The following is a 57,671-nucleotide window of genomic DNA, read 5'->3' as shown; positions in this document are numbered from 1 at the left end:
CGGCGATACGCTCAATTTCAGCGAACGCCCCATGTTCCACCGCAACTTCATTTTCCCGTTCAAGTTCAAGCCCCACAGCAAATCGACGGTTTACATTCGCATAGCCACGCAGGGAGCGCTGGAGCTGCCCGCTGATCTTTGGACTCCCTCCGCCTTCGTGCAGGCCGACCAATGGAAACTCGCCGCGCAGTTCCTGTTCAGCGGCATCATGCTGGCGATGGCCGCCTATAACCTTGCGCTGGGGTTCGTCATCCGCGATCTGACGTTCATGCACTATGTCGGATACGTGGTGTCGATCGCCATTGTGCAGCTTGCCCTGCATGGCGCGCCGTTTCAATTTATCTGGCCGCACTCGCCGCAATGGAACCAGATCAGTCTGGTGTTTTTCATAGGATGCAGCGTCACCTTCGCCTCGTTATTCGGCTACCGCTTTCTCAACCTCAATGTGCGCGGCGGCATCCTGCCTTACGTCGGCATCAGCTGCGCGTTTTTCGGTCTGGCCTGCAGCTCTCTCGCATTCGCCGCCAGCTACGCCACCGGCATCAAAATCGCCGTGCTCGCCACCGGCGTCGTCTCAATAGTCTGGATGGTTATCGGCCTGCTGCAGTGGTCGCGTCGTGAGCCCACCGCTGCTTATTTCACACTGGCCTGGGCCGTATTCCTGTTCGGCAACATCGCCATTTCACTGGAAAAAATAGGCCTGATTCCAAACCTGACCATCATCGGATTTATGCCCCAGATCGGCGCTTGTCTGGAAGTGATGATTTTTTCCCTGGCGCTGGCGCAACGCATCAACATCGAGCGCCGCCGCCACATTTCCATGCGCGAGCTGGCGCTGCATCGTGAACGCAGCGCCAGAGAGGCGGAGCAGTCGATGCTGATGGCGCAGCAGCAAGCGAACGACGAACTGGAGCGCCGCGTCGCCATCCGCACGGAAGAGTTGAACGAAGCGATGAAAAAGCTGTCTGTCGCCCATGAACAACTCAATGAAATCGCCACTTTTGATCAGCTTACCCAGCTGAAGAACAAGCCCAGCTTCGAACGAATGCTGCTGCAGGAGTGGAGCCGCTGTTCCCGCTCAATATCTGCGCTGTCGCTGGTATTCATAGATATCGATCGCTTCCAGAAGGTCAACCAGCAGTATGGACAGTTCGCCGCCGACACCTGCCTGCAGGTGCTGGCCAAGCTGATCAGCTCAATGGCGCGCCGCGCTGGCGACAGTATTTTCAGATATGAGGGGGATTGCTATGTGCTGGTGCTGGCGCACTGCTCTGCGGAAGGCGCTCTGCAATTGGCGGAGCAGATTCGCTCCCGAATAGAGGCCACCTTGATTCAGGTGGATGAGGCCCGCTTCAGCGTCACCGTCAGCATTGGCCTGTCCAGCGACATTCCCAGCCAAGGCTGGGAATCCAAGGATCTGATGGAACGCGCCCGGGAGGCCCTGGCGGAAGCTAAAATGAACGGAGGCAACGGCGTCAGCTTCCGCATGTAACGACCAGGCGGCTCAGTGCTCCTGCAGCGCCTGCAACAGCAACCCGCCAACATCAATGCCGTTGGTGGAGTGAATCACGGTATTGCAACTGACTGTCCGCGAGATCGGGGAAGCCTGAATCGCATGATAGGCGTCGTCCGCGAACACTGCGTGCACACCAATGCAGACAGGGCTGTGCAGACCCGCCGCCGCCAGCTCCGCAGCGGCTTCAATCATGGTGCGACCGGTGGAAATGATATCGTCCACCATCACCGGAGAATATTCCCGATACTTCTCTGCGTTCCTGGCGTCGATAATAACGTCTTTGTCGCCCAGACGGGTCTTGTTGAACACCAGACGATCACACCCCGCCAACTCCGCCACATGACTCACCCACTGATCGCTTTCGCTGTCGGGCCCGACGATGACCGGTTTGTCCAGGTGAGTGCGAATCCAGTCCGCAATCGCCGGCGCCGCCGCCAATGAACGGGCGGGAATGGTGTATATTTCATCCAGAGAATGATAACGATGCAGATGAGGGTCAATCGTCAGCAGGCGATCAAAGTGCGCGGAAATCATACGCGCGAAATAACGCGACGTTATTCCTTCGCCGGGATGAAAGCGGATATCCTGACGCATATAGGGCAGATAAGGCGCCACCAGGGTGATATGCTCTGCGCCAAGATCCCTCAGGGTGGCGGCGAATAACAAAACAGGCAGAGTCTTCTGATCCGGATTGGAAAGATCAGCGCACACAATCGCCTTTTTGGGGGGCTCGCCCTCGATGCGAATATAGGTCTCGCCATCGGGAAACTGCCGCAATTGATAGTGACCGACGTCCATCCCGGGGGCGGCGGCGAGTCTCTCAGCCACCGGATGCCCCGGCGCCAGGTTGTAAAGCAACATTATAGACTTTCCTCTTCTATACGGATTTCATTGGGGTGATCGCGCAAAAAGTCCAGTGCGTACGCCAGTTCGCCAGGCGCTTCCGCATAGATGCTGAACAACGGTTCTCCCACACTCACCTTTTGCCCCAATTTAACATGGAAGTCCACACCCGCAGACGGGTTTGAGGGCGCTCCCGCCAGTTTCGCCAACTTGGCCACGAAACGGTTATTCACAAAGGAAACCACCCCAACACGATCGGCAGCGGCTTCATAGCAGTGCGGCGCTTGCGCTGGCTCATGGAATCCTCCCTGCGCCTCGCAGATGGCCATGAACTTAGTCAGCGCCGCGCCGGACTCCAGTGTTTCTCTGGCGCGAGCGACGCCGGCGCCATGACTGGCGACGCCACCTATCTCCAGCAAACGTCCGGCCAGCGTCAACGCCCGTTCGCGCAAATCAGACGGCGCTTCCGCCTGATTACGCAGCACCGCCAGAATATCCCGCGCCTCCAGAGCCGGTCCAATGCCTCGGCCGACCGGCTGCGCGCCGTCAGTGAACATCGCCTCCACCTGAATGCCCAGTTTTTCTCCGGTATAGCGCATATGAGACGCCAGGCGTTCAGCATATTCCGGGCTACGCACTTTGGCGGTCATGCCGATAGGGATGTCTATCAACACATGAGTAGACCCGGCCGCCACTTTTTTGGAAATGACTGAGGCCACCAATTGCCCTTCGCTGTCCAGATCCAGCGCCCGCTCAATACGAATCAGCACGTCGTCCGCCGGACTCAGGCTGACTGAGCCGCCCCAGGCGATGCAACCGCCTTCCTGTTCCACCACTTTCTTCATTTGCGCCAGCGATAGATTCACCGGCGCCATTGTTTCCATAGTGTCAGCGGTGCCCGCAGGCGACGTGATGGCGCGGGAAGAGGTCTTCGGCATACGCAGGCCGCAGGCGGTGACGATGGCGACGACAATCGGCGTGGTGCGGTTGCCCGGCAGACCGCCGACACAGTGCTTGTCCATGATGGGCGAGGCTCCCCAATCGATGCGGCGCCCCACCTTCACCATAGCGCTGGTGAGCGCCGCCACCTCGTCCTGGTTCAGACGGCTACCCGCGCAAGCGGTGACAAACGCCGCCAATTGCACGTCCGAATACAATCCGCCAGCAATATCCTTCACGATCTCGCCTGCGCTTTCCGGAGTCAGAATCGCGCCATAGAGTTTGCCGCGCACATGGCTCATCGAATCCACCGCTTTGGTGTGACTGAAATAAGCCACCTCGCCGTCTTCCGCCTCCAGCAGGCGCCACGCGGCGTCCGACAATCCCGCCTCCTGATGAGACAGCCAACCGTCAGTCACCTGATGCACGGTGGCGATAATGCTGCGCTTATTGGTCGTCACCCGCACCCGCGAATGCGCATTGAAACCTTCTGACCGGCATACGTGGCAATCCTGCCGCATATAGACCACCGGCTCTTGCTGGGTGTTAATGCCGATCCGTTTAAGAAACAAATAATTAAGTTCGCGTTGCTGCATAGTGTTTTCCGCAAATTGTTCGAACTTCGCCCCGACAGGTCCGCGTTGGCTACGCCGACTGATACAACATCGTTGGACTAAGATAGTAACAGGCTACATCAGGGCGCATCTGAGACCAGTGTAATAAACACGAGTACGGCTTATCTGCGTTAGGTCAAAAACCCAAGCTCACTCCGCTATTACAGTAGGCGGAATGCTTCTTAAATTTTCAGGGAGTCTCACAATGCATCTGAAATTTCTCGGCGCGGCGGGCACAGTGACGGGGTCAAAATATCTACTCAGTGAGGACGCTGGGAAGTTTTTGCTGGACTGCGGCCTGTATCAAGGCGTGAAGGCCCTGCGTGAGCGAAACTGGAAACCCTTTCCCGTCAAAGCCTCGGAAATCAAATCCGTGGTGCTCAGTCATGCGCATCTGGATCACAGCGGTTATATTCCCGCACTGGTGAAGCAGGGCTTCAAAGGTAAAGTGTTTTGCACTCCCGCCACCTATGCGCTGGCGAAAGTGTTGCTGCCGGATTCGGGCTTTCTGCAAGAGGAAGACGCCCGTTACGCCAACAAGCGCAAGTTCTCCAAGCACAGCCCCGCATTGCCCCTATACACAGAGAAAGACGCCTGGGAAGCGCTGAAGCATTTCGAGACTGTGAATTTTCATGAACAGTTTTCCCCTCTACAGGGCGTTACCGCTGAAATACACCGCGCCGGACACATTCTGGGCGCGGGCAGCGTAAAGCTGAGCGGCGCCAGCGGGTCCATTGTATTTTCCGGCGACCTGGGACGTCAGGAAGACCGCATCATGTACCCGCCCGAAACCATTGCGGCGACGGACTATCTGGTGGTGGAGTCAACTTATGGCGATCGCCTGCATGAAAACATCGATGTGCGTGCGCAGCTTAGTGAGGCGATTAACGCCACCGCCAAACGCGGCGGCATCGTCCTGATTCCCGCTTTCGCCGTAGGACGCGCTCAGCATTTGCTGCACCTGGTTCAGCAACTCAAGGCGGATAACAGCATTCCCGACCTGCCGGTGTACCTCAATAGCCCCATGGCGATCAGCGCTACCGAAATCTTCTGTCACTACCACAAAGAGCACCGCCTCACCGCCGAAGACTGCTCGCTCATCGACCAAGGCACGCACTTTGTGCGCAGCGTAGAGGAGTCGATAGAACTCAATCGTAAGAAGTTCCCCAGCATCATCGTTTCAGCCAGCGGCATGGCCAGCGGCGGCAGGGTGTTGCATCACCTCAAAACGCTGCTGCCGGACCACCGCAACACCGTCGTGTTCGCCGGTTTTCAGGCGCCGGGAACCCGGGGAGACGCGCTTACCCACGGCGCGGAGAAGGTCAAGATTCATGGCGAGTACTTCCCGGTGAAAGCGGAAGTGATCAATCTGGAAAGCCTCTCCGCTCACGCGGATTATGCAGAAATCCTGAGCTGGCTGAGAGGGTTCAGGCAACCGCCCCGACACACCTATGTCACCCATGGCGAAAGGGTGGCGGCGGACGCGCTGAGGCTACGCATCGCCGATGAGTTGGGCTGGCGCGCCTCAGCGCCGGAATACCTGGACGAAGCGCAATTGGAAATCTGAGCGAAAGCAATAAGAGACGCAGATCTATACGCCGGCTTTGTCCGGCAACGCCAGCAGTTTCGCCTCTTCTGAAGACACCACGGCGGCGGCGACCACCTCATTGCTTTGCTCTGGATTAAAGCGACTCCAATTATCCTGCGCCCTGGCGATAGCGATAATATGCGTTGGCGGCGCCTCTTGCGCATACTTGCGATTGAAGCTTTTCAGCGAATCACAGAAATAACCATTACAGATGTCCGAGCGCATCTCCCGCGGGAGACTGCAGCCTTTGTTTGTGTGATTAATGCAAGAGCCGCGTATGGACTTGCCGGAAAGTTTATCCAAATAAAGTTGCAGAACATGACGAGGACGCAGCTCCGGGTTTTCCCGCATGAAGCGCCGGATAACGCTGGCCGATAGATAGGCGTGCTCGCGCCCGCTGGTGCAGCAGCCGCCTTTACACATAGTGCAAAGATGCATATTCATGTTGGCCAGGGTTTCCGAGTGTTCCAAAGGCTTGTTGTTGGCCTCTGCGCGCGCGCGGCTGGCAAGCTCGTCTTCCGTGTCATTTTGGCCGTGCATACAGGCTTCGCTGATAATTTGCGTCAGGAAATCACGGTACTGACGAATGCGGCGTTTCGGCAAAGTGGCGATACGCGTCGGGGCGGTCGGAATCGTGACAGGCGCGCCATTTGGGTCCAGCCCTTCCGCACTCGCGAGGCGAACGTATAACTCTTGATTTTGTTCGGCCTCCGCCGCGCTTTGCGTTTCAATTCGGCGCTGCTCAGCTTCCGCAATCACCTTTCTTTCCTGCATGCGCTGGCGGTGAAACTTCACCTGTGCGTCAAACAGGGCGGGCGGCGTGGAGGCCCGACGCTCCGACAAACGTCGACATTCCGGATTATCGCAAGTCAGTTCCGACGACGCCGCAGCGCCTATCACAACCCGCTGCACAGTCAGACCGCAAATAAAGCAACTCTTAGCGCCATGGCTATTTACGACACCATGACTGTTTACAGCACCATGTGCATTTGCAAAAGCAGCGCTGGGCAATGAAGACACGAACCACCTCCTACCGCCAAGTCCCGCCCAAAATGCGGGACATAGCATAATTATTGTGAAAATCCTCGAACAGTTTTGCGTTCAGTGGCTGACGACATGGACAGCCGCGTCGATGCAAAACTGCATATTTGCGGAAACGCCTGAACTAAATCTATACGCGGCAAACAGAGGAAAATCCAGTCACTACCGGGCGCTAATTCCCCCTTAGGCGAGGCCGGATCTGCGCCGGACCTGTCATTTCAGACAGATAGAAGTAAGCTATTTTTCTGCCTGATTAATAAACGCGCCTTCTGGAGGATATTGACCCGGGTCATAGACGCAACCTCGGCATAAGTTATGCTTAGAAAGACAAGGACTGATATAGCGGAGTACGGATTATGAAGCTCGTCAAATGTAGCGCAAGAGAACTGTTGCGCGCGTTGATCGCCTGCCGTCCAGCAATAGGCGCCGCACTGGAGTTATTGGACGCCGACGAAGGCCCCGCCAATGACGCCGCCGCAACAACACTGGCGGCGCCTCACGGGAAATCCGACGCTGTCAAAGGGAACTATCCTGCTGTCGACCTCATCGTTAACCCCAGATATCGCCCGTGCGGGTTGCGGCTAAAGATTCCGTTTTGTCGTTTCAGTCTGTGCGCAGGCGTGTCCCGTTCAGAGCAAGGCGTCAACGAACTGTCTCGGGCCCAAAATACCCTCTCTGATTACCTCAGCGGGCTCTAATTAGAAATGTAAACCCTGTCACAAAAAATTAATGGGAACGCTTCCATGACAGGTTGGTGACAGCTTAAGTCACTATATTCGGGAAGTAGCGTCGCCCCTGCTTTTTATCTGATCAAAAAACAGGCGAAAAAGCGGTTTCGTGTTTACAGAAATCTCGTTTTTTCTCAGGCGCTTATACGTTATGCTCGATAAAAATAACAGGAGCAGACCATGAAAGCAGTATCTTCAAAATCTTCCACTCCCTGCGTATTTCCGCAAGCTTCAGATAAGCGCATCGGAAAATACTCGCCCCCGCGCGACTTACTCCTGTAATCCACTTCAAATCTTACCTAGAATCTTAAGCACAGGAGGTAGACGCATATGCCAATATTATTCAGGAATGTGAAAACGTTTTTACGAGCCGCCGCTCTTATGCTGGCGCTGGCGCCGACTGCTCATGCGGATGTGCAGAAGTTTCTCATCCCCGCCGGCGAAGGCGGCGGCTGGGACACCACCGCCAGGGAAACCGGCTCCGCGCTCACCAAAATGGGGCTGATTGGCGGCGCCAAGTATGTGAATTATTCCGGCGAAGGCGGCGGGCGCGCACTGAACGCGCTGGCGACATCCAAGGACTATAAAGACGCACTGATGGTGCAGTCGCTGCCGCTGATTCTGCGCAGCCTGTCCGGCGTTTATGACCGCTCGTTCCGGGATGTCACGCCAGTCGCTATGCTGATCGCCGAATATCAGGTCGTGGTGGTGGAAAAAGACTCCCCCTATAAGAACATGAACGACCTGCTGGCCGCTATCAAGGAAATTGGCAAACGCAAGCCTGTCGTGGGCGGCTCCGCCAAGGGCAGCCTGGACCACATTACTGCGCTGGCGGTACTGGAAGCAGCCAACATGACGTCTAAAAAGCTGCGTTATTCCGCCAGCGATGGCGGCGGCGACGCTATGCGCAAGTTTTCCAACGGTTACGCGCTGGCGATGGTGACCGGTATGGGCGAAGTAGTGAAACAAATCAAATCCGGCGAACTCCGGGCCCTGGGGGTCACCAGCGCTGAGCGTCTGGAAGGGTTCGATATCCCTACCATGAAAGAGCAAGGTCTGAACGTTGTGCTAGCCAACTGGCGCGGCTTTTTCGTCGCTCCCGGCACGCCTGACAAAACCGTCGCTAAATATGCGGACATGCTCGCCGCTCTGGATAAGTCCCCGGACTGGAAAACCGTCAGACTGAAGTACGGCTGGGAATCTCTATACATTCCCACGCAGGACGCCAAAGGCTTCCTGGAAGAGCAAGAAGTCACCATCCGCAGACTGCTCAACAGCATCTAAGCGTATTCAAGCAGATTTCAAACATCCGGACTTAACAAGGGGCTCCAATTTGGCGGCCCTTTTTTATTTCTACTCCCAGCTTATTTCTATTCCCAACGTTTCACTTCCACTCCGAACTTCCAGTCCCCGGCGCTGTGCGCCACTACCTCCTGGCTGCGCACCACTAGCTCCTGACTACGCAAAAGCGCCTCCTGATTAATAACGCAATATCCTGACGTCATTTTCATCCAACGCAAGCCTGATCATATTTCAATCTCCTCATCTGTAACGCCTGCGGCTTCCGGCGTCCAAGCATTCAGGCCACTCAAATTATTACTTTTTACTGTAACTTATTTTTAATAATCAGAAGCTAAAAAAACCACAGAATAGCTTTGTTTTGGCGACGAACCTGAAACATGCAAGAAACATTTAGTTTGTATTCTAAGTATCAACCATATAGAATCCTCCACCCCATGAGAAACGAAATTACTGCTATGCACATTCCAGACAGGCGTCAGTCAGAGATTATTCTGAGTACGCCCACCGCCGAAGACGGCCCCTCTGTTCACCAACTCATCTCACGCTGTCCGCCACTGGACGAAAATTCGGTTTACTGCAATCTGCTGCAATGCACGCACTGGGCGGACACCTGCGTCATAGCGACAAGCGTTGATGAAAGTGAAAATAAAACCCCAGGCGGTTTTATTTCCGGATACCTCCTGCCGGAAGACGCCAATACCCTGTTCATTTGGCAGGTGGCGGTTGATAGAGCCATGCGGGGAAAGGGGTTAGCGGGAAAAATGTTGCGCGCCATTCTTGCGCGGGACGCCTGCAAAAACGTGTCGCAACTACAAACGACCATTAACCCCAGCAATCAGGCATCCTGGAAACTGTTCGAAAAGCTGGCCCATGACTTGGGCGCGGATATGCAACGGCGCACCTTGTTCGATGCGTCACAGTTTAATGACGATCACGAAGAAGAAGTTTTACTGACCATTGGTCCGTTCGACCCATCCTGTCTGCGCGATTAACGCAGATTTAAGCGATCCGGTCGCAGGATGCAGCCCCGGCAATGGAACGCATCCGAACTAAATCCAGACGGCGAAGCATTTCACCGTCCCGACCTCACCCTGATATGTTTGACATCCATTCGCTACGACAAGGAGAAACCATGAATATTTTCCAAGAAGTAGAATCCGGCGTACAAAGTTACGCCCGCTCATTTCCCAAAATTTTCAACAAAGCCAAAGGCGTTCATCTGTATGACGTTGACGGCGAGAAGCATCTCGACTTTCTGGCTGGCGCCGGCACATTGAATTACGGCCATAACAACCCTGCGCTGAAAGAAGCGCTACTTGAATATATCAGTCAGGACGGCGTCGCTCACGGCCTCGATATGCACACAGACGCCAAAGCCCGTTTTCTGACGGAGTTCAAAGAGCGTATCCTTGCTCCCCGTAAGCTGAACTATGTGGTTCAGTTCACTGGCCCCACCGGCGCCAATGCGGTGGAAGCGGCGCTGAAGATCGCCCGCAATGTCACCGGCCGGCACAATGTTGTGGCCTTTACCAATGGCTTTCACGGGGTCACTCTCGGCTCTCTGGCGGCCACTGGTAACAGCCACCACCGCGACGCCGCGGGCGTGCCGCTGAACAGCGTGACCCATCTGCCTTACGATGGCTACCTGGGCAAGGACGTGGACACCAGCAAGTTCCTCGACAAGATGATTTCCGACAACAGCAGCGGTCTGGACCTGCCAGCGGCGGTAATTCTGGAAACCGTGCAGGGCGAAGGCGGCCTGAATGTGGCCAGCGAACGCTGGTTACGCAATGTCGAGGCGATCTGCCGCAAACACGGCATCCTGCTGATCGTGGACGACATCCAGGCCGGTTGCGGCCGCACGGGAACCTTTTTCAGTTTCGAAAAAGCCGGCATCAAACCGGATATCGTGACCTTGTCGAAATCACTCAGCGGGTTTGGCCTTCCTTTCGCCCTCACCCTTATCAAGCCTGAACACGACCAGTGGAAACCTGGCGAGCACAACGGCACTTTCCGTGGCAATAACCACGCATTTATCACCGCCGCCGCTGCGATTCGCCACTATTGGTCAACCCCGGATTTCGCTGCCGACATTGAACGCAAGAGCGAGATAATGCGCACCGAACTGAGCAAAATCGCTGACAAACACGGCAAGACGCTCATGCAGGTCAGAGGGCGCGGTATGATGCGCGGCCTGAACTGTCGCGACGGAGATCTGGCTGCCGCTATTTGCAAGCGCGCATTCCAGAAAGGTCTGATCATCGAAACCAGCGGCTCCGAATCCCAGGTAGTGAAGTGCCTGTGCCCGCTGGTGATTTCTGAGCAGGAACTCAGAGAGGGACTGGCGATTCTGGCGCAGTGCGTGGAAGACGCCCTGGCCCACGAAATCAGCAAAGCCAGCTGAGACTGTTCTCACTCTTTATGCCTTTATAGATCCGTCACGAATTCAGACCTGTTGCAGGAGTCAATTGCAATGATCGTTAGAACACTGGAACAAGCCCGCCAATCCGATCGCAGAGTGAAAGCGGACAACTGGGAAAGCGTCCGCATGCTGCTGAAAGACGATAACATGGGTTTTTCCTTCCACATCACCACTTTATACGCCAACAAAGAAACGCCGATTCATTACCAGAACCACCTGGAATCGGTGTATTGCATCTCCGGCGAAGGTGAGGTGGAAACCATCGCCGACGGCAAAGTCTACACCATCAAGCCCGGCACTCTTTACGTTTTAGACAAACACGACCAACACCTGCTGCGCGCCTTTAGTGAAATGACCGTCGCCTGTGTCTTCAATCCGCCCCTGAACGGTAAAGAGACTCACGATGAAAACGGCGTGTACCCCCTGGAAGCAGAAACCATCATGGAGTAGAGCAATACGATGAACATGATTCTTGATAAAGCTAATCTCACGCCCCCGGACCCTTATCCTTCGCGCAAGAGTTCTGAAGTCTGCATTCTCAAGCGCTGCGACCCGGTGGTTTACAGCGAATACGACGACGCCTGCCCTATCTCTAAAGAGCAGGTGGAAAGCTATGAAAAAAATGGCTTCCTGATGTTGCCCGAACTGTTCACTCAGGAAGAAGTGGCGCTGCTGACCGAAGAAATGGAAAGAATGCGCCGCAACCCCATGATCGCCAAGCGTAAGGAAACCATTACGGAGCCGGAAAGCCAGTCGGTGCGCTCCATTTTCAGCGTTCACCAGCTCAGCCCTTTGTTTTCCAGGCTCGCTACCGATAAAAGGCTGATGAACATCATTCGTTTTATCCTCGGCGACGACCTCTATATTCATCAGTCCAGACTGAACTACAAGCCCGGATTCCGCGGCAAAGAGTTCAACTGGCACTCGGACTTCGAAACCTGGCATGTGGAGGACGGCATGCCGCGCATGCGCGCGCTCAGCGCGTCCATCACCTTGACCGAAAACTTCGAATACAACGGTCCACTGATGCTGATGCCCGGTTCCCACGAGTATTACATCGCCTGTGTGGACGGCACTCCGGAAGACAATTACAAGTCGTCTCTGAAGCGTCAGGAATACGGCGTCCCTGACGATATCGCTTTGAGCACCCTGGTCAGCGAAGGCGGTATTGTCACCGCCACCGGCAAACCGGGGTCCGTGATATTGTTCGATTGCAACACCATGCATGGCTCCAACAGCAATATTTCGCCTTTCCCTCGCTCCAACGCCTTCTTTGTTTACAACGCCTGGAGCAATCGTCTGGAAACGCCTTTCAGCGATCATAAACCCCGTCCGGAATATATCGCTTCCCGACAAGCGACCGCCCCACTCAAGGCGGGATCACTGACTGATCCTTCCTGACTCGGTCCCGGCGCCCGCTCCAGGGGCGCCGGGCTTACCCCTCCGCCACTTCACGCATTGCGGCGCGCACCTCCTGCATCGCCCGGTCCACCAGTTTCGCCTTCAAAGGCGCCTCGCATAAGCCAACGCCAAGCCGCACCAGGGCGCCGCATCGCTTTCGAAGCGCGTACTGACGCTTTCCATCAAAGGGACGATCTGATAATGCCCCTGTCGAATGCGGGAGGCGAAGCGGGCCTTCTCTGCGTCGCTCAGTCCGGCGTAACCATGCTGAATAACCGGATTGGCCGCAGGCAGAACAAACCAGTCACGCAGGAACTTGCAACCATTCAGCCGCCCGAGGAAGAAGTCATGATGCCGGTAGGATTCCGCGAAGAACCCGAGAAAGCCCTGTAGACCAGCGGCGGCGATATCCAGCCTGCCCTTTCTGCCGGAGCGTCGGGGCGCAACCAGGAAGCGGGAATAAATGTCGCCCGCATCGGCCAGGCGAATATCCTGACAATCGAAACGGGTCTGATTCTTGAGCCCGCCCGCCAAACGACCGAGTCGGGCTGCGCCTCACCCTGACCCAATTCGTAACGCTCCCATTGAGGGCATATATCGACTTCAGAAAAGTAAAGGTTCAATATCGGTGCTTGAGTGAATCGCCGGTGACGCAGTCCGTAGCGAAATACGGCGGAAGTTTCCGAAACCTGTCCGGCTGGTCATAAAATTGCTTCTGCTTCAGCAGCGGTCGTTGAACAGAGACAGCCCGCCGCCAACAATCAAAAAAAGATCCGGGAGCATAACAAACGATGTTGAATTCAGGCATTACTGCGTTACTCAAAAAAGCCCTCCAGCCTCTGATCGCTGCGCTCGGCGCTGTAGCGCTGATTACGGCGGCCTTCGCCCACGCGGAGGAGCCCTTCAAGGTAGGATTTGTCTATGTAGGCCCCATTGGCGACCACGGCTGGTCCTATCAGCATGATCAAGGCCGCCTGGCGCTGGAAAAACATTTCGGCGGCAAAGTGAAAACCGCGTATGTGGAAAATGTGCCGGAAGGCGCCGACGCGGAGCGGGTGATCCGCAATCTGGCGAAGTCGGGCCATAAAGTCATTTTCACCACCTCGTTCGGTTTTATGAACCCCACGCTCAAGGTCGCCGCCCAGTTCCCTGACGTCGTATTCGAGCACGCGACAGGTTACAAGCGCACCAAGAACGTCAGCACCTATATTTCCAACACCTATGAAGGGCGCTACGTTTCCGGCTATGTGGCGGCGAAGATGAGCAAGACCGGAAAACTCGGTTACATCGCCTCTTTCCCTATCCCTGAAGTCATTCGCGATATCAACGCCGTGCGCCTCGCCATGAACAAGGTCAACCCGGATTACGAACTGAAGATTCTCTGGGTCAGCAGCTGGTTCGACCCAGCGAAAGAAGCAGAAGCCGCCAATGTCATGATTGATCAGGGCGTTGATGTCATCCTGCAACACACGGACAGCCCCGCCGCCATGCAAGTGGCGGAGCAGCGCGGCGTATACGCCGTCGGGCAATCCTCCGATATGTCCCGTTTCGGCCCGAAGGCGCACTTGGTGTCGGTGGTGGATGAGTGGTCCTATCACTACATTCACACCGTGCAAAACGTCATGGACGGAACCTGGAAACCCCGAGACTATTGGGGCGGCATGGCGGAGGACATGATCCTGTTGCCGGAGTTCAACAAAGCCATTCCCGCTGATGTAGTGAAAGAGGCGGAAACCATGATCGCCGACATCAAATCCGGCAAACTGAAACCCTTCACTGGCCCCATCTACAACCAGAAAGGCGAGTTAAAAGTCCCCGCCGGTGAAGAGCTCGCTCACGAAGAAGTCGCCAGCATGAATTGGTATGTTCAGGGAATCAAAGGCGAAATCCCCCACTGAGGGAGTGGTTCAGATAAGCGCGACAGGCCGCAAAATGCTATCTTTAAGGCATTAGCGGCCTACGGCCGAATCTCAAAAAAGATCGCAGGAATTTGATATGCAAGACTTTCTGAAAGGACTGCCCAAGGCGGAACTACATTTGCACATTGAGGGCTCGCTGGAGCCGGAGTTGATGTTCGAAATTGGACGCCGTAATGGCGTCGCCTTGCCTTTCGCCAGCGTGGAGGAAGTTCGCGCCGCCTACGAGTTCAGTAACCTGCAGGAGTTTCTGGATATTTACTATCAGGGCGCTCAGGTGTTGCTGCATGAGCAGGATTTTTACGACATGACCTTCGCCTATCTGCAACGGTGTCGTGAACAGAACGTTATCCATACGGAAATGTTTTTTGATCCGCAAACCCATACGGATCGCGGCGTGGACATTGGCGTGGTGATACGCGGCCTGACCCGCGCTATGGAGGATGCGGAAGCGCAGTGGGGACAGTCCAGCAAACTGATTCTCTGTTTCCTGCGCCATCTGAGTGAAGAAGCGGCGATGGAAACACTGCGCCAGGCGCTGCCTTATAAGCAGCACTTTGTCGGCGTCGGTCTCGACAGCTCGGAAGTCGGCTACCCGCCGGAGAAGTTCCAGCGCGTATTCGAGCAAGCGCTGAACGCCGGTTTATTGAGCGTGGCTCATGCCGGTGAAGAAGGGCCGCCAGAGTATATCTGGCAGGCGCTGGATCTGTTAAAGGTGAAACGCATCGACCATGGCGTGCGTTGCATTGAAGACGCAGCGCTGATGCAGCGATTAATCGACGAACAAATCCCATTAACCGTCTGCCCCCTGTCCAATATCAAACTCTGTGTTTTTGACTCCATGTCTGAGCACAATATTCTGCGCCTGCTTGAAAAAGGCCTGAAAGTGACGGTGAACTCAGATGATCCGGCTTACTTTGGCGGCTATATGAATGAGAACTTTATCGCTATGCAGGAAGCGCTACCCATGAGCAAAGAGCAGGCGGCGCAGTTGGCGAGAAACAGCTTTGAGGCCAGTTTCCTGACCTCAGAGGAGAAAGCGCGTTTACTGGCCCGCCTGGACCAGTATCTGCAAAGTCACTGAGGCAGGGCTCACTCGCAGCACTTCTTATTCTTCTTACCGCTGCCGCAGGGACATGGATCGTTCCTGCCTATACTTAACGTCGTCCATGACGCCTCGCCATCTACATACAGCCAACGCCCCTGCTCTTTAACGAAACGAGAGCGTTCCTGTAACTGCATCCATTTAGCGCCCTCTTGAAAGGCGGCCCGAAAACTCACCCAGCCTTCATCACCCTCCGAGCCGCTGCCCAGAACTTCCAGTCGTTTCCATTGAATGCTTTGATTCGGCTGTAAATCCGCCGGGCGGTGCTGAGCGCACCAGGTTTGCTGCAGGTACTCCATCAGCCCCATCGCAAAGGCGGTATACCGGGATCTCATCAATTGTTCCGGCGTCTCTGCAGCCTTGCCGGAATGCAGCGGCTGGCAGCATTCTGCATAAGACAAACCGGAATTACAGGGGCACAGGTTATTCATAACTACTCTCATTCAGCCAATGAAGGTTCGGATGCCCGCCCGTTTTTAGCGGACCGCGCCTGAATCGCCAGACCGGCGACAATAAAGCCGAGCCCCACCAGGGTCAGCATGTGAATTTTCTCGCCCAGAATAAAGTGGATCAACAGCAGAGAAATAAATGGCGAGATAAATATTAGATTACTGATACGGCTGGCGTGACGCGTATATTTCATCGCCATCAGCCACAGCATGAAGGTCACGCCCATCTCGAACAGACCGACGTAAATCGCGCCTCCGAGGGCGGCTGGAGCCAGATTCAAAGGACCGGCCAGAATGGCGGCGCATGGCGTCGCCAGCAGGAAGTTTTGAAACAGACCGATCACCGGGTCGCGCTTGTCTCTGGAGTTTAGAATCCAATACGCCGCCCAGACCAGCGTACTGATCAGAGCCAATGCGATGCCCAGAAAGTTTAAAGGGCGCCCGCTGTCATCACCGCCGAATGAAATGACCACTACACCGCTATAACTCACTAGCATGGCTACCACATCCGACCGTGTCAGTTTGTGGCCGAGAAAAGGAACGGCGAGAAAGGCCAGCATCAACGCCCAGGTGTAGTTAATGGGCTGCGCCACCTGTGCAGGAAGCAGGTCGTAGGCGTAAAACAGGATGTGGTAGTACAGCAGCGGATTCAACAAACCGAAACACAGCGCCCGCCATCCATTTTCCCGCAAAGTCAGTATCGCCTCAGCAAAGCGCCCCTGCCAGAGCAGCGCCGCCCCCAGCGCCAGTACGGATGTCAGGCTGGCGAAAAACACCAGTTGACTGACGCTTTGCTCCGCCAGCGCCAGCTTGAACGCCGTGGCGACAGTAGACCACAACAGAACAGCGGACAATCCATACCGCAACGCCAAAGATTCATTGTTATTGCGCGAAATTTCCTGAGACATAGCTGCGTCCTGTACTTCATATCCTGACGACAAACATTGGAGATTTCGCCAATCCGCAATATTTGGACTATGTTTAAATTATGCCGCTGACGATGTCGTTAAAGCGACCCAACCCACATATCGCCACATCTCAGCGGCATTCCTTTTCATGCACTGCTGATGGGCGAGAAAGATGCGAGTCCATCCTTCGACTCTGTTGATCCTTAGCATAACCGCCCTGGCGCTGATGACGGAACGGGGCGCCGCGACGGAACTGTCCGCCTGCGAATCTGAAAGGGAAAAAATGACGCAAACATTGAGCGCCGTTTTCAGACCCTATCTAAGAAAACACGAAAACCTCGCCAGCCAACGCGGCAATATAATCGACTTGAAAGTCAGCCTCAACGGCTGGGTGGAAGACATCGCGCAATGTTATCGCAACGTATACACAGAGCGCGGAGCCCCGGACGACGACAATGTCCTGAATAATGGTCTGCACTGGGCGGGAACCCTGACCGAATTTCATGAACTGGTGAAAACCCTGAACCGCCAGCTTCAAACCCAAGTCCAGAAAAAAACAGAACCTTTCAGCGAAAAAGACCCCGCCTTCCGCCGCCTGCTGCAACAAATCCTCCTTCCCAACTTCCCGCTCCAGGCGGAAAGATCGGGAGCGGAGTTTATTTGAGCCTGAGTCCCGCCAATCCGGATAATGTTCTGGCGGTCTCTGCAGAAGTCGAGTTAATCTGCTAATACTGATATCAAACAATGGCGCAGCAAGAGCACCAACGCCATGGCCAGGGATATGCGATTAAGTTCGTTTGCAATCCGGCGTAGGACGCCGACCGCTTCGGGATTGCGTTTTTTCACGCAGTTTCCCGCAAGATTGTTTTGGCTGCTCTATTTCACTTTCTTCGCTTCTTTTTTCCTCTCACCTTTCACAACAGAAACCTTTGCAGCGGAAACAGGCGCCATAGACGCCTCCCGTAAACATCCGCCGCAGGTATGGTCGCTTGATATGCAGGGGGCTATCGGACCCGCCAGCGCGGATTTATTTATACGCGCTTTAGAGAAGGCGAATGACGCCGGCGCTGCGCTCTTTTTACTGCGCCTGGACACGCCTGGCGGCCTGGATAAATCCATGCGCGATATGATTCAGGCGATTCTGGCCTCCCCGATTCCAGTCGCGACCTATGTTTACCCAAAAGGAGCCAGAGCCGCCAGCGCGGGAACTTACATCCTATACAGCTCCCATATCGCCGTCATGGCCCCTGCCACTAATCTGGGTGCGGCGACGCCTGTATCGATTGCCGCTCCCTCAACCTCACCTGCCGATGACGCCAAGGGCGACAGCGAAGGACTGAGCACACTGGAGCACAAACAGATCAACGACGCCGTCGCCTATATTCAAGGACTGGCGAAGTTACGGGGACGCAACGCCGAGTGGGCGGAACAAGCCGTGCGCGACGCCGCCAGCCTGAGTGCGGAGGAAGCGTTGCAAAAGAATGTGATCGACATGATGGCGGACTCAGCAGAGCAACTGCTCGCCCAGTTGGAAGGCAGGCGTATCGCTCTCGATAAAGGGGCGGTGACGTTAAGATTGACCGACTATGAGACGTACGCCATTGAGCCTGATTGGCGCCATCGCTTTCTCGCCGTCATCACAGATCCCAGCGTCGCTTATATCCTGCTCCTTATTGGCGTCTATGGGCTGCTGTTGGAAGCATACAACCCGGGAGCGGCCCTTCCCGGCATTCTCGGCGCCATTTGTCTGCTGATCGGCCTGTACGCCTTGCAATTACTCCCCATCAGCTACGCAGGATTGGGGCTCTTGTTGCTGGGCGTCGCCCTAATGACTGCAGAGGGCTTTGCGCCCAGTTTCGGAGTATTGGGCTTGGGCGGCGTGGCTGCCTTCATTCTCGGCTCCGTCATGCTGATGGACACCACATTGCCCGCCTATCAGATCGCCCTGCCCGTCATAATCGCCGTCGCCGCCCTGTCCGTTCTTGTGCTTAGCGTGCTGTTGCATTTCGCCTTAAGGTCGCGAAAGCAGGCGGTGGTGACCGGCGTAGAGACGCTTGTTGGATCGCTGGCCAAAGCCATTACCGACTTTGAGGGATCAGGCAGAGTCGCAGCGCAAGGACAATTATGGATGGCTCATTGCGACACCCCCGTGAAGCAGGGCCAAGAACTCAGAATCACAGGAATCCAGGGGCTGACCCTGGAAGTGGAGGCTATCCCATGATCGCTTATGTTGTTATGGCCCTGGTTATTATTGCGCTCGCCCTGCTGCTGACGATGTTTCGAGTCATGCGCGAATATGAGCGCGCAGTGGTTTTCCTGTTGGGGCGCTTTTATAAAGTCAAAGGCCCCGGTCTCATTATCATCGTGCCCATCATTCAACAAATGGTGCGGGTCGATCTGAGAATCGTGGTCATGGATGTGCCGACGCAGGACGTAATATCCCGGGACAACGTCTCAGTTAAGGTTAATGCGGTGGTGTATTACCGGGTGCTAGACCCGCAGAAAAGCGTGATTAACGTGGAGAATTACAACGAGGCCACCAGTCAACTCGCGCAAACCACGTTGCGTTCAGTGCTTGGTCAGCATGAACTGGACGAAATGCTCGCGTCGCGGGAGGAGTTGAATGAGGATATTCAGCGTATTCTTGACGTACAAACCGAGGGCTGGGGCATCAAAGTCTCCAACGTGGAAATCAAACATGTGGATCTGGATGAGCGCATGATTCGCGCTATCGCCAAACAGGCGGAAGCGGAGCGTATCCGGCGCGCCAAGGTCATTCACGCCACCGGCGAGCTGGAAGCATCGGAAAAACTGCGCGAGGCAGCCTCGATTCTCGCCAAACAACCGCAGGCGATTCAGTTACGCTATCTGCAGACGCTTACGGAGATCGCCAGCGACAAAACCAATACCATCGCCTTCCCGCTGCCTCTGGAAATTCTCACGGCCTTCGGCATCAAGGAGAGCGAATCCAGCTGACCTCAGCCTTCAAGCCTAACTCGATGCTGAACCGACTCAGGGCATGGATTCCGCACAGGGGTAGCCGGATAATTTCTGCAATACGCTGAATTGAGCCGCAGTAGCGGTTTTTATCTGATAAGTTACTTGCAGGCCGCCGAAGTCGAAATAGGCCAGCCCGGACTTGGCCGACTCAGGCGTAATTCGCGCTTGCTCAAGGAAACGAAACAACGCCCACTCCCCCAGGACGTCATACCGTTTGCGGTCGCCGTTCAACATATCCACTTCCACGTATGCGTCCGGGTGATTCACCGGCCAGAAGAACTCGGACCAAAATCTCGGTCCGGGTACGGGAGCCGCCTCGATCTCCCCGATCACCATACGAATCCGTCGAATTGACGGAGGCGTCGTCAAAGGCTTAAGACTCACCCTGAAACCAGCCTTTGACGCGGTTTCAGAAGAAGCCGCCGAACTCGTTACCGGAGTCGTGGACAACGCCGCCATGACGTCGTCTCGATAGCATCCAACCTCCGCCGCCACCGCGTTCAAACAGCTCCCTGTAAACAAAACAGCCCACCCAAACGCCTTCAACAGGAGCCTCATTGACGCCTGCTTCTCACGCCCAAAAAGAGACAAAAAATCACCTATAAACCTCCCCATTGCCAAGCCCACCGCAGGATAGCATTATTGGCGAATCGATTTCAGAAACGGCGAAAATCGCCTCAAACAAAAAGCAGGGAAGCCCGTCACCACTACCTTCCCTGGCGTCATCCCTACAAAAAGTTATAACGAGAAAATTGCAATAATGACTACGAAAAAAACGGTTCTGCTAAGCATGAGATGGCTTGTGGATATCGATAACAACGCTAAAGAAGAACAGGCGCTCAACGCTATTGAAGAAAAAGCCCGAGAGCTGTTTGGTGAAGCCAATGTCGAATTATTATTTAAAAACTCAAGCACATTGAACGAGAGAATCGATTGCGATAAATGCTGTGTCTGCGGCATTTGGGTTTATGACAAAAACGCACAATGGTCCGCCGGGGACCTTTATGATCTTTCTCCTGGCATCAAAATTCACTCGGACATGTTCTGCTCATTTTGTGAACCGCCCCGTCCCCCGATGATTTCCGATGAAGGCGCCAATGAATGGAGTTCAGGGCCTATAAACATAGAGTGGGAAAATAGCTGGGGAAGACCCGTAAGAAGTTCACACAGCAGAGGCTGGGACAATGATGCAGACGGCGGGGGCTGGTAGAAAGTTGGCGTAGTGTGACGCTGAGGGGCGACTCGCCCCTCAGCGCTCAAACTTCGTCGATAACACAATCGACGACATGGTTTTTTCGATGCCTTCTATCTCACCAATGTGATCCAGCACTTCATCGATCTGTTCCGTGGTCTCCGCGCGGATCAGGGCGATGAAGTCGTACTGTCCGTTGATCGTGTACAGCGACCGCACTTCGTCTATGCGTCGCAGCGCCGTTTCCACCTGCTTGTTCAGCTTCGGATTGATTTCAATCATCACCTGGGCGCTGATGCGCTTCTTCTCATATTCCTTGTCCAGACGCACGGTATAGCCGCGAATGACGCCTTCCGCCTCCAGCTTGGCGATGCGCTCATGCACCGCGGTGCGGGAAAGGTTGAGTTTTCTCGCCAGGGACGCGGTGGCTTCTCGCGCGTTCGCCTGCAACAGATCGAGCAAACGTTGATTTTTTTCATCCATATGACGTTTTCACTACAGGTATAGATATTTCGACTAAATTTATCAGTAAAATCGTCACTATGACAGTTACAATCCGACATCTGCGCCTCCTATTATGGATTTATTCATCCAATAACAATTAGGAGAGGCACATATGAAACCCATCGTTGTTGTAGGCGCTGGTAAAATCGGCTCAATGATCACGGATTTCCTGAATGGCACTGGCGACTATAAAGTCACGCTGGTGGATCAGAATCAGGACGCGCTGGACCGCATCGCCGAAGAAATTCCCGGCATCACAACTGTGAAGGCGAACGCCTCTAACCAGCAGGAAATGGAAGCCGCCTTCAAGGGCCACTTCGCCGTTATCAACTCCTGCCCATTCGATATCAGCGCCTCCATTGCGCACGCCGCCGCAGCGCAAGAAGTGCACTACCTGGATCTGACTGAAGACGTCGCCAGTACTCGTTTGATCAAGTCCCTGGCGAAAGACGCCAAATCCGCCTTCATCCCGCAGTGCGGCCTGGCGCCGGGTTTCATCTCCATCGTCGCTTATGACCTGGCGCGCCACTTCGACTCCTTGCATAACGTCCATATGCGCGTCGGCGCACTGCCCAAGTTCCCCTCCAACGCGTTGAAATACAACCTGACCTGGAGCACCGACGGCCTGATCAACGAATACCTGAACCCTTGCGAAGCCATCGTTAACGGTCAGTTGCGCGAAGTGCCTCCAATGGAAGAGCTGGAGCATTTCTCCCTGGACGGCGACGACTACGAAGCTTTCAACACCTCTGGCGGCCTGGGCACTCTGTGCGAAACGCTGGAAGGCAAGGTGTCCAACCTGAACTACCGCACCGTGCGTTACCCTGGTCACCGCGACGTCATGAAGCTGTTGCTGAACGACCTGCGTCTGGGCGAGCGTCGCGACCTGTTGAAAGAAATCATGGAATCCGCCATCCCTGTCACCATGCAGGACGTTGTATTGGTATTCGCCAACGTCAGCGGCGTGAAGAACGGCCTGTTCCTGCAGGAAACCTTCGCTCGCAAGATTTACAGCCGCGAAATCAACGGTAAACTGCGTAGCGCCATCCAGATCACCACCGCATCCGGCATCTGCGCTGCGCTGGACCTGCTGGCGGAAGGCAAACTGCCGAACCAAGGCTTCGTACGTCAGGAAGATATCCGCTTCGAAGACTTTATAAACAACCGTTTCGGCCGCAACTATATGGAAGACGACGGGAAAAACCCTTCGGCTTCAGTGCGTCGCGTAGCCTGATCAAATATGGGCGCGGCGACCCCGCGCCCCGACATCAGGACAGGTAGCGAACCAGAAGCTCGCTACAAGGACAAAGAAAACGCACTTACGACTCTTTACGGGAGGACCGCTATGAATATCCAAGAGATTTTTTCAGCCCTGGGCATGGACCAGGGCATTCTTGCTTCAGGGGACTACAAAATCAGTTCCCCGGTTGACGGCAAAGTAATCGCCAGCCTGAAACTGGACAGCAAAGACGAAGTAGAAAAGAAAATCGCCGCCGCCGCAGACGCCTTCAAAGCCTGGCGTCGCCTGCCCGCTCCTCAGCGTGGCGAGCTGGTGCGTCTTTACGGCGAAGAACTGCGCAAGCACAAAGAAACCCTGGGCGCGTTGATCACGCTGGAATGCGGCAAGATCGTTTCTGAAGGCCAGGGAGAAGTGCAGGAAATGATCGACATCTGCGATTTCGCTGTCGGTCTGTCCCGTCAACTATACGGCCTGACTATCGCTTCCGAGCGCCCCAACCACGCACTGCGCGAATCCTGGCACCCCATGGGTCCAGTCGGCGTTATTTCCGCGTTCAACTTCCCTATGGCGGTTTGGGCATGGAACAGCGCGCTGGCGCTGGTTTGCGGCGATCCTGTGATCTGGAAACCTTCCGAGAAAACGCCTCTGTGCGCCCTGGCCTGTCAGCATCTGTTGGACAAAGCCATCGCTCGCTTCGGCGAAGCGCCGGAAGGTCTGTCCAGCGTCATCATCGGCGAACGTGAAGTCGGCGAACAATTGGTTGACGACAAGCGCGTACCGCTGATCAGCGCCACCGGCAGCTGCGCCATGGGCCGCGTAGTCGGTCAGCGCGTCGCGGCTCGCTTCGGCAAATCCATTCTGGAACTGGGCGGCAACAACGCCATCATCGTGGCGGAATCCGCTGATCTGGACATGGCTACTCGCGCCATCGTTTTCGGCGCAGTCGGCACCGCAGGCCAGCGCTGCACCACCACTCGCCGCGTCTTCGCTCATGATTCCGTATATGACGAATTGCTGGGCCGCCTGAAGGCCGCCTACAAGCAACTGCCTATCGGCAACCCACAGGAAGCCGGCACGTTGATCGGTCCGCTCATCGACGGTCGCTCTTACGAGCAAATGGAGCAGGCGCTGGCTGACGCCAAAGCGAAAGGCTGCGACGTATACGGCGGCGGACGCGCGCTGGAAAAAGAGTTCCCACAGGCTTACTACGTGAACCCCGCCATTGTGGAAGGCGGCAACGCGCTGACCAACAACGCTCACGAAACCTTCGCGCCGATTCTGTACTTCTTCCGCTATTCCGATCTGGAAGACGCGATTGAACGTCAGAACGACGTACCGCAAGGCCTGTCTTCCGCCATTTTCACTCTGAACATGCGTGAAGCGGAACTGTTCACCTCCGCGGTGGGCAGCGACTGCGGCATCGCCAACGTCAACGTCGGCACTAGCGGCGCTGAAATCGGCGGCGCATTCGGCGGCGAGAAAGAGACTGGCGGCGGTCGCGAGTCCGGCTCCGACTCTTGGAAGGCTTACATGCGCCGCTCCACCGCGACAGTGAACTATTCTTCCGAGCTGCCGCTGGCGCAAGGTATTAAGTTCGACCTCAACTAAGCCTTTGCTGAGTTGACTTAAAAGGAGAGCTTCGGTTCTCCTTTTGACATCCGCGCCAGGACGCGCGGTTCGACAGGTCAGGATTTTCCTTATTGGTTAAACGCTTATTAACATGGCAATGATATTGGCATGTTAATAGCCAGGCGTATGGATGCGCCTGCGCGGCGGCCAGCCGCGGGAGACAGGGTCTGACATACGCAGGCTCTGTCGTGGCGGATACAAATAGAAGGAAGCTATTTGTCCGCCTGATTAATATATACCGATGATGTACGGGAAGCTGTTTCCGACTGTGCGCCTGTAACCGGACTTCAACCGAAGCCGGATCTCCTCCTCTTATTCCAGAACGCCTCAGGCGTCTGGACGCACGCCGGTCAGACGAACGTCAGTATTATTTTCAGGATTACGAGCCGTACCATGCAAACTACTGCGCTTTTCAAACTGTTGTCTTCGCTGACTGACGCCGCCAAGGCTCAGCAATTGCTTGATTCCGTTCAATTGCACCCCATTTTCGCCCAGCCTCACCATGACGATGAGCCGCTCAATCGCGCCGTCATCGCTCAGGCGATGAACATGATGCTGTTTGACGACCTGCTGGAGCGGGTGCCGGAAGGCAAACAATACGTGGCGGAAAAGCTGGCGTCTGGAGAAAAAGTCGTGTTCGACCATGGCGCGCTACGCACCGTGGCCTGGGAAAATCAGGCGCTGCCGATGGGGTACAAAGCGTTTGCGCGCATCCTGGAGCCTCTCGGCTTCACCGTGGCCGGACAGTATCCGTTGCCCAAGCTAAAAATGTGCGGCTTCGTCTACACGCATGCGGACCTGCCTCACGATATCGCCCAGTACTTCGTCAGTGAGCTGTACCCGGAGCAGTTCACCAAATCTTTCCAGGACGCCGTTGACCGAGTGGTTTCCGTGTCTTCCGATCCATTGACGCCTCGCTCCGCGGAGCTGTTGCAGAAACTGACCGCAAATGGCGCTCTGCCCCTGGCGGACGCGGCGGAATTGCTGCCGAACCTGCTGCAGTGTTTTGACCGTCAGCACGGCGTACCCCACCTGCACGATTATCTGGCGTTACGGGAAGAATCCGCGGAAATGGCCTGGATCTCCACCGAAGGCAACGCTTTTAATCACGCGACCGATCGCGTGGGCGACATTCGTCAACTGGACGCACAACAGCGTGAGCTGGGCCGCCCGATGAAGGATGAAATTGAAGTGGCGCGCAACGCCAACATCATGCAGACCGCTTATCGCGCCACCAAAGTAAAACGCCAGTTCAAAACGGATCAAGGCGTCGAAACCCATGAGGTTCCCGGCTCCTTCTTTGAATTCATTCAGCGCAACGATATCGACGAGAGCGCTGAAAAGGGCGTGGACCTGCGCTTTGACAGCAGCAACGCCCAAGGCATCTTCACCATGACTCGCGCCGTTGCGAAAACGGCCGAGACAGCGGAATGCTAACTCCAGCATATTGAAGAATTAGCGCACATCGTCGCTCCGGCCAGGCTTTGCAAGCCAGCGGCCTGGACCGAGGTTGGCCATGTGCGCATTTTTTCGCTTCTTTTCGGCCGGTCAGGCTATACTCCCCTCCTCGATCAACACCAACAACGCACGCTCACAGACTTCGCCATGCACGCAACAGGAATCGGCGATTCACGCCCATTGCTAATTCTCTACACCCCTCACCGCCCGCCCATGCCTCAGTATGAGCAGATGGAGGGCTATCGTTGCGGCATTTCTGGAGAGACGGAAGTCATCATCAAAGAGACAGGCAATCATTGGCGCAAAATTTTTTCCATCTTCGCCAAGATAACCCAGGGGCTGTTATTTCCAGAGGAAGACTGGCGCGCGGTGCGGGACAGACGTTTATTCACGGAAGGCGGCGCGACGGCGTTGCTGTTTCAACAACATCTGCTGGCCCCCCCAACAGACAGTCAGCCTCCCGTGCACCTTATCGGGGGACAACAATTCGCGGAAGGGTTCTCAGCGCTTCCCCAAACGCCCCAAGGATTGCAGGAAGACAGTCGCATCTTGCGAGCGGGAAACGTTTATCTGACGCCCTATCTGGACTACCGGCAGTTTCCCAATGCATTGATAACAACGTTGCTCGCCGATATAGAGCGTCAGGGGTTTGTGACGACTAAGCCGTCGCTGTTTTAAGCTCCACTTTCAGGGGAGGAACTCCCAGCTTTTCTTCCTCCTGCAGACACTGCAGCGCCAGTTCTGAGATAGTACGGCGATAAGCATAACGCATCACTCGCAAACAGCGGTCGCTGATCTGGAAGATCGCTCCGGCGTTCAGCTCATCCAGCTTCTCCTCTGGATTTACCCCCCAGTTCACCGCGAATTCCGCCAGAGTCTGCTCTTTGCTGGTGGAAAAACGCAGGTCGATATTGGCGGATATCTGATGGAACTGACGCAGATATTCCCTCGCCAACTGGACATGCCGAGCCGCCGCCTGAGCGAAAAATTTGGGACGCTCTTCTTCATCCTGGCGGTACAGGGCGTTAAGCGCCGCCATGCATAACGGCAGGCTATCCCAGATATCCCGCAATAAAAACAGCTGGCGGAAAGTGTTGTACAACGACTCCGCCCGCGCTTTGTCCTCCGTAGACATCTGCGCCATCGCCAAATGCATGCGCTGCGCCACATAGGCATCCAGACAGCGACTTAACTCGCCCGCCACCCGTTTCACTTCCGTACGTCGATCGTCGAGGCTGCGTTGCACAGCGCCGACATCCCCTCCTGCTTTCACACCGAAGTCAGCAGCGTCGATGTTATAGCCCGCCTCTATATAAGCGAGCCCCACCTGAGCCGCCTCCATATGCTGATAGGCTTCCCAATACAGTTCCATTTGCGCCGTCGCCCGCGGAATCTGGCCGCGCAGTTCGGTCACGGAGCCAGCCAGATCCACCTCCGTCGGCGTGGCGTTAAACGGCTTCATGAGACGCATGGTGAACAAGTCGGCGAAGTAGCGTTTCAAGGCTTCTTCCGACTCATTCATTTTCGAGTGAACATCCCTGATTTCCTCGAAAGAGCACAAGTACTGCTCGGGCTTCTCCAGCCCCATGGAATTGTAGATGCGCAGCGTGACGATTTTGCACAGAGCGTCAAAATCCGGCATCAGTTCAGTGGCGGGAAATTCATCGGTCCAAACCGGCTCGTAACCCAGAGATTGCGCATGGGCGATGCGGTCATTGTCCGCCGGATGGGTATCCCAAACATTGGTCTGGCGCTCGTCCATTTTCGCCCGCACCGCGTCGATTTCTTCCTGGGATAATTCCGCCGCCAGTTGCGCAATAGTTTGCGGCAGGTTGTCGATCAGGCGGTCTTCGTTCCAGGCGGATTGCCAGATCTCATCTCGGCGCTGCTGCGACATGGACATATTCCACAGCGCCACCGCCGTACTCTGAAAAGTTTCGCTGCCCGCGACCCAGCTTTCGTATCGGTCCGCGTCGTACTCCATCTCCCGGGACATCCAGCGGGTGACGCGCAGGTTGAATAAGAACAGGTATTTCAGAATCAGGCGCGTGCCTTTGATCATGCCTTGCGCGGCGATCAGCGCCACATCCAGCGCAAAAATCGGGGAATATTCCCGCCATTTGCTCAAACGACGATCCCAGGCGTCAGGGTAAAAAGCCCGACTCGCCATCCAGGCATTAGCGGTGTTGACGATATAGTTGGCGATCATGGCGTTGCGTTGCGCGAAGTGTCCGAACTCATGTCCTAATACGCCAATGAATTGCCGGCTGTTCATGCCCGCCAGCAGAGGCAGGCCGACCGTCAGGGTCAAACGACCCTGAAACAGGCTCAACAGTCCTTTTTCCGGGGCGACGTGAGCATTGACCTCGCCATCCACATAGATCTTCACCGGGGCGGGCAAGCCCATGCGTTCAGTGAGCAGCTGCACCAGTTGATAAAAGCGGCGATACTTTTTCGGATTCAGTTCCAGAGTGCGGTTTTCAGGATCGCGGCCAAAGAACGGCTTCAGCAGGAACAAGGCGAACACGGTTCCCAGGAGAACCGGTACGAACAGCATCAATGTCCCCATCGCGTTGGTTTTACGCACCGCCAGAATATCCGGGATACTCAACCCGTACCAAACCGTTCCCACTATCGCGCAGATTGTCAGGCTGAAGTAAATCAAAGGCGCTATCAGGCTCAACAAAGTTACGCTGAACAGCCCCAGTTTATAAGCTGTGGTTACCGGTAATTTGGGAATAGGTTGATGCAGACGCTCCTTCGCCAGGGCGAGCACATCTCTCTGTGCATCCGCCACGTTGCCCGGCTTGGCGCGGCTGGCTGTCGATGACGTCGAGTTTGTCGCGGACTGCGCGGCTTCCGTCGGCTTCGCCGCCCTGTCTGAGGACGAACAAGGCTGCAGCGACACCGCCAAACCCAGACGACCAAATAAGGCTTGATATTTTCTGGCGTCAGACGTGGACAGGGACTTTTTGATCACTACCGCGCCAGCCAACAGACGCTCGACCTGCGTATTTGATAACTTCAAACGCGCTGCGAGATTATCTCGCACCTGACGCTCTTCGAAACCGGAAAGTATTTTTCCCTGACTGATAACATTGAACTGAGGGGAAGCAGGTGCGCTCAAATCGACATCCTTTGTGGCGGCAGCAAAAGGCGGCAATTTTAAGCGCCAAAGCTGATGTTTTCTAATCTTTTTGGGTATTTTTACGCGAAGAAGTGTAACTGGCGCAGCTGGATTTATGAACACTAAGCCGGGTATTTCAGACAAGCATCGCTTGAACTCTGATAACTGCGCCAAATCGACTACTTTATCTTTAGGTCATATTCCTTACGAACCATGCGGATACTCTTCATGAAAACACCAGCGGCTTTCCGCACCATATTAGTTTTACCTTTTTTCCTTACCGGCTGCGCCTCCTCTCTGGAGGACATCCGCGAGGCCCCTGCCAGTCTGAAGCTTTCTCCTTTTAAGGAAGTGAAAACGGACTTCGTCCACCACTGGACGCAAAAGGTTCACCCTTTTAGCGGCGCGGCGGTGTTGGATATTGATAACGACGGCAAGGAAGAGATTTTTGTAGGCGGCGGCGAAGGACAGGACGACGCCTTGTTAAGCCTGCGGGATGGAGAATTGCGCGACATCATCCAGGGAACAGCTCTATCCGCCTCGGCGGCCACCTACGGCGCAACAGCAATGGACATGAACGCGGATGGCCAAGTGGACCTTATTATCGCCCGCAATGACGGCGTCTATCTCTACTTGAACGACAGCGGCCGCTTCACTGCGCAAAAGCTGCCAGTTCTATTGCCTGATAATACCGTTTCCTTCGCCGTCACTGTCTCCGACATTGATCAGGACGGCGACGGCGACCTCTACATCAGCAACTTTATTTCTTTTGACGCATTCAGAAGCGCCACTTTTAACGATCCCAGCCACGCCCGCGCCAATGTGCTGTTGCGTAACGACGGCGACTTTCGCTTCACCGACATGACTGAACCGTACCAATTAACTGGCTACGGTTTCGGCTGGGGCGGCGTATTTGAAGACATAAACCTGGACGGCGAAATGGATCTGCTGGTGGCGCAGAACTACATTAAATGGCCGATTCACAAGGTCAGCAAACTGGCGGGTAAGGCATTTTTGCAACTGCCTACTGGAATGGGCCACGCTACCGGCTTCTTCCAGGCTGACGCCCTGGAGCTGGACAATTCCTGGTTCGGACAGTCCCCCGTCATCGCGGATCTGAACGGCGATGGCCGCCCAGACATCGCCTGGTTGAATATGGATGGTCCCGTGCGCGCCTTTCTGAATAACGCCGACGCCAACTTCATCGCCCTGCAACTGCCTGACTCGCCGGAATGGCTGGGGACGGAGGTCACTATTGAAATGGATAACCTGCGCAGTTATACCCGACAAGCGACATCCGGGGTAGGCTTGATGACGGACCAAAGCCCACGTTTGATTTTCGGAGTTGGCGCCAGAGAGTCCGTCACTCGCATACTGGCTCGCAAGCCCGACGGCAAGCGCCTCGAATTGCTTAACCCGGCGATCAACACCCTGATCTCTCTGGACGAATAAAAAAGCCCAATCTGCGGCCAGGCGCGGCGAATTCGCCCGGCCGCCCAACACATACGCTAATCCGCCTGTTGCCCCCGTTGCTTTTTAGCAACTCATAACTTATTGATATTTATAGTATTGCCTGCATAGACGCCACCGCCGTCTCTTATCTGCGACTCTCAAACGCCCTGTCACGCGCCACCAATCACATCGTATTTCCGTAACATATTGTTTTAAAATGAGTTTCAAGAGTTGGCGCCGAACTTGTAATACCTAGGGCGAAACACGCTGAGGCTAAGCAGCCCGGCTACCTCACGAAGGGAGAGGTTAACAGGAGGAGCCTTGAATCCGCACATTCAGGCCAGCCTCCTTAGAAATGGAAACAAGGACACCAACTTAGTAGGTATTAGAGTATGAATAAAGCACTCGCAATTGTAACCGCGTCATTCCTGGCAGCACTGACTGCTTGCTCTGACGAAACCAGCGTTCAAACCGAACAACCTGTGGCGGAGCAACAGCCTCAAACTGAAATGAGCGCCCCAGTGCAAATCACTGAAGCGCCCGCCAGCTCCGACCAGTACGCAGGTCCAGCGGTAGAGCAGGTGTTTTCATACCTGGACACTGACCGTAACAGCGTAATCAACAAAGAAGAAGCCGCAGCTGATTCCAGCATCAATGAAGCATTCGCCCAGATCGATATTGATCAGAATGGCGAAATCAGCCGCGACGAGTTTGTAGTGTACAGCGGTGAGGCCACCGCATCCGGCTCCAGAGCTGGACAGTTGTACGAAGCGGAGCCTCAGCCTGAGATGGCTGTAGATCCTGCAGCGCCAGCAGATCTGGAAGCCGCACCCGCCCAATAAGCGGGACAGTTTCAGCCAAAGCGTGCGTCTATAAGTTAAATCCGGGCGCTACTTGACGCACGCTTTGGCTCCTTATTTCCAGCCACTTGCCCTCTTCAAAGCAAGTCTCCTGACTGAGATCTCCAGCTCACTCCTGAGCATCTAATTCCATCACGACTTCCGTTTTCACAGAATTAGCAATAAAGCAGCTCTCATGCGCACGATGGTGCAGCGCTTCCAGCTCCTCACGCGTCGGCCTGACTGAGCCGGAAAATTCAACGCGAGGACGCAGCCTCACCTGGGTCATCATCATGACGCCTTCCGCGTTTTCAGCCAGAACGCCAATCGCAGGATCTTCGTAGCTATCCACCACGAATCTGCGCTTCGCGGCGAAGGAAAGGAAAAACAGCATGTGGCAACTGGAAAGGGAAGCGACGAACGCTTCTTCAGGGTCCACATTTTCCGCGACGGAGAAAGGTAAAGGGACAATATGCGGGGACGCGGAAGCGGGAACTCGAACGCCGCCGTCAAATTCCCATTCGTGTCCGCGACTATATTGGTTGGAAACAAAGTCCTGCGCGCCTCTGCGCCAGCGCACGGTAGCGAAATACTCAGACATTCACACCTCCTTGAATCAGCCAAATAAACCACACGCCGGATTGTCGGCGCGCGGCGCTTCATGAAGGAGATGTTAACAGACTTTTTCGATCGGCCGCTTAGGTCGCCCACCATTACTCGGCCCACTCCAAATATAGAGTACTTTTTATCCGCCAATACAGCCAAACGAGACAATTAACTGGCGAATTTGGCCAATCATTCTCTGATTTTTCAGGCTTTTTCGTTTCAGATACGTTAGTTACGTTCGTTTGCAAAATATGCGCAGAAATACACTATCGTCTTGCTACAACTGAGCTATATTTGAGCAATATTCGATCACATCGCACGCGCCCCCCAAACTTTCACCTCGTCCAAATGGCATGACGTCAAACTCTGATTTCTGCAGGAAAACTGTAATGAAGCAATACGATCCGACAACCCCCGATCACTATACGAACCATCTGGCGGAGGTGAACGAGACTAATGCGGTTATCGCTACCGAGGACATATACAACAAGGACGGGATGCTTCTGGTTAAAAAAGGGCTGGCTATCAAGCCAGAAGTCGCGCGCAGGTTGTTGAACCATAAACTGGTGAAGCCGCTTGAAGTGTCCGTCAATGTGGACGACGCCCTCTATGGGCAGGAGATTCATCGCGACATTCATCAAATGTTCGATCGCTTCGAAGGGTTGCTGGAAATTCACTCATCCATGCGTCTGGAGGCCAGCCTTATCGCCGTGTGCGAGAAGTACGGCAGTTACGACCTGCTGGTGCAGAAAGTCACTGTGCTGTGCAAACGTCTGCCAAAGGAATATCAGAAGGGGCTGTTCTGTGCATGGTTAGGATTCGCCATGGCGACACGCATGAATCTGAGCGAGGAGGAGCGTGAAGCCGCCTTCATGGCCGGATTGGCTCACGACGCCGGCATGCTCCACATCGATCCGCAGATCGTTGCGAAAACCGGTGAATACACGCCGGAAGAGTGGCGCGCCATGCAGAGCCACACCCTCATCGGCGATCTGTTCCTGTCATATATTAAAGAGATTCCTGACATTACTCGCCGCGCGGTCAAGGAGCATCACGAGCGCGCGGACGGCAGCGGCTACCCCGCCGGCCTGTTCGAAGACAGCCTGTGCATCGTCGGCCAGGTTGTGGCGATGGCGGATGAAACCTACGCCATCTGTGAGAAACGCCGTTTTAATGACAAACTTCACCTCGGCGAAGTCATGCCGGTCTTCCAGATCGACAGTTCTTTCTTCCCCAACCAAGTGCATATGGCGCTGATGTCTGTGCTGCGACAAGTGAATCACGCCGCCACCCAGGCGGAAGTTTCCTGTGATCTGAGCAGCATGTCGACACAGCTGATGGAGAAGCGCCAGTTGCTGGAAAGCATGGTTGAGAACATCTACGCGCTACGTGAAATACTGGCGGAGCGTGAGCACATCAAGCGCATGCGGGTCGCCAAAGTAAAAATAGACCGCCTGTGGACGCTGGTGACCCGCTCCGGCATGCTGAGCGCGCCTTTAGGCCGCTGGTTACAGCATGTAGTCGAAAACAAGATCATACAAACAGTCGGCCGCGAAATCGTGGAGATGGATCTGATGTATCAGGAGCTACAGTGGCAGTTGAAACAATTGGGGAGAGTGCTGTATCTCTATCTCGAAGAGGAGAAAAAAATTACTCCTGAACTCAAAAAAGCGCTGACCAATTCCATCCGAGTTCTGGATATGGGCGCGCTTAAGGCCATGCCAAGCGCGGAAAAAGTGGCCTGACGGTCACCGCCTTCTGACATAAGAACACCCAGGCGGCGCGCTGCTTTATCGGGCGCCCGCCGCCTTGCCTCCTCTCACTGCTCTTTTCTTGATGCTTCATTCCGGCAGCGGCGCCGCTTTTGAGTGCGCTTTACGCTTGAAATTCCTGGCGTTCATCTAGCACGCCCTAAACAGGCGCGTCCCCACTGACACGTCAGATACAACAGACACCTAACGCCCTTAGCCAGCCGCGCAAAAAAGGGTCGCCATCCCATTCAAATTAATGTGTCACCTAACGTAACAGAATGAAATATAAAAAATTTTAATGAAACTAAGAAAATTAATTCCTATCCAATTGTATAGATCTGAACTATGCTAATTCATAAGCGGAATACTTCATGCAAGTGGTGTTGGGGCGCATTCAGAAACGTTTTCTCACATCTGTTCGGCGGTGACGCCTGCGGGCGCGCTGAAGAAATGTCAGGAAACTTGTCTGCAGGCCGGACGCAGCCGAAGTGGGGCGCGCATAAAGCTCCAAAGAGGCGCATGATGACCCTGTCTGAGCAAGGCGAAGCCGCCAGTTCCACGATAGCCGGTCACTGATCATGTCGACGTTTTAGCGCCACTAAGCGAGCTATTCATCACAAGAGGGGGCCTATATGAGCATCTTCAGTCAATTCGCCAGTCGATACGACTCACGCAAGGAAGAAGAGTACACGTTGGAGGAGTATTTGGAGATCTGCAAAAAGGATCGCACCGCTTATGCATCCGCCGCAGAAAGAATGCTTCTCGCCATCGGCGAACCGGAACTGGTCGACACATCCCGCGACCAACGGTTAAGCCGCATCTTCTCTAACAAAGTCATCAAACGTTACCCCGAATTTGAAGAGTTCTACGGCATGGAAGAGTGCGTGGAACAAATAGTGTCGTTTTTCAAACATGCGGCGCAGGGATTGGAAGAGAAGAAACAGATTCTTTACTTGCTCGGCCCGGTCGGCGGCGGTAAGTCTTCTCTTGCTGAAAAGCTCAAGCACCTGTTCCAGAAACAACCTTTCTACGCCATCAAGGACTCCCCTGTTTTCGAGTCGCCTTTGGGTCTGTTCGATCCGGCGGAAGACGGCAAAATTCTGGAAGAGGAATATGGCATTCCCAACCGCTATCTGCGCTTTATCATGTCGCCCTGGGCGGTGAAACGCCTGCACGAGTTCAATGGCGACATCAGCAAATTCAAAGTGGTCAAGCTGTATCCTTCCATTCTCAATCAGGTCGCCGTGTCAAAAACCGAACCCGGCGACGAGAACAACCAGGACATCTCCGCTCTAGTCGGCAAGGTCAACATTCGCATGCTGGAGGATTTCCCCCAGCACGATCCGGACGCCTACAGCTTCTCCGGCGGGCTTTGTAAAGCCAACCAGGGCATGTTGGAATTCGTGGAGATGTTCAAAGCGCCCATTAAGGTATTGCACCCATTGCTGACCGCCACTCAGGAAGGTAACTACAACACCACTGAGGGAATGGGCGCGGTGCCGTTCGAAGGCATCATCATGGCTCACTCCAACGAATCCGAGTGGCAGACTTTCCGCAACAACAAGAACAATGAGGCGTTCCTGGACCGTATTTACATCGTCAAGGTGCCTTACTGTCTGCGGGTGTCAGAGGAAGTCAAAATCTACAAGAAACTGCTCAAGCACAGTTCCCTGGCCGGTTCGCCCTGCGCGCCCGACACCTTGAACATGCTGGCGCAGTTCTCCTGTCTGTCTCGCATCAAAGAGCCGGAAAACTCCAGCATTTACTCAAAAATGAAGGTGTACGACGGCCAGAACATCAAAGACACTGACCCCAAAGCGAAGTCGATTCAGGAGTACAAAGACTCCGCAGGCGTCGACGAGGGCATGGACGGTCTTTCCACCCGTTTCGCCTTCAAGATATTGTCCAAGGTGTTCAACTTCGACACCACCGAGGTGGCCGCCAACCCAGTGCATCTGCTGTATGTGCTTGAGAAGCAGATCGAACAGGAGCAGTTCCAACAGGAAACTCATGACCGCTACCTGCGGTTCATCAAAGAGTCCCTGGCGCCGCATTATGTCGAATTTATCGGTAAAGAAATTCAGACCGCGTATCTGGAGTCTTACTCCGAGTACGGTCAGAACATTTTCGACCGCTACGTCACCTACGCCGACTTCTGGATTCAGGACCAGGAATACCGCGACCCTGAAACCGGCGAAATCTTCGACCGCGCCGCCATTAACGATGAACTGGAGAAAATCGAGAAGCCGGCCGGCATCAGCAACCCCAAAGACTTCCGCAACGAAGTGGTCAATTTTGTCCTGAGGGCGCGGGCCAGCAACAATGGCAAAAACCCGTCCTGGCTCAGTTATGAAAAACTGCGCACTGTCATTGAGAAGAAAATGTTCTCCAACACGGAAGACCTGTTGCCGGTCATCTCCTTCAACCCGAAAGCGTCCCAGGAGGACCAGAAGAAACATCAGGAATTTGTGCGGCGCATGATCGAGCGTGGCTATACTGAAAAACAAGTGCGTTTACTTTGCGAGTGGTATCTACGGGTTCGCAAGTCGCAATAACATGAGGGTCCATTATGGGTATGACCCACATCATCGACCGTCGACTCAATGGCAAGAACAAAAGCGCTATCAATAGACAGCGCTTCCTGCGCCGCTATCGCGAGCACATCAAAAAAGCGGTGGCGGATGCGGTCAATAAAAGGTCCATCACTGATATTGACCGCGGGGAGAGTATTTCCATCCCCAGCAAGGACATCGGCGAGCCGACGTTCCGACACGGTAAGGGTGGACGCCGTTCCGTCACCCATCCCGGCAATAAAGAGTTTGTCACCGGAGACAGCATCCCGCGGCCGCCAGGGGGCGGCGGCGGAGGCGGCTCCGGGCAGGGCAAAGCCAGCAACCAGGGCGAAGGCATTGACGACTTCGTTTTTCAGATTTCTCAGGAAGAGTTCCTCGACTTCATGTTTGAGGATCTGGCGCTGCCCAATCTGGTGCAGAAGCAGCTGAAAGACACTTCCAACTACAAATTCGTTCGCGCCGGTTACACCACACACGGTACGCCGGCCAAAATCAACGTCATTCGCAGTATGCGCGGCGCCTACGCCCGCCGTCTGGCTCTGTCCGGCAACACGCGCAAGAAAATTTCCGACATGGAGGAGCAACTGGAGGCGCTGAAACGCTCGCCGGAGACCCCGGACCCTGTGTTCAGCAAGGAAGACCAGATTCGCGCGCTGGAAGAGGAAATCAAACGCCTGAAAGGCCGCGTACAGCGCATTCCTTTCATTGATGAAATCGACATCCGCTACAACCAGCACGTCAAGCAACCGCAACCGGCCACCGCAGCGGTCATGTTCTGCCTGATGGACGTCTCCGGCTCCATGAGCCAGACCCACAAGGACATCGCCAAGCGCTTCTTTATTCTGCTGTATCTGTTCCTGAAGCGTAACTACGAGAAGATCGAAGTGGTGTTCATCCGTCACCACACCAGCGCCAAGGAAGTGGATGAAGAGGAGTTTTTCTATTCCCGGGAAACCGGCGGCACCATTGTCTCCAGCGCATTGCAGATGATGCGGGAGATTATGGAGGCGCGCTATCCCACCGACGACTGGAATATCTACGCCGCGCAAGCCTCCGACGGCGACAACTGGAACGACGACTCTCCGCGCTGCAGCAAATTGCTGGCGGAGTCCATTCTTCCCTATGTGCAATATTATTCTTACATCGAAATAACGCCCCACGAGCACCAGATGCTCTGGCATGAGTATGAAAAGCTCACCGAAGCCTTCCGGGAACGCTTCTCCATGCAGCAGATTATGGATGTAGGCGATATTTACCCGGTATTCCGCAAGCTGTTCCAAAAGCAGGTGGACTATGCCTGAAGCAATTGAACATACCAGCACCGCTCCGCCTGCGGATCGCAGGCCTATATCCGAAGGTTCCGAGTGGACCTTTGAGTTGATCAACCGTTATGACGAAGAAATTCGCAAGTGTGCGGAAGAGTATGGTCTGGACACGTATCCCAACCAGGTGGAAATCATCAGCGCCGAACAGATGATGGACGCTTACTCTTCCGTAGGTATGCCCGTGGGTTACCACCACTGGTCGTTCGGCAAGCAGTTCCTGCAGACAGAAAAGCTGTATAAACGGGGCCAAATGGGTCTGGCCTACGAGATCGTCATCAACTCCAACCCCTGCATCGCCTATCTCATGGAAGAAAACACCGTGATGATGCAGGCGCTGGTGATCGCCCACGCCTGCTATGGGCATAACTCCTTTTTCAAAGGCAACTACCTGTTCCGCACCTGGACTGACGCCAGCGCGATCATCGACTATCTGATCTTCGCCAAGAACTACATCGCCCAGTGCGAGCAGCGTCATGGCGTGGAGGCCGTGGAGCAGATTCTGGATTCCTGCCACGCCATCATGAACCATGGGGTGGACCGCTATAAGCGTCCCGCCCCGATTTCCGCGGCGGAGGAAGAACGCCGGCAGCGGGACCGGGAAGAATACATGCAGAAGCAGGTCAACGACCTGTGGCGCACCATCCCTTCCAAACCAGGGGAAAAAGAAACCCAGAAGAAACGCCGTTTTCCGCCCGAGCCGCAGGAAAACATCCTTTATTTCATTGAAAAGAACGCCCCCTTGCTGGAGCCCTGGCAGCGGGAAATCATTCGCATCGTGCGCAAGATCGCCCAGTACTTTTATCCGCAACGCCAGACCCAGGTGATGAACGAAGGCTGGGCCACCTTCTGGCATTACACCTTGCTCAATACGTTATACGACAAGGGGCTCGTGACTGACGGCTTCATGCTGGAGTTCCTGCAAAGCCACACCTCCGTGGTGTATCAGCCGCCTTTCGACAGTCCCTGGTACAGCGGCCTCAACCCCTATGCGCTGGGCTTTGCGATGTTCCAGGACATCAAACGTATCTGCCAGGAGCCCACTGAGGAGGACAAAGCCTGGTTCCCGGATATCGCCGGTTCAGACTGGCTGGAGACGCTGCACTTCGCCATGCGCAACTTCAAGGATGAGAGTTTCATCCTGCAGTTCCTGTCGCCGAAAGTGATTCGCGACTTCAAATTCTTCAATATTCTGGACGATGAAATGGACAGCGAGTACCACGTCACCGCCATTCACGATGACAACGGCTATCGCGCCGTGCGTGAGCAATTGGCGCGGCAGTACAACCTGAGCTATCGCGACCCGAATATTCAGGTGTGGGACGTAGACGTGCGCGGCGACCGCTCGCTGACTCTGCGGCATACGCCCTTCGACCGCGTTCCTCTGTATGAAAAAGACGTGCATGAAGTTCTGCGGCATATCCACCGGTTATGGGGCTTTGACATCCACCTCAACTCCGTGGATGGCGAGGTTACTTTGCGCAGTTTCAGTTGTCCTCAACACGGCGAAGAAGAGGAGGACGACGCCCATGACTGACGCCGCCAGAATGCTGACTCGGAGCAGGCGGCGATGAACTTCCACTTCTGCCCGCTCTGCGGCGATAACCTCACCACCCGACAGATCGATGGCAAAGCGCGGCGCTGCTGCGCTTCCGATGGCTGCGACTTTGTACATTGGGACAACCCGACGCCGGTCGTGGCCATGCTGGTGGAGCATGAGGGCGATATCATCCTCGCCCGTAATAAAACCTGGCCGCAAGGCATGCTGTCCATTCAGACCGGCTTTCTGGAGTCTGGCGAGTCCCCTGAGCGTTGCGCCCTGCGTGAAGTCTCCGAAGAGTTGGGACTGAAGGGCGAAAGCGCCCACTTTATCGGCTACTACGCCTTTCATGAACAAAATCAGCTGATCCTGGCCTTTCATGTACGCTGTAACGGAGAAATCCAATTAGGCGACGAACTCGCCGAATACAAACGCATCCCACCGGAAAAGCTCAAGCCCTGGAATTTCGGCGCCGGTCTCGCCGTGCGCGACTGGTTGAGCAAGCAGGGATTGCTGGCGCTCTAACAACCCTCTTTCGCATATCTCTTTTGAGTACTCCATATCGGCGGGCCTTAAGCCCGCCTTTTGTGCTCGATGAATCACTGATCGATAACTAATGTCACATTTTTACAATCCCGCCGCCCTCGTCGTCCCTATCATTGGAAGCGCTGAAACCCAATCGAGAGATCGCTCACAAACCGGCTGAGACATCGACGATTGATACCTTCATTGCTTAATCCAGGGAATCATTATGCAAGCACGCTCTTATAAAAACGCGGTCGGACTACCGCTAAAAATACTTGTTTCCTCCCTCCTCCTCGCCAGCCAGGCCAATGCGGACCAACTGACAGACATCCCCATACCGGCGGGAGAAGGCTTCTATAAAGACGTCCTGATTGACGGCGGCCCGGGCATTTCCGCCTCACCCACCAGACATTTCGAGTCGCTTGGTCTGTCCTATGAGAAGCTAAGTTACCGCGCCTACGACATCTTGACCGGTGAAGTGGACGAGGAAGACAGACAAGAATTCATAGAAAAGTTCATCGGCTCGGATATAGACCTTAACGGCCGTCTTCTGTACCCCGATGGAGCCCCCCGTTACCGCATGTTGAATATCGGCGCAGCCTCGTTCTTAAGGACTTCGACAACACCGAGTGGCGGCTCCGTTCACGCCAACCTCCTGAAAGGGACCACCAGTCCCGTTCTACGCACCGGCGCCCAGAATATCCAGCAATTCATACAAAATGGCGGCGGGTATACAGGCTTTTGCGCTGGCTCTGGACTAGCTGATGACAACGCTAGCAGCCTGAGGTTATATCCTGGTCAAAGCCTGCCCATGCCTGACTCCACCGAGACGGTGTACCTGACGGACACCATTGGCGATGAGATCGGGTATAGAGAAGTTCCCAATATTATGAGCTTAGGCGGTGGTTACATATTCAAATCACAGTCCAACCAGTATCCTGAAGGCGTAGAAATCCTGGGGCGGACCGACCGATATCCAGCAGTTTGGAGCTGGCGCGACCCGAATAGCCCGCATAGCGGAACTTTGGTGCTGAGCGGCCGACATCCTGAGCTAAGTCATGAAGCAAAGGCCGAGGAGTTGACGAAAGCCATGTACGCGCTGGCGATCAACGGCAGCCTTGACGGCAGCTATAAGCCCCAAGTGCGTATCAAAGGCGATCTGGAAAACGGTCGCACTCGTTATATGGATGAAAACACCGGGCATTATGACGCCGGCCATATCAAGATTGGCGACAAGCAGTATCACCACTTCAAGATCAACGTTGAAGATCCGCGCAAGAAGTACCTGACCATTGAGCTGAATGGCGAGTATGGCTACGACTTTAACCTGTACCTGAAAAAAGGCGAGCCCGCCTTCGCCAGTAACGCCGATGTGGCGGTCACTGACGCCGGGAACTACAAGACGCTGCAGATCGACAATCTGACTTACGGGGAGTGGTACGTCAGTGTTGAAAACGCCACCTCTGTCACGGCGGACCGTTCCACTAACTCGGAATATTCCGGCCAGTTGGAAGTTCTTAATGGCGTCGCCTACGACATTACCGCCACCTGGGACAGAGAACCGCCCTGCCCCACCAGCATCAGTGACGTCAGTGCGGCGAATCCGGCTTTTGTTGGGCAAAAGCTGCCGATCAGCTGGCGCGCCGAGTGCTTTGACGCGGGCAGCTACGCTACCGTAGATCTGGTCAAAGCCAATAATGAAGCCAAAATCACAACGATCACGTCCAGTGGCGGACTTAACAACGGCGTCAACACCCTGGTTTGGAACGCGACCTACAACCGGGTGGGCGAGTACAAAATCCGCGTCAGCGACAACCTGAACCCGGGTAAAAAGAGCCTGAGCCCCGCTTTTGAGCTGAAAAAGCCGGAAATGCTGATCGTCCCTCCCGTCTCTTCCGGGGAAAAGCTGAGCGTTATCTGGCGTTGGACTGGCGAGAGCAGTCGCGTGAGCCTTGATTTATACCAGGGTAATACTCTAGTGACCAACCTTACGCCCAACTACACTCAGAAGAGTGGAACCAACTCGCTGGAGTTCGCCGCAAACTGGACCTGGAAGCCGGATGTAACCTACAAAGTCCGCATCAGAACCCGGGATCGCGCCAGCAACCTGACGCTTTTCAGCCCTGAGTTCAAGCCAACATTGAGCCCAAAAGTGACAGTTGACGGATTGGACGTGAACAGCGCCGGCGTAGGTGAAGTCATGCTGGACGGGTGCAATCCCGGCAAGAAATGCACCCGCACGCTGACGTTCGCCAACCAGGGCGGCCAAAACGCCAACCTTGCGCTGCAACTCCTCTATGTTGATGAGATTATCGCCAAAAGAAGCTGGGGGACTTATGGCCTGTCGTCTAAGTGCCTCAGCAGCGCCAGTAACGGTCAATACGCCATGCAGTTGCCGCCAGGCGGAGCATGCGCCGTCGACCTGGCCTACTCCTGGCCGACAGGCATTCCCAACGCCAGAGGCGGATACTTATCCATGAGTTCTTCCGACAGCGATATTGAGTTGCCATCCCCTGGACAGAAAGGCGTGTTGCTCTGCGCGGACTGTCGCTAACCCTTCTGACGCGCGGCGCCTAAGGCGCCGCTTTTAACATTTCATCCGTCGGCATCTGAGTATGATGCTTGTCATAAATCTTCCTGATCGCTCCTTCCTTCCACATCTCCAACAGGATTTTGTTGAAGTCCGTCATAATGGCCTCTGCGTCTGGACGGCGGCGGGATATGATGAGGTGCAGTCCGTTAACCTGCAAAGGTTTGGACAGGGCCTGGAAGTGCTCCGGGTCTCCGAATAAGCGCTCGATGGTCGAGCGTCCTACCATGACGCCAATCGGGACCAGATGCACACGCTTGCTTTCCAGCAGCTGGAAGCAGGTTTCCAGATCGTTGGGAGTCCATAGTTTGACGATGTCCTTATCCAGCAACGGTTGTACGCTCTCCAGGCTATATCCCAAAGGGCGACATAACACTAATCCGGCAAGATCTTCATCGCGGGTATATTTGATATCCTCGCCTCGACGAACGAAGAACTGCTCCACCGTCACATACAAAGGCGAAGAAAAATAAAAGGCGTCCATACGATCACGGTCTTTAACATAAGGAAATGCGCCCAGCACGTCTCCCGTTTCCGCCAGACGGAATCCCCGGTTCCAGGGCAGGTATTCTATCTTCACGGCCGCGCCGCTGCGCTCCAGCACAGTCTGAATAATCTCTGTCACCAGACCGCCATTAGGCAGCTCTTCTCCACTAAAGGGCGGGTAAGCGTCCTTTCCCGTCACCAGAGTATATTCCACCGCCCCGGCCCAGCCGCTGAGCAGAATCAGGCACAAGGCGCTCCCTATTGCCTGGCGCGCCTTTGTCAAATACAACGACATTTAGCCGGCTCCGTTGGTCGGTGTCATGGTCTGAGAAGAAATACCTTAAGTATAGTCTCATGCAGACAGGTCGCCATGCGGGGTGATATCGTTGTTTTCATGGCGCCTGAAGGAACTATTCGTTTAACTCTGGAAATCACACTCTTATGCGTTATCAAACGCGTTTTGACAAACCACTGGAGCAGGAGCTGCAGCGCTATCTGGAAAGTCTGATCAATGACCTTGCGCTGGAATTGATCAGAACCCGTTTCGACTTTGACTCCGCCGTACACAACGCCCGCAAGTTGATCAAGGAATTGCGCGCACTGTTAAGACTGCTCAAGCCGGTTTGCCTTGAGACCCACGACGATCTAAGACAGACGCTAAGCTCCACCGCCCATATTCTCGCCCCACACCGCGACCGTTTTGTCATGGTCAACGTCTGGAGCGAATTCGCAGCCTCCCTGCCGTCACACCCGGACATCGATAAAATCGGCGCGCTTATTAAGGAAGAAGCGGAACGCGCGCCGCCGCCAGACCAGGAAAAGACTCAAACGCTGCTACAAGAAGCCAACTGCCTGTTGCTGCAACACAAAGATCTGTTGCAACAGCGTCCCTGGTCCGACGACATTGACGCCGACTGGCTCTGCATGCGTCTGGCGCGCCTGTATCGGCGAGGCCAAGTCGAGTTTCGGCGGGTTCGGGGAGGCATCGACGCGGAAGACCGTCATGAGTTGCGCAAGCGGCTGAAGGACCTGATGTACGCGCTGCGCGTGATCAAGCCCGTTTGGAGTAAATCGCTGCGCCGCCTTCACAACGGCCTGAAAAAAGTCACCGAAGGCCTGGGCGACGCCAACGACCTGAATCTGCTGGAGCACGCCGTAACGGATACAGACGTTGGCGGACGCGAGCAGATACGCCTGGAATTGAGCGCCGCACAGCAGGCGTTATGGGAAAAAGTGGACCAACAGGCCGCGCGCCGCTTCGCGGATAAGGACGATAAGTTCAGGGATTTGATAAGAAAACAGGTTTCCTGACCTGTCATCTGTCTGCAACGATCCCCTTCTACACTGTGTCCAACAGTGGCCGGAAAGGAATTCCACGCGGTTCGGCCACTGAGAAGAAGGCTCTGTAAACATTCGGCTTCCTTAAACAGCGATCACCAAGTTTTAGAGCGACATTCAGGCTGCCTTTGCAGCCTTTTTTTGTTTCTCCCTCACAGCATTTGGAAACGGACGCCAAAGGAAAAAGCATTACCAGTCCCTCCTTTGGCGTCGCCATGCGCGGCCGACGCATATCGCGCTCTAACTGTCCTTGCGCTTTACGAATATCGACAACGCCGCCAGCCCGCCGGAGCCCGCCATCAACAGCAGAGACACCGCGTTGAGCACCGGCGTTGAACCTTCCCGCAGACGGTCGAACATGGCGATGGTCAGGGGGGCGTCCGATCCCACCAGCATCAGAGTCGTGTTGAAGTTTTCGAAGGACATCAGAAAACAGACAATGCCGGCGCCGACCAGCGCAGGCTTCAGGAACGGCAGCGTAATGGTGCGCAATACGTCAAAATGAGACGCCCCCAGATTCAGCGCCGCTTCCTCCAGACTGACGTCGAACTTGCGCAGGCGCGCGGAGATCACCAGGGTGGCGATAGTCGTGATGAACGCAAACTGTCCTATCACCACCAGAACCAGCCCCGGACGCAGCATTTCCAAATCGTAGGAGAACGTTTCCTCCACCCAGTTGGCGATGCTGCTGCTGAATACCAGCACCGACACCCCCAGAATGACGCCAGGAATCACCAGCGGCGTCAGCATCAACACATACAACAGATTTTTGCCGGGAAAATCATGTCGCTCAAACAGAAATGCGTTACAGGTGGCCAACGCTAAACTCACCAGCGTCGTACATACCGCCACCTGCAAACTGACGAGAATGCTTTCCAATAGTTCGGTGTCATGAAATATACCCAGTTGCGGCGACTTTTCGCCGAGGAACCAGTCCAGAGTCGCGCCTTTCCAGGGCATCGCCGGAAACAGGGAATCATTGAACGCAAACACCGCCACCACCGTCAGCGGCGCCGCCAGATAAATGAAAAACGCCGCCACATAGGCGTGATAAGCGCCGCGGAAGTAACGGCTGGATGGAATAGAGGCCAGCATAAAAAACTCCTTAGCTCATCACTTTAGTGAATGACTGCCGCGACAGACGTAACCCAGTCCAGACAATCAGCGAAGACAGGATCAGCAGCAAGATTCCGAAAGCGGACCCCTGCTCCCAGTTAAATCGCGTAATGAACTGGGTATAAATCTGCTCCGTGAACCACAGGCTGTCTTTGCCGCCCAGCAAAGTGGGCGTCAGATAATTGCCCAGAGTGAGCATGAACACCACGATGCAGCCGCTGACGATGCCCGGCGCCGCATGGGGAATCACCACATCGCGCATGACCCGCCAATGACTGGCGCCCAGGTCGTAGGCGGCCTCAATCAGGCTGTCGTCAAGGCTGTCCAGCGTGGAGACCAGCGGCACCACCATAAACAGCATGGAGGTGTACACCAGCCCCACCATGATGGTGGCGTCCTGATACAGCATCTCCACCGGGCCGTCCACCCAGCCCAGCCATTGCAGCAGGGAGCTCAGCACGCCGGTTTCCCGCAGTAGAATCATCCAGCCGTAGGTTCTTACCAGCTCACTGACCCAGAACGGCACCAGACACAGCAGAAACAACAACGGACGCAGCCTTCCCCGCGCCACCTTGGCGATATAGAAGGAAATCGGAAACGCAATCAACAGCGTCAAAGCAGTGGCCATGATCGACATGACCGCCGTCCGCATGAAAGTGCGCCAATACAGGGGCTCTGTAAAAAAGGCGGTGTAATTGCTCCAACTGAACGCATAAGTCCCAGCGGACACACGCTCGCGCAGAGAGATCAACGCCATATCCACGTGGGGCAACGCAATCAGCAGCGTCAGCCATAACAGTATCGGCGTCAGCAGCAACGCTAGTCCGAATTTGAAGTGTTGGGGTTTCATGGCGCCCCCTACACTGGAAAACAGCGACATTGGCCGGCCGCCCAGGACAGCAGCACACGCTGACCTTTACCAATATTGTGAAACATTGGCGTTTGCGGCAGCGCCACGGAAATGGATTCGTTGCTGTGATCCAGACTCACCTGCACCTGACTGCGGGCCCCATCGAACAACACTGCGTCCACCCCCCCGCCGAAACGGTTTTCCCCTCCGCGCCCAGCGCCTGTATCGTCATGCGACATCGCAGACGCCAGCTCGATCTTCACCGCCTCCGGCCGCAAATATATCTGCGCTTCCTGTCCTTGCTGCAGCCCCGCCAATGCGCCCTCCACACGAAACTGCAGGCCGCTGGCCGTGCGAATCGCCGCGCCTTCTGAGTCTCGGCTGATCAAGGTTCCGCGCCAGCAATTGCTGTCGCCGACAAAGCTTGCGACAAATGCGGTGTCAGGCTGGTAATACAGTTCCTGCGGCGCGCCCACTTGCTCAAAACGCCCTTTATTCATCACTGCAATATGGTCGGACATCACCAATGCTTCGGATTGGTCATGGGTGATATAGACAAAGGTGGTTCCGAACTTTTCCTGCAGGTGTTTCAGCTCGACCTTCATCTGTTCGCGCAATTTCAGATCCAACGCCCCCAACGGCTCATCCAGCAACAAGACATCCGGTTTCAGCACCAGACAGCGGGCGATGGCGATACGCTGTTTTTGTCCGCCGGACAACTGATCAATGCGTTTGCCGCCCGAGTCTGGCAGCCCCACCCGCGCCAGCATATCCTTCACCGCCGTCTCAATCTCATGGCGCGGCGTTTTTCTGCGGCGCAAACCATAGGCCACATTTTCCGCCACCGTCATATTGGGAAACAGCGCCAGGTGCTGAAACACCATGTTCACCGGCCGTTTGTTCGGCGGCGTATCCAGCACGGAGCGGCCCTTGATGAGAATATCCCCGGAGTCAGGTTGCTGAAATCCCGCCAACATGCGCAATAAAGTGGTTTTACCGCACCCGGAAGGACCAAGAATAGAGAAAAAGCTGCCTTGAGGTATTTGGAAAGACACGTCGTCTACTGCGGTAAATGCAGAGAAATTTTTACTGACGTTGCGACACTCAAGGTCAAAGGAGGTGGTGACTGATTCGGACATAGACGTATGCACACACTGAAAATGGTCGGCGCATAGCGACCGCAGGCGCGCCCAACGACCGCCAGGTCTAGCGGGCTTACCCTGGCCAAATGCGCCAGAAAAAAGCAACCCGCCACGACGTAAACACATCGTGACGGGAGTTTCGTTATGACGACAGAGTAACGGAGGTTACAGTCTGGCGGCTTTCACCCGATCCAGAACCTTGCCTTCCATCTCTTCCAGGCCGGGAGGCACCGGTGGATACCATTTGATGTTATCCACGGCTTGTGCGGAGAAGCTTTCCTGGAACTGCTTTTTGAGGGTGGCGTTGACGTACTCGTCGCTGCCTTTAGAGGCGGTGAAGTTACCGGCGGATTCCGTGATCTTCGCTGCGATATCCGGGCGCATGACAAAGTTGATCCATTTGTAAGCCGCTTCTTCCGCTTTGGTTTTACGCGGCAGCGCGAAGGTATCGATCCATCCCAGCGCGCCGGACTTCGGCGCTACGAAAGTGACGTCCGGTATTTCGCTGTTCAGTTTCCAGCCGCCGGAGTCCCAGGCCATCGCCGCTTTGACTTCGCCGGAGCGAATCAGGTTGAGCAGGTCGTCGCCGCCGCTCCAGTAGGTCTTCACTGCGCCCTTACAGGAGATCAGCTTTTCTTCGACTTTGTTCAGAATAGCTTGATACTTGTTCTTGTCGCCGTATGCGGAAAACGGGTCTTCGCCCATCGCGAACGCGAACCCGATCAACGTCGGACGTTTCAGACGGTAGGATACGTCACCGTTCAGGCCCGTCGCGCACAGATCAGTGTAATCCGCCACCGCAGGCGCGCTTTTACGGTTGACGATCAGGCCGCTGGTGCCCCAGACATGAGGAACGCCGTACACTTTGCCGTCCAGCAGGGTGTTCTTGCGAGTCGCCTCCAGCATGGAGGGAATGAATTTGTTGGAGTCGATTTTAGACAGGTCGATGGGTTTGTAGATGTTGAAGTCCGCCTGGGCGCTGGTGACGCGGTCCTGGCTCGGCTGCGCCAGATCGAATCCGGAGCCGCCGGTGGCGCGCAGTTTGGAGATCATATCTTCGTTGTTGGATTTGGTGACTTCCACGTCAATGCCGGTTTCCTTCTCGAACTGCGCCACCACTTCATCCGGAGCATAACCGCCCCAGGTCAGCAATCGTAAAGTTTCAGCATTGGCGACACTACTTGCCAAAGCGCCGATTAATAACGTCAGGGATGCTCTCTTAAATACTTTCTTCATGATCTTTCCTTATTTCCCAGTAAAGCGCGGGACAAAAGACCCCGTCGCCGATTCAGGTCAGCAAACCACGTCAACCTAACAGTGTCATATGACTGAAATATGACAATTTATAGATGCTCTCCCACTGACGCAATCCCCGAGGAAGCGTGCTAAAATTATACGTTTTGCGATACTGCGATCTTTCCAGGTCGCCAACTTGACAGTTATGCTCAGCGAAGACTTCGATATCACCACCGCCCGCCTCGCCGCCGACGCGCTCAAACAAGTGCTGGCTGCGCGCACCCACAAGAAAAAGGTGTGGGGCCAGGTGATCGTCAAACCCGGACAGTTGGGCGACGCGCTGCGCCTTCCCACCATCACTTCCGAGTTGAACAGCAAAGTCGCCGCCCGTCGCGAACGCGGCCTGGAAAACTTTCAGGCGCTTTGGGACACCCTTTCCGAACATACCCGTCAGGCCGTGTTACAAAACATTGGCTGGTACGACCCGAAAGACCTCAGCTGGGATGACAAACGCTCCAACCGACGCCCGGTGTCCAGCGGCGAGGTACCGGAAGGCGCCAGCAACAACGACGTTTGATTCACGCCCTCATCAGCCTTCAAACGCTGGCGCCTGAACGCATTTGCGGTTATAAACTGCATGCCGTCGACATGCAGTTTGATTAACCTGGCGGCGTTTCGAATTCAGATCAGGTCGTCAGGAGTCGCCCATGTCCCTCGCCATCGCTTCAACACCCGCCGTCGCCGCTGAGCATATCGCCTCATCGCTGACATTGCCCTGCGGCGCAGTTATTCCCAACCGCATCGCCAAGTCTGCGATGACCGAGGGGCTGGCGGATGGCGACGATCTGCCGACGCCGCAGTTGAACCAGCTCTACCAGCGCTGGGCGGAAGGCGGCGCCGGGCTCCTGATCACCGGCAATGTCATGGTGGATCGTCGCTATCTGGAACGCAGCGGCAACGTAGTACTGGAAAATGCGGACGCGCTGTCTCGTTTTCGCCTGTGGGCGGAGGTCGTCACCGAATGCGACGTGCATCTGTGGATGCAGCTCAACCATCCGGGACGGCAGTGCTCTCGATTCAGCAATAACAAGCCCGTCGCGCCGTCCGCCGTGCAATTGCGCATGGCGGGTAACTTCGCCATGCCCCGCGCTCTGCCCGGCAGCGAGATCAAAGCCATTATCCGACGCTTTGGCGTCAGCGCCGCCCTGGCCCGGGAAGCCGGCTTCACCGGGGTGCAGATCCACAGCGCCCACGGCTATCTGGGCAGTCAGTTTTTGTCCCCGTTGACCAACCAGCGCAAGGATGAATGGGGCGGGTCGCTGGAGAATCGCGCCCGCTTTCTGTTAGCGGTCGTCGAGGAAGTCAGAGCGCGCGTCGGCGCGGACTTCCCTGTCGCGATAAAACTGAACTCAGCCGACTTCCAGCAAGGCGGCTTTGCTCTTGATGAATGCGTCCAGGTCGCGCGCTGGCTACAACTGGCCGGTGTGGACTTATTGGAGCTTTCAGGCGGAGCCTATGAAAACCCCGCTTTTCTGGCGACGGAGAGCGACAAGCGCCCCGCCGGAGCATGGCGGCGGGAAGCGTTTTTCCTGGAGTATGCAGAAGCGGTCGCCAAGGCGGTGACGACGCCGTTGATGGTCACAGGCGGTTTTCGCAGTCGTCCCGGCATGAATGACGCGATCGCCGCCGGCGCCACACAGATGATTGGCGTCGCCCGTCCGTTCTGCACTGATCCGGACTTTCCCCGTAAGCTGTTCGCCGGCGCCATCGCCCGGACGCATCCAACGGAGAAAGAACTGGCGCTGGCGGGCTACTGGGGGCCAAAGAGTCCTTCCAAACTGGTACGGGCGCTCAATAATCAAGCCCAGGCGGCCTGGTACTATCAACAAATCCTGCACTTGGCCAACCGCCGCCAGCCGGATCTCAACCTGGGACTCGGCGGCGCGCTAAGGCGGCATTTGCTGAATGAAATGCGACTTTCACTGCGCCGCTCGCGCTGAACTGCTTAACCTCTGTAAATTAACGATTTTCGACCGTCTTTCAGACTCAAGTCATGGATGAGTGCGACATATTGGGCTAAATTGTTCTATTAGAGCGACAATAATAACCCCCAATGACAAGCGAGCGTTCAATTCCGGTGCTTTCCAACATACGGTGTGGCAGCGCATCCGTGGCGCCCAAAATCCTCGCCTCTGGAGCCCTCTATCTCGCGTTGTGCGGCGACGTCCTCGCAGCGCCCAAGCTCTCCGAGGAAACCGTCTCCTATTGGCTGGACGGCGAGTTTTCTGTTTCCACTCTCAGCCGGCAAGAGCAGGCCGCGGAACTGGCCTGGTTTCATCAGGCTGCGGCGCCGTTTCGGGGCATGACTGTTTATGTGGTGTCGGAAACCATCGACACCCACTGGTATGAAGCCAACGTGCTCTCCAAAGCCTTTGAGGACATTACCGGCATCCGGGTCGTACATGAAATCACCGGAGAAGACGACCTTGTCCGCAAGCTGCTTTCCCAAATCGAAACCGGGATCAATATTTACGATGGCTTCATCAGTGATTCCGACCTGATCGGCGCCCATTATCGCAGCGGCGCCGTGGTCGCGCTGTCGGATTACGTCCAGCAGGAGGGCGCCTCCGTCACCTTGCCGACCTTGGACTTGCCGGACTTTATCGGCATCAACTTCACCACCGCGCCGGACGGCAAGATTTACCAACTCCCTGACCAGCAATTCGCCAATTTGTACTGGTATCGTTATGACTGGTTCAACCGCAAGGATCTGCGCGAACGCTTTCAGCGTCTGTATGGCTATGAACTGGGAGTGCCGGTCAACTGGTCCGCCTATGAGGACATTGCCGAATTTTTCACTGTTCACGTCAAGGAGCTGGACGGTCAGCCTGTCTGGGGACACATGGATTACGGCAAAACCGACCCGTCTCTCGGCTGGCGCATCTCAGACGCCTGGCTGTCCATGGCCGGCATGGGAGATCACGGCATACCCAATGGCTTTCCCGTAGACGACTGGGGCATCCGTGTGGAAGGCTGTCGCCCGGTGGGCGCAAGCATTCGGCGCGGCGGCGCGTTGGACAGCCCGGCGGCGATTTACGCCATCCGCAAGTTTGTCGATTGGTTCAAATACGCGCCCCCGCAGGCGTCGAACCTGACTTTCACAGAGGCCGGCGGTTGGGTCGGTACAGGCCAGATCGCGCAACAGATATTCTGGTATACCGCCTTCGTCGCCCAGGCTACCCAGCCCGGTTTGCCCATCGTTAACGCCGACGGCGCGCCTAAATGGCGCATCGCGCCCTCACCGGTCGGCGCTTATTGGGAAGAAGGCATGAAATCCGGCTATCAGGACGCGGGTTCCTGGACGCTGCTGAAGAATACCCCCGCGGACCGCCGCAAAGCCGCCTGGCTTTATGCCCAATTCACCGTATCCAAGACAGTCTCGCTCAAGAAAACACTGGTAGGGCTCACGCCGATTCGTCTGTCGGACATCAACTCATCCGTCATGACGGAGAAAGCCCCCATGCTTGGCGGGCTGGTGGAGTTCTATCGCTCCAACGCCCGTAACTACTGGACGCCGACCGGCTCCAATGTTCCCAACTACGCGAAGCTGTCCCCACTGTGGTGGAAATACATTTCATTGGCCCTGGAAGGCAATCGTCCTGTCGACGAAGTCATGAATGACCTCGCCCGGGCCATGGACAGAGGTCTGGACGCGGTGGGGCGGGAAGAACCCGGCCCCTGCTCGCCCCGGCTTAACCCGGAGTCCTCCGGCGAGTTCTGGTTGAAGGCCCCGAAAGCCCCCAAGCCCGAACGCAACGAACATCCTCCTGGAAAGACGCTAAGCTATGAAGAGTCAATCAAAGTCTGGAATTAGCCCCATGACGCGACTGCTGGCCGTCTGTTTAGCCTGGGCCCTGATTCACGCTCCCGCCACACTCGCGGAAGGGGAGAAAATCCAGGTGCTGGCGTTTGCGCACCCTCCCTTCATGGAGCTGCGCCATGAACGTCCGGCGGGACTGGCTATCGATATTCTCAACCTGCTGTTCCAGCGCGCCGAGGTGGATTACAGCGTTCTGTTTTTGCCGCCTAAGCGCGCTTACGTCACCGCTTTATCAGAGCCCAATAACTGCGTGCTGGCGATCGAGCGCAGTCAGGCGCGAGAGGCTTTGTTTCACTGGGTCAGCCCCATTCTCATTACCCGCCACGGCTTCTATTCTAACCAGACGGACAATTACAACATCCGCACCTTGAACGACGCCAAGCCTTTGATCATTGGCAGCTATCTGGGCAGCGGCGTCGGCGAGTATCTGGAAAAACTGGGCTTTAATGTGGACCTCACGTCCAGCAATGATCTGAATATCCGCAAGTTGCAGCTCAAACGGGTCAATCTGTGGGCCAGCGACACCGTCTCGGCGGCTGTGATCATCAATCAGAGCAATCTGCCCATCAAACTGGAGCATGTTTTCCTCACGACCCTGCGGGCGATGGGCTGCAACCTGAGCACGTCCTCCACCCTGGTGGAGCGACTGCAGAATGAATTGAAGAGCATGTATCAGGATCAATCCATCCGACAGCTGTATCGCAATTATCTCGGCCAGGATGTGGACTGGCTGAACAACTGACGCCGCCTGTCAGGCGGCGTCCTCCTGCAGCGTTCGTTTAGGCTGAAACAACCGTTTCAGGTCCTCGATGACTACGTAATTCACCGGCACCAGCAACAAAGTCAGTAAGGTGGCGAACAGAATTCCAAAGCCCAGCGACACCGCCATGGGAATCAGGAATTGCGCCTGGGTGGACTTTTCAAACAGCAACGGCATCAAACCGATAAAGGTCGTCAGGGAAGTAAGTATCACCGGCCGGAATCGAGCCACGCCAGCGCTCAGCACCGCTGTCATCAGATTGCCGCCGTTTTCCTTGTCATTACGATGCTTGTTAATGAAGTCCACCAGCACCAGACTGTCGTTCACCACCACCCCGATCAACGCCAACATTCCCAGCAGACTGGTCAGGCTCAGGTCTATTCCCATGATCCAGTGCCCCAGCACCGCGCCGATAGCGCCGAAAGGTATCACTGTCATCACAATGAGCGGCTGGATGTATGATTTAAATGGAATCGCCAACAGGCTGTAGATCATGAACAGCACAAACAGCAAGCCCCATTTGAGGCTGTCGAAAGACTCCCTCTGCTCTTTCGCCTCGCCTTCCCAACTGTACTGAATGTCTGGATGTTGCAGCATCAGATCGTCGAGGAAACGGGTCATATCCTCCTGCAGAGCCAGCATATTGGTGTTCTGTTTATCAATATCCGCTCGCACGTTCATAGTGCGGTAACGATCAATGCGATAGATCGTGGTAGGACTCAGACCCGGTTTAAGCTCAGCGATTTCTCCCAACGGAATCAAACGACCATCGGAGGCGGCGATACGCAGGCTCTGCAAGTCGCTGACGGACTGGCGGTCGGAACGCGGGTAACGCACCATGACGCGCACATCATCGCGCCCTCGTTGTATGCGCTGCACCTGGTAACCATAAAAGGCCTGACGAATCTGATTGATGACGTCCGAGCGATTCAGTCCAAGCGCATAGGCCTCGGGCTTCAGCTCCACCTGCAACTCTTCTTTGCCGTCCGACAGGCTGTCGGTAATGTCGAACACCGTTGGATAGCCCGCCAATCGCGCCTTGACCTGGTCGCCTACCGCCGCCAGCGTCTCAAAATTATTACCGGAGAACTGGATGTCGATGGGATCGGACACGCGGCCGATCTCCGCCCGGTAAGTCAAAGACTCCGCGCCGGGAACCACGCCGATCAGACGTCGCCATTCGTTCACCAGTTCGCTACTGGTGACTGCCGTGTCCCGCTCCTCGGGCGCCACGATTTCGAAAATCACCCGACCTACATGTGAGCCGCTGGAGCCGCCGCTGGTGGCAAGCACATCCAGGATCAGGTCTTCTCCGGTCTGAGGATCGCGGTACTTCTCCTTCAGCTTGAAGGCCGCGTCCGCCATCTTGCTAACATAGCGGTCCGTCACCTCAAAAGGCGTTCCCTGAGGCATGGTCAGCGACGCCCTGGCGATCTCGCTTTGCACCCTCGGAAAGAACACAAAGTTAATCCAGCCGGACGCAACCAGAGTGCTCAACAGAATAAACGAGCCCACGGCGAATGACAGGAACAGGTAACGGTTACGCAGGGTCCAATGCAACATCGGGTGGTAATAGCGCAGGATCGCGCGCTCAAAACCATCAGCGAAGGCGCGTTGCCAGCGCTCCAGACGGGAGCCGGCATTAGGGTCCGGGTTGATGCGGACATGCTTCAGATGCGCTGGCAATATCAGTTTGGACTCAACCAGAGAGAAAACGAAAATGGGCAACACCACCACCACAATTTGAGCGAACAGCTGCCCCCGCGCGCCTTCGATAAAGGCGATAGGCATAAAAGCCGCCATCGTAGTCAGTACGCCGAAAGTAACGGGAGCGGCCACTTCACGTGTTCCGTCAATCGCAGCCTGCAGGCCGTTTTCCGAACGCCGCAGATGGGTGTATACGCTCTCGCCAGTGACAATGGCGTCGTCCACGACGATTCCCAGCACCAGAATAAAGGCGAACAGGGTAAATATATTCAAGGTGACGCCAAAGTACGGCATCACCAAAAAAGCCCCCATAAAGGAAATGGGAATGCCGCAGAATACCCAGAACGCCACCGACGGCCTCAAGAACAGCGTCAACAGCAGCAATACCAGGATTCCGCCCTGAATCGCGTTGTCCGTGAGGGTCTGCAAACGCTTCTTCACCAGTTTGGAAAAGTCCCGCCAGTGGGTCAGTTCAACACCGACAGGCAGGCTGCTTTGCTTGCGCTCGATATACTCTTTGACTTGGTCCGCAACGCCGATGGCGCTTTGGTCCCCCACTCTGAACACATCCACAAACGCCGCCGGCTGGCCGTTGAAGCGCGTGAGCACGCGCCCCTCCTCAAACCCGTCCACAACTGTCGCCAGATCTCTTACGCGCACGAAGCTGCCGTCGCGGCGGGTCAACACTACAATGTCTTCAAAGTCGTCGCGGCGGTAGGCCTGACCTTTAGAGCGAATCAACACTTCGCCGCCGTCGGTCTGAATATTGCCCGCAGAAATGTCCAGAGAACTCTTGCTGATGGCCTGAGCGATGGTCTCCAGCGTAATGCCGTAGCGCTGCAATGTCGCCTTGGGCACTTCTATGGAGATCTCATAGTTGCGTACGCCGTCCAATGCTACCTGGGTGACGCCATCCAGGCGCAACAGATCATCTCGCACATGTTCCGCCAACGTACGGATTTCCGACTCGGGATAAGGTCCGGCGATAGCGACGGTAATTACCTCCCGAGTATGCTGGGCCAGACTGATAACGGGCTTTTCCACATCTCCCGGGAAGGAGTTGATGGAGTCCACCCGGCTTTTCACATCCGCCAGCAGCTGGCGGGCGTCATAGTCGCTGTCGACTTCAACTGTAACAGTCGCGCCGCCTTCGGAAGAGCGGCTGACAATTTGTTCGACGCCCTCCAGATCCTGCACCGCCTCTTCGACTTTAACGCTGACGCCTTCCTCGACTTCTTCCGGCGTGGCGCCGCGAAGCGAGACGGAAATAGAAATATTGGAGGGTTCAACGCTGGGGAATACTTCCAACGGCAAGCGCTGACTCAAAGACCCCAATCCCAGGGCCAGGATGGTCAACATCAACAGGTTGGCGGCGACATGATTACGGGCGAACCAGGCGATCACTGCGCGTCTCCAGCGGTTGCGTCAGCAGGCTTTTCCCCGGTGCGGCGCGCCACTTTTTCAGACTCATTCTGCGCTCGCTTGATTCGCACACCGCTGTTGACTTGCCCCAGAGGCGTGAGAATCAGTTCCTCACCCGCCTGCAGGCCTTCACTGATCAAGGCGGACTTTCCGCTCTGCCAACCGATCTCAATGTTCTGTCGGTGTAATACGTCCCCTTTGGCGACATACACATAGCTGCCCTGATAAATCGTCGATACGGGAATCACCAGGGCTGTGGGCAAGCGTCGCCCCTGAATTTCCGCGCTGACATACTGGCCGATTTTGAGAGGGTATCGATTCGCATCCTGTAGACCGAAGGGATCGTCGATCTGAGCGACCACGTAAAGCTGCTGGGTTGTGGCGTCAATCGCGCCTTCTGTCCGCACGATCTTTCCTCGCCAGCTTTCTTTCGAACCGGCGAGGTTGTTAAAGATAGTCACCATGGGCGGTTCGCCGCTCCGGCGCTGTTCGGGCAAGTCAATAAAGCCCAGGTCCGTGTTGTTGAGAGGCAGGCGCACTTCTACATAATCCGTAGCGTAAATTTCCGCCAGCGTGGTCTGCGGCGACACTACTGACCCCAGATCCACCTGCTTCTTGAGCACGCGTCCTGCGTAAGGGGCTTTGATTTCAGTCCGCTCCAGATTTATACGGGCCTGTGTGAGCTGGGCGATCGCCGTTTGCACACGGGCCTGGGCCGCAGCCAGCTGTGGCTTGCGCAACGCCAAATCTGAAGCGTTGTTAACGCCGCCGATTTTCTCCCAATCCTTTTTCGCCTGCCGCACCCGCGCTTCCTCCTCCGCCAGCGCCAGCTTCGCTTCCGTCACGGAGCCTTCAGCAATGCGTAACTGCACCTGATAATCCACCGGATCGATTTTTAACAAGACTTCGCCCCTGGCGAAGAAACCGCCATCCCGAAGGCTCGGCGAAACCTCAATCACCTGCCCGGACACCTGCGCTACAATCGCGCTTTGCGTACGCGGCTGCACAATGCCAAATGTAGAGATTCGAACAGGAAATACTTCGGTTTGCAGCGTCTGGGTTTCAACGCTGATAGCGGGCTGCGGGTGCTCTTTCTGAGGCTTCGCCTGAGGTTTGAATTCAGTAGCGAGATAGGCGACGCCAACAAACAAGGCTAACACCGCTAACGGCAGAACTTTCTTTAACATCTGACTTCCGGGCAACTGTCTGGTCGAGGGGGACTAGGCCTATTTATACGCCGAGGCGCGAAGCCCCGTCCACCGCGAACGCAATATAGGCGATTAACATTGGTTAATTAAGTGTAGTGGGTTGGAGCTGAATGGGTGGTGAACAATGCTTCATGGATATTATGAAGAATCGCAGAGCGGTCTCTCTCAAACCGTAGCAGACTCATAAAAATGACTCTAAGATAAGTTCTTTCGAGGCGAATTTTAAATTCATATTACTATAAATCGGCGCATTGAATATGATGGATGTTTGGATCGCATTCACAAAAAGCAGACCTTTATCAGGATGCTCCATTGATGTTGATGGTTGTGAATTTTATTTTGCGGAAGTGTACGTGCCTATGGTCTCCACTGGAGAGTCTCCACCCAACTTTGAGGCTATTCTGAG

The 57,671-nt window shown here is 55.4% G+C and carries 50 protein-coding genes (2 of these 50 cut by a window edge); 32 read left to right on the top strand and 18 right to left on the bottom strand.

From position 1 onward, the window contains the following. On the top strand, positions 1 to 1,492 hold the 3' portion of the coding sequence (locus AC2IBB_RS08600; RefSeq protein ID WP_486332470.1) for a sensor domain-containing diguanylate cyclase. 452 nt of this gene lie to the left of the window's left edge; the window shows 1,492 of its 1,944 coding nt (coding positions 453-1,944); its start codon lies beyond the left edge, outside the window; the stop codon is at positions 1,490 to 1,492. A 12-nt stretch (positions 1,493 to 1,504) separates the two neighbouring features. Here the strand turns inward: AC2IBB_RS08600 and AC2IBB_RS08595 are convergent, their stop codons facing one another. Next, positions 1,505 to 2,377: a ribose-phosphate pyrophosphokinase gene (locus tag AC2IBB_RS08595; protein ID WP_486332469.1), complete on the bottom strand. Its 873-nt coding sequence runs from the start codon at positions 2,375 to 2,377 to the stop codon at positions 1,505 to 1,507. After that, positions 2,377 to 3,894, bottom strand: a complete 1,518-nt coding sequence (locus tag AC2IBB_RS08590) for a thymidine phosphorylase family protein (RefSeq protein WP_486332468.1) — start codon at positions 3,892 to 3,894, stop codon at positions 2,377 to 2,379. Before AC2IBB_RS08590 ends, AC2IBB_RS08595 begins: the two co-directional genes overlap by 1 nt. Positions 3,895 to 4,117: 223 nt before the next feature. On the opposite strand from AC2IBB_RS08590, the gene AC2IBB_RS08585 reads away from it, so the two are divergent. Then, positions 4,118 to 5,479: an MBL fold metallo-hydrolase RNA specificity domain-containing protein gene (locus AC2IBB_RS08585; RefSeq protein WP_486332467.1), complete on the top strand. Its 1,362-nt coding sequence runs from the start codon at positions 4,118 to 4,120 to the stop codon at positions 5,477 to 5,479. A gap of 24 nt (positions 5,480 to 5,503) precedes the next feature. On the opposite strand, the gene AC2IBB_RS08580 is transcribed toward AC2IBB_RS08585, so the two are convergent. Continuing rightward, positions 5,504 to 6,520 carry a hypothetical protein gene (locus tag AC2IBB_RS08580; RefSeq protein WP_486332466.1) on the bottom strand — a complete coding sequence of 339 codons (1,017 nt, stop codon included), beginning with the start codon at positions 6,518 to 6,520 and terminating at the stop codon, positions 5,504 to 5,506. 377 nt (positions 6,521 to 6,897) lie between these two features. Here AC2IBB_RS08580 and AC2IBB_RS08575 point away from each other — a divergent pair, with 377 nt between their 5' ends. Together AC2IBB_RS08575 and AC2IBB_RS08570 are read left to right on the top strand one after the other, a co-directional pair. Next, positions 6,898 to 7,239 carry a hypothetical protein gene (locus tag AC2IBB_RS08575; protein ID WP_486332465.1) on the top strand — a complete coding sequence of 114 codons (342 nt, stop codon included), beginning with the start codon at positions 6,898 to 6,900 and terminating at the stop codon, positions 7,237 to 7,239. A 360-nt stretch (positions 7,240 to 7,599) separates the two neighbouring features. Further along, complete coding sequence (locus AC2IBB_RS08570; protein ID WP_486332464.1) at positions 7,600 to 8,553, top strand: tripartite tricarboxylate transporter substrate binding protein; 954 nt, start codon at positions 7,600 to 7,602, stop codon at positions 8,551 to 8,553. An 86-nt stretch (positions 8,554 to 8,639) separates the two neighbouring features. Here AC2IBB_RS08570 and AC2IBB_RS08565 read toward each other — a convergent pair whose 3' ends face one another. Continuing rightward, on the bottom strand, positions 8,640 to 8,780 hold the full coding sequence (locus AC2IBB_RS08565) for a hypothetical protein (protein WP_486332463.1): 141 nt from the start codon (positions 8,778 to 8,780) through the stop codon (positions 8,640 to 8,642). 225 nt (positions 8,781 to 9,005) lie between these two features. Between AC2IBB_RS08565 and ectA the strand changes: the two genes are divergently transcribed. The 4 genes from ectA to thpD all read left to right on the top strand — a co-directional run bounded on the left by ectA (position 9,006) and on the right by thpD (position 12,394). Beyond that, positions 9,006 to 9,563: a diaminobutyrate acetyltransferase gene (gene ectA / locus AC2IBB_RS08560; RefSeq protein WP_486332462.1), complete on the top strand. Its 558-nt coding sequence runs from the start codon at positions 9,006 to 9,008 to the stop codon at positions 9,561 to 9,563. A gap of 140 nt (positions 9,564 to 9,703) precedes the next feature. Further along, positions 9,704 to 10,975 carry a diaminobutyrate--2-oxoglutarate transaminase gene (gene ectB, locus AC2IBB_RS08555; protein ID WP_486332461.1) on the top strand — a complete coding sequence of 424 codons (1,272 nt, stop codon included), beginning with the start codon at positions 9,704 to 9,706 and terminating at the stop codon, positions 10,973 to 10,975. A 69-nt stretch (positions 10,976 to 11,044) separates the two neighbouring features. Further along, positions 11,045 to 11,443 (top strand): ectoine synthase, encoded by a 399-nt coding sequence (locus AC2IBB_RS08550; protein ID WP_486332460.1) that lies wholly within the window; start codon positions 11,045 to 11,047, stop codon positions 11,441 to 11,443. 9 nt (positions 11,444 to 11,452) lie between these two features. Then, entirely contained in the window at positions 11,453 to 12,394 is a 942-nt protein-coding gene (thpD, locus tag AC2IBB_RS08545) for an ectoine hydroxylase (RefSeq protein ID WP_486332459.1), read from the top strand. 102 nt (positions 12,395 to 12,496) lie between these two features. Here the strand turns inward: thpD and AC2IBB_RS08540 are convergent, their stop codons facing one another. Next, positions 12,497 to 12,928, bottom strand: coding sequence for a hypothetical protein (locus tag AC2IBB_RS08540; RefSeq protein ID WP_486332458.1), 432 nt, complete (start codon positions 12,926 to 12,928; stop codon positions 12,497 to 12,499). 257 nt (positions 12,929 to 13,185) lie between these two features. Here AC2IBB_RS08540 and AC2IBB_RS08535 point away from each other — a divergent pair, with 257 nt between their 5' ends. Together AC2IBB_RS08535 and AC2IBB_RS08530 are read left to right on the top strand one after the other, a co-directional pair. Continuing rightward, positions 13,186 to 14,292 (top strand): BMP family ABC transporter substrate-binding protein, encoded by a 1,107-nt coding sequence (locus AC2IBB_RS08535; RefSeq protein WP_486332457.1) that lies wholly within the window; start codon positions 13,186 to 13,188, stop codon positions 14,290 to 14,292. A gap of 97 nt (positions 14,293 to 14,389) precedes the next feature. Next, complete coding sequence (locus AC2IBB_RS08530; protein WP_486332456.1) at positions 14,390 to 15,394, top strand: adenosine deaminase; 1,005 nt, start codon at positions 14,390 to 14,392, stop codon at positions 15,392 to 15,394. Positions 15,395 to 15,402: 8 nt separating this feature from the next. Here the strand turns inward: AC2IBB_RS08530 and AC2IBB_RS08525 are convergent, their stop codons facing one another. Both AC2IBB_RS08525 and AC2IBB_RS08520 read right to left on the bottom strand, forming a co-directional pair. After that, complete coding sequence (locus AC2IBB_RS08525; RefSeq protein ID WP_486332455.1) at positions 15,403 to 15,846, bottom strand: YchJ family protein; 444 nt, start codon at positions 15,844 to 15,846, stop codon at positions 15,403 to 15,405. 8 nt (positions 15,847 to 15,854) lie between these two features. Continuing rightward, a complete protein-coding gene (locus AC2IBB_RS08520) occupies positions 15,855 to 16,772 on the bottom strand; it encodes a DMT family transporter (RefSeq protein WP_486332454.1) in 918 nt (305 codons plus the stop codon). A gap of 172 nt (positions 16,773 to 16,944) precedes the next feature. Between AC2IBB_RS08520 and AC2IBB_RS08515 the strand changes: the two genes are divergently transcribed. From AC2IBB_RS08515 to AC2IBB_RS08505, 3 genes are all read left to right on the top strand, one after another. Beyond that, a complete protein-coding gene (locus tag AC2IBB_RS08515) occupies positions 16,945 to 17,436 on the top strand; it encodes a hypothetical protein (protein ID WP_486332453.1) in 492 nt (163 codons plus the stop codon). A gap of 117 nt (positions 17,437 to 17,553) precedes the next feature. After that, a complete protein-coding gene (locus tag AC2IBB_RS08510) occupies positions 17,554 to 18,993 on the top strand; it encodes an NfeD family protein (protein ID WP_486332452.1) in 1,440 nt (479 codons plus the stop codon). Beyond that, positions 18,990 to 19,748, top strand: coding sequence for a slipin family protein (locus AC2IBB_RS08505; protein WP_486332451.1), 759 nt, complete (start codon positions 18,990 to 18,992; stop codon positions 19,746 to 19,748). Before AC2IBB_RS08510 ends, AC2IBB_RS08505 begins: the two co-directional genes overlap by 4 nt. 36 nt (positions 19,749 to 19,784) lie before the next feature. Here AC2IBB_RS08505 and AC2IBB_RS08500 read toward each other — a convergent pair whose 3' ends face one another. After that, a complete protein-coding gene (locus tag AC2IBB_RS08500) occupies positions 19,785 to 20,330 on the bottom strand; it encodes a type VI secretion IcmF C-terminal domain-containing protein (protein ID WP_486332450.1) in 546 nt (181 codons plus the stop codon). A gap of 244 nt (positions 20,331 to 20,574) precedes the next feature. On the opposite strand from AC2IBB_RS08500, the gene AC2IBB_RS08495 reads away from it, so the two are divergent. Continuing rightward, positions 20,575 to 20,982, top strand: coding sequence for a hypothetical protein (locus tag AC2IBB_RS08495; RefSeq protein ID WP_486332449.1), 408 nt, complete (start codon positions 20,575 to 20,577; stop codon positions 20,980 to 20,982). A gap of 39 nt (positions 20,983 to 21,021) precedes the next feature. Here the strand turns inward: AC2IBB_RS08495 and AC2IBB_RS08490 are convergent, their stop codons facing one another. Next, positions 21,022 to 21,447 (bottom strand): Lrp/AsnC family transcriptional regulator, encoded by a 426-nt coding sequence (locus tag AC2IBB_RS08490; protein WP_486332448.1) that lies wholly within the window; start codon positions 21,445 to 21,447, stop codon positions 21,022 to 21,024. 133 nt (positions 21,448 to 21,580) lie between these two features. On the opposite strand from AC2IBB_RS08490, the gene AC2IBB_RS08485 reads away from it, so the two are divergent. The 4 genes from AC2IBB_RS08485 (at position 21,581) to AC2IBB_RS08470 (ending at position 26,473) form a co-directional block, all read left to right on the top strand. Next, a complete protein-coding gene (locus AC2IBB_RS08485) occupies positions 21,581 to 22,702 on the top strand; it encodes a saccharopine dehydrogenase family protein (protein WP_486332447.1) in 1,122 nt (373 codons plus the stop codon). A 111-nt stretch (positions 22,703 to 22,813) separates the two neighbouring features. Beyond that, the gene (amaB, locus tag AC2IBB_RS08480; protein ID WP_486332446.1) at positions 22,814 to 24,316 is read left to right on the top strand and encodes an L-piperidine-6-carboxylate dehydrogenase; all 1,503 of its coding nucleotides are present in this window, start codon (positions 22,814 to 22,816) and stop codon (positions 24,314 to 24,316) included. Positions 24,317 to 24,730: 414 nt separating this feature from the next. Continuing rightward, positions 24,731 to 25,774: a 2-oxoadipate dioxygenase/decarboxylase family protein gene (locus tag AC2IBB_RS08475; RefSeq protein WP_486332445.1), complete on the top strand. Its 1,044-nt coding sequence runs from the start codon at positions 24,731 to 24,733 to the stop codon at positions 25,772 to 25,774. Positions 25,775 to 25,942: 168 nt separating this feature from the next. Further along, positions 25,943 to 26,473, top strand: a complete 531-nt coding sequence (locus AC2IBB_RS08470; protein WP_486332444.1) for a DUF6942 family protein — start codon at positions 25,943 to 25,945, stop codon at positions 26,471 to 26,473. Here the strand turns inward: AC2IBB_RS08470 and AC2IBB_RS08465 are convergent. Beyond that, entirely contained in the window at positions 26,454 to 28,922 is a 2,469-nt protein-coding gene (locus AC2IBB_RS08465; protein WP_486332443.1) for a M48 family metallopeptidase, read from the bottom strand. The two genes, AC2IBB_RS08470 and AC2IBB_RS08465, sit on opposite strands and share 20 nt — an antisense overlap. 228 nt (positions 28,923 to 29,150) lie before the next feature. Here AC2IBB_RS08465 and AC2IBB_RS08460 point away from each other — a divergent pair, with 228 nt between their 5' ends. Together AC2IBB_RS08460 and AC2IBB_RS08455 are read left to right on the top strand one after the other, a co-directional pair. Next, positions 29,151 to 30,374 (top strand): CRTAC1 family protein, encoded by a 1,224-nt coding sequence (locus tag AC2IBB_RS08460; protein ID WP_486332442.1) that lies wholly within the window; start codon positions 29,151 to 29,153, stop codon positions 30,372 to 30,374. 392 nt (positions 30,375 to 30,766) lie between these two features. Then, entirely contained in the window at positions 30,767 to 31,216 is a 450-nt protein-coding gene (locus AC2IBB_RS08455) for an EF-hand domain-containing protein (protein WP_486332441.1), read from the top strand. Between the two features lie 127 nt (positions 31,217 to 31,343). On the opposite strand, the gene AC2IBB_RS08450 is transcribed toward AC2IBB_RS08455, so the two are convergent. After that, positions 31,344 to 31,814: an OsmC family protein gene (locus tag AC2IBB_RS08450; RefSeq protein WP_486332440.1), complete on the bottom strand. Its 471-nt coding sequence runs from the start codon at positions 31,812 to 31,814 to the stop codon at positions 31,344 to 31,346. A gap of 394 nt (positions 31,815 to 32,208) precedes the next feature. On the opposite strand from AC2IBB_RS08450, the gene AC2IBB_RS08445 reads away from it, so the two are divergent. The 6 genes from AC2IBB_RS08445 (at position 32,209) to AC2IBB_RS08420 (ending at position 42,084) form a co-directional block, all read left to right on the top strand. Further along, entirely contained in the window at positions 32,209 to 33,564 is a 1,356-nt protein-coding gene (locus AC2IBB_RS08445; protein ID WP_486332439.1) for an HD-GYP domain-containing protein, read from the top strand. Positions 33,565 to 34,202: 638 nt separating this feature from the next. Further along, the gene (locus AC2IBB_RS08440; protein ID WP_486332438.1) at positions 34,203 to 36,125 is read left to right on the top strand and encodes a PrkA family serine protein kinase; all 1,923 of its coding nucleotides are present in this window, start codon (positions 34,203 to 34,205) and stop codon (positions 36,123 to 36,125) included. A gap of 14 nt (positions 36,126 to 36,139) precedes the next feature. Further along, complete coding sequence (locus tag AC2IBB_RS08435; RefSeq protein ID WP_486332437.1) at positions 36,140 to 37,444, top strand: YeaH/YhbH family protein; 1,305 nt, start codon at positions 36,140 to 36,142, stop codon at positions 37,442 to 37,444. Then, the gene (locus tag AC2IBB_RS08430) at positions 37,437 to 39,002 is read left to right on the top strand and encodes a SpoVR family protein (RefSeq protein ID WP_486332436.1); all 1,566 of its coding nucleotides are present in this window, start codon (positions 37,437 to 37,439) and stop codon (positions 39,000 to 39,002) included. Before AC2IBB_RS08435 ends, AC2IBB_RS08430 begins: the two co-directional genes overlap by 8 nt. Positions 39,003 to 39,035: 33 nt before the next feature. Continuing rightward, a complete protein-coding gene (locus AC2IBB_RS08425; protein ID WP_486332435.1) occupies positions 39,036 to 39,530 on the top strand; it encodes an NUDIX domain-containing protein in 495 nt (164 codons plus the stop codon). A 226-nt stretch (positions 39,531 to 39,756) separates the two neighbouring features. Continuing rightward, positions 39,757 to 42,084 (top strand): pre-peptidase C-terminal domain-containing protein, encoded by a 2,328-nt coding sequence (locus AC2IBB_RS08420; RefSeq protein ID WP_486332434.1) that lies wholly within the window; start codon positions 39,757 to 39,759, stop codon positions 42,082 to 42,084. 19 nt (positions 42,085 to 42,103) lie between these two features. On the opposite strand, the gene AC2IBB_RS08415 is transcribed toward AC2IBB_RS08420, so the two are convergent. Further along, complete coding sequence (locus AC2IBB_RS08415) at positions 42,104 to 42,901, bottom strand: substrate-binding periplasmic protein (protein WP_486332433.1); 798 nt, start codon at positions 42,899 to 42,901, stop codon at positions 42,104 to 42,106. Between the two features lie 146 nt (positions 42,902 to 43,047). Between AC2IBB_RS08415 and AC2IBB_RS08410 the strand changes: the two genes are divergently transcribed. Further along, on the top strand, positions 43,048 to 43,917 hold the full coding sequence (locus tag AC2IBB_RS08410) for a CHAD domain-containing protein (protein ID WP_486332432.1): 870 nt from the start codon (positions 43,048 to 43,050) through the stop codon (positions 43,915 to 43,917). A gap of 267 nt (positions 43,918 to 44,184) precedes the next feature. Here the strand turns inward: AC2IBB_RS08410 and AC2IBB_RS08405 are convergent, their stop codons facing one another. The 4 genes from AC2IBB_RS08405 to AC2IBB_RS08390 all read right to left on the bottom strand — a co-directional run bounded on the left by AC2IBB_RS08405 (position 44,185) and on the right by AC2IBB_RS08390 (position 48,288). Continuing rightward, complete coding sequence (locus AC2IBB_RS08405) at positions 44,185 to 45,039, bottom strand: ABC transporter permease (RefSeq protein WP_486332431.1); 855 nt, start codon at positions 45,037 to 45,039, stop codon at positions 44,185 to 44,187. Between the two features lie 10 nt (positions 45,040 to 45,049). Continuing rightward, a complete protein-coding gene (locus AC2IBB_RS08400; RefSeq protein ID WP_486332430.1) occupies positions 45,050 to 45,910 on the bottom strand; it encodes an ABC transporter permease in 861 nt (286 codons plus the stop codon). 8 nt (positions 45,911 to 45,918) lie between these two features. Then, positions 45,919 to 47,049, bottom strand: a complete 1,131-nt coding sequence (locus AC2IBB_RS08395) for an ABC transporter ATP-binding protein (RefSeq protein WP_486332429.1) — start codon at positions 47,047 to 47,049, stop codon at positions 45,919 to 45,921. 168 nt (positions 47,050 to 47,217) lie between these two features. After that, positions 47,218 to 48,288 carry an extracellular solute-binding protein gene (locus AC2IBB_RS08390; protein ID WP_486332428.1) on the bottom strand — a complete coding sequence of 357 codons (1,071 nt, stop codon included), beginning with the start codon at positions 48,286 to 48,288 and terminating at the stop codon, positions 47,218 to 47,220. 205 nt (positions 48,289 to 48,493) lie between these two features. Here AC2IBB_RS08390 and AC2IBB_RS08385 point away from each other — a divergent pair, with 205 nt between their 5' ends. From AC2IBB_RS08385 to AC2IBB_RS08370, 4 genes are all read left to right on the top strand, one after another. Continuing rightward, positions 48,494 to 48,865 carry a hypothetical protein gene (locus tag AC2IBB_RS08385; protein WP_486333934.1) on the top strand — a complete coding sequence of 124 codons (372 nt, stop codon included), beginning with the start codon at positions 48,494 to 48,496 and terminating at the stop codon, positions 48,863 to 48,865. A 130-nt stretch (positions 48,866 to 48,995) separates the two neighbouring features. Then, positions 48,996 to 50,288, top strand: a complete 1,293-nt coding sequence (locus AC2IBB_RS08380) for an NADH:flavin oxidoreductase/NADH oxidase family protein (protein WP_486332427.1) — start codon at positions 48,996 to 48,998, stop codon at positions 50,286 to 50,288. A gap of 113 nt (positions 50,289 to 50,401) precedes the next feature. Further along, positions 50,402 to 52,162, top strand: a complete 1,761-nt coding sequence (locus AC2IBB_RS08375; RefSeq protein ID WP_486332426.1) for an ABC transporter substrate-binding protein — start codon at positions 50,402 to 50,404, stop codon at positions 52,160 to 52,162. A 4-nt stretch (positions 52,163 to 52,166) separates the two neighbouring features. Next, positions 52,167 to 52,910, top strand: a complete 744-nt coding sequence (locus AC2IBB_RS08370; protein WP_486332425.1) for a substrate-binding periplasmic protein — start codon at positions 52,167 to 52,169, stop codon at positions 52,908 to 52,910. 9 nt (positions 52,911 to 52,919) lie between these two features. Here the strand turns inward: AC2IBB_RS08370 and AC2IBB_RS08365 are convergent, their stop codons facing one another. Further along, the gene (locus tag AC2IBB_RS08365) at positions 52,920 to 56,039 is read right to left on the bottom strand and encodes an efflux RND transporter permease subunit (protein WP_486332424.1); all 3,120 of its coding nucleotides are present in this window, start codon (positions 56,037 to 56,039) and stop codon (positions 52,920 to 52,922) included. Beyond that, positions 56,036 to 57,244: an efflux RND transporter periplasmic adaptor subunit gene (locus AC2IBB_RS08360; RefSeq protein WP_486332423.1), complete on the bottom strand. Its 1,209-nt coding sequence runs from the start codon at positions 57,242 to 57,244 to the stop codon at positions 56,036 to 56,038. Before AC2IBB_RS08360 ends, AC2IBB_RS08365 begins: the two co-directional genes overlap by 4 nt. A gap of 374 nt (positions 57,245 to 57,618) precedes the next feature. On the opposite strand from AC2IBB_RS08360, the gene AC2IBB_RS08355 reads away from it, so the two are divergent. Then, on the top strand, positions 57,619 to 57,671 hold the 5' end (the start) of the coding sequence (locus AC2IBB_RS08355) for a hypothetical protein (RefSeq protein WP_486332422.1). It continues 232 nt past the right edge of the window; the window shows 53 of its 285 coding nt (coding positions 1-53); it begins with the start codon at positions 57,619 to 57,621; the stop codon falls past the right edge of the window.

Source organism: Hahella sp. NS-SX17 (assembly GCF_057367735.1).
Note: the sequence above shows the minus strand (reverse complement) of the source record. Positions and strands in the feature narration are given on the sequence as shown.

Excerpts from the sequence above, each read along its gene's own strand:
- AC2IBB_RS08595 (WP_486332469.1), bottom strand. The coding sequence starts at position 2,377 with ATGTTGCTTTACAACCTGGCGCCGGGGCATCCGGTGGCTGAGAGACTC.
- AC2IBB_RS08590 (WP_486332468.1), bottom strand. The coding sequence starts at position 3,894 with ATGCAGCAACGCGAACTTAATTATTTGTTTCTTAAACGGATCGGCATT.
- AC2IBB_RS08585 (WP_486332467.1), top strand. The coding sequence starts at position 4,118 with ATGCATCTGAAATTTCTCGGCGCGGCGGGCACAGTGACGGGGTCAAAA.
- AC2IBB_RS08575 (WP_486332465.1), top strand. The coding sequence starts at position 6,898 with ATGAAGCTCGTCAAATGTAGCGCAAGAGAACTGTTGCGCGCGTTGATC.
- AC2IBB_RS08570 (WP_486332464.1), top strand. The coding sequence starts at position 7,600 with ATGCCAATATTATTCAGGAATGTGAAAACGTTTTTACGAGCCGCCGCT.
- AC2IBB_RS08565 (WP_486332463.1), bottom strand. The coding sequence starts at position 8,780 with ATGAAAATGACGTCAGGATATTGCGTTATTAATCAGGAGGCGCTTTTG.
- ectA (WP_486332462.1), top strand. The coding sequence starts at position 9,006 with ATGAGAAACGAAATTACTGCTATGCACATTCCAGACAGGCGTCAGTCA.
- ectB (WP_486332461.1), top strand. The coding sequence starts at position 9,704 with ATGAATATTTTCCAAGAAGTAGAATCCGGCGTACAAAGTTACGCCCGC.
- AC2IBB_RS08550 (WP_486332460.1), top strand. The coding sequence starts at position 11,045 with ATGATCGTTAGAACACTGGAACAAGCCCGCCAATCCGATCGCAGAGTG.
- thpD (WP_486332459.1), top strand. The coding sequence starts at position 11,453 with ATGAACATGATTCTTGATAAAGCTAATCTCACGCCCCCGGACCCTTAT.
- AC2IBB_RS08535 (WP_486332457.1), top strand. The coding sequence starts at position 13,186 with ATGTTGAATTCAGGCATTACTGCGTTACTCAAAAAAGCCCTCCAGCCT.
- AC2IBB_RS08530 (WP_486332456.1), top strand. The coding sequence starts at position 14,390 with ATGCAAGACTTTCTGAAAGGACTGCCCAAGGCGGAACTACATTTGCAC.
- AC2IBB_RS08525 (WP_486332455.1), bottom strand. The coding sequence starts at position 15,846 with ATGAATAACCTGTGCCCCTGTAATTCCGGTTTGTCTTATGCAGAATGC.
- AC2IBB_RS08520 (WP_486332454.1), bottom strand. The coding sequence starts at position 16,772 with ATGTCTCAGGAAATTTCGCGCAATAACAATGAATCTTTGGCGTTGCGG.
- AC2IBB_RS08515 (WP_486332453.1), top strand. The coding sequence starts at position 16,945 with ATGCGAGTCCATCCTTCGACTCTGTTGATCCTTAGCATAACCGCCCTG.
- AC2IBB_RS08510 (WP_486332452.1), top strand. The coding sequence starts at position 17,554 with ATGCGATTAAGTTCGTTTGCAATCCGGCGTAGGACGCCGACCGCTTCG.
- AC2IBB_RS08505 (WP_486332451.1), top strand. The coding sequence starts at position 18,990 with ATGATCGCTTATGTTGTTATGGCCCTGGTTATTATTGCGCTCGCCCTG.
- AC2IBB_RS08500 (WP_486332450.1), bottom strand. The coding sequence starts at position 20,330 with ATGAGGCTCCTGTTGAAGGCGTTTGGGTGGGCTGTTTTGTTTACAGGG.
- AC2IBB_RS08490 (WP_486332448.1), bottom strand. The coding sequence starts at position 21,447 with ATGGATGAAAAAAATCAACGTTTGCTCGATCTGTTGCAGGCGAACGCG.
- AC2IBB_RS08485 (WP_486332447.1), top strand. The coding sequence starts at position 21,581 with ATGAAACCCATCGTTGTTGTAGGCGCTGGTAAAATCGGCTCAATGATC.
- amaB (WP_486332446.1), top strand. The coding sequence starts at position 22,814 with ATGAATATCCAAGAGATTTTTTCAGCCCTGGGCATGGACCAGGGCATT.
- AC2IBB_RS08475 (WP_486332445.1), top strand. The coding sequence starts at position 24,731 with ATGCAAACTACTGCGCTTTTCAAACTGTTGTCTTCGCTGACTGACGCC.
- AC2IBB_RS08470 (WP_486332444.1), top strand. The coding sequence starts at position 25,943 with ATGCACGCAACAGGAATCGGCGATTCACGCCCATTGCTAATTCTCTAC.
- AC2IBB_RS08460 (WP_486332442.1), top strand. The coding sequence starts at position 29,151 with ATGAAAACACCAGCGGCTTTCCGCACCATATTAGTTTTACCTTTTTTC.
- AC2IBB_RS08455 (WP_486332441.1), top strand. The coding sequence starts at position 30,767 with ATGAATAAAGCACTCGCAATTGTAACCGCGTCATTCCTGGCAGCACTG.
- AC2IBB_RS08450 (WP_486332440.1), bottom strand. The coding sequence starts at position 31,814 with ATGTCTGAGTATTTCGCTACCGTGCGCTGGCGCAGAGGCGCGCAGGAC.
- AC2IBB_RS08445 (WP_486332439.1), top strand. The coding sequence starts at position 32,209 with ATGAAGCAATACGATCCGACAACCCCCGATCACTATACGAACCATCTG.
- AC2IBB_RS08440 (WP_486332438.1), top strand. The coding sequence starts at position 34,203 with ATGAGCATCTTCAGTCAATTCGCCAGTCGATACGACTCACGCAAGGAA.
- AC2IBB_RS08435 (WP_486332437.1), top strand. The coding sequence starts at position 36,140 with ATGGGTATGACCCACATCATCGACCGTCGACTCAATGGCAAGAACAAA.
- AC2IBB_RS08430 (WP_486332436.1), top strand. The coding sequence starts at position 37,437 with ATGCCTGAAGCAATTGAACATACCAGCACCGCTCCGCCTGCGGATCGC.
- AC2IBB_RS08425 (WP_486332435.1), top strand. The coding sequence starts at position 39,036 with ATGAACTTCCACTTCTGCCCGCTCTGCGGCGATAACCTCACCACCCGA.
- AC2IBB_RS08420 (WP_486332434.1), top strand. The coding sequence starts at position 39,757 with ATGCAAGCACGCTCTTATAAAAACGCGGTCGGACTACCGCTAAAAATA.
- AC2IBB_RS08415 (WP_486332433.1), bottom strand. The coding sequence starts at position 42,901 with ATGTCGTTGTATTTGACAAAGGCGCGCCAGGCAATAGGGAGCGCCTTG.
- AC2IBB_RS08410 (WP_486332432.1), top strand. The coding sequence starts at position 43,048 with ATGCGTTATCAAACGCGTTTTGACAAACCACTGGAGCAGGAGCTGCAG.
- AC2IBB_RS08405 (WP_486332431.1), bottom strand. The coding sequence starts at position 45,039 with ATGCTGGCCTCTATTCCATCCAGCCGTTACTTCCGCGGCGCTTATCAC.
- AC2IBB_RS08400 (WP_486332430.1), bottom strand. The coding sequence starts at position 45,910 with ATGAAACCCCAACACTTCAAATTCGGACTAGCGTTGCTGCTGACGCCG.
- AC2IBB_RS08395 (WP_486332429.1), bottom strand. The coding sequence starts at position 47,049 with ATGTCCGAATCAGTCACCACCTCCTTTGACCTTGAGTGTCGCAACGTC.
- AC2IBB_RS08390 (WP_486332428.1), bottom strand. The coding sequence starts at position 48,288 with ATGAAGAAAGTATTTAAGAGAGCATCCCTGACGTTATTAATCGGCGCT.
- AC2IBB_RS08385 (WP_486333934.1), top strand. The coding sequence starts at position 48,494 with ATGCTCAGCGAAGACTTCGATATCACCACCGCCCGCCTCGCCGCCGAC.
- AC2IBB_RS08380 (WP_486332427.1), top strand. The coding sequence starts at position 48,996 with ATGTCCCTCGCCATCGCTTCAACACCCGCCGTCGCCGCTGAGCATATC.
- AC2IBB_RS08375 (WP_486332426.1), top strand. The coding sequence starts at position 50,402 with ATGACAAGCGAGCGTTCAATTCCGGTGCTTTCCAACATACGGTGTGGC.
- AC2IBB_RS08370 (WP_486332425.1), top strand. The coding sequence starts at position 52,167 with ATGACGCGACTGCTGGCCGTCTGTTTAGCCTGGGCCCTGATTCACGCT.
- AC2IBB_RS08360 (WP_486332423.1), bottom strand. The coding sequence starts at position 57,244 with ATGTTAAAGAAAGTTCTGCCGTTAGCGGTGTTAGCCTTGTTTGTTGGC.